This is a genomic window from uncultured Algibacter sp. (assembly GCF_947490405.1).
GTDB lineage: Bacteria > Bacteroidota > Bacteroidia > Flavobacteriales > Flavobacteriaceae > Algibacter_B.
This window is the reverse complement of record NZ_CANLGU010000003.1, coordinates 230,686-288,356: the sequence shown is the minus strand read 5'-3', so window position 1 is coordinate 288,356 and position 57,671 is coordinate 230,686. Positions and strand designations below refer to the sequence as shown.

53 protein-coding genes and 1 pseudogene (2 of these 54 only partly in view) are annotated in these 57,671 nt (G+C 32.7%); 30 read left to right on the top strand and 24 right to left on the bottom strand.

Going from position 1 to position 57,671, the window contains the following annotated elements:
* The 3 genes from Q0772_RS09040 to Q0772_RS09030 all read left to right on the top strand — a co-directional run.
* Positions 1-705, top strand: partial view of a CTP synthase gene (locus Q0772_RS09040; RefSeq protein ID WP_298343238.1) — the end only. It extends 930 nt beyond the left edge of the window; only the last 705 of its 1,635 coding nucleotides appear in the window; the start codon falls outside the window, past its left edge; it ends in the stop codon at positions 703-705.
* Positions 706-835: 130 nt separating this feature from the next.
* Positions 836-2,722 carry a membrane protein insertase YidC gene (gene yidC, locus Q0772_RS09035; protein WP_298343236.1) on the top strand — a complete coding sequence of 629 codons (1,887 nt, stop codon included), beginning with the start codon at positions 836-838 and terminating at the stop codon, positions 2,720-2,722.
* A gap of 147 nt (positions 2,723-2,869) precedes the next feature.
* Positions 2,870-3,574, top strand: a complete 705-nt coding sequence (locus tag Q0772_RS09030) for a toxin-antitoxin system YwqK family antitoxin (protein ID WP_298343231.1) — start codon at positions 2,870-2,872, stop codon at positions 3,572-3,574.
* Between the two features lie 82 nt (positions 3,575-3,656).
* Here the strand turns inward: Q0772_RS09030 and Q0772_RS09025 are convergent, their stop codons facing one another.
* Entirely contained in the window at positions 3,657-5,057 is a 1,401-nt protein-coding gene (locus tag Q0772_RS09025; RefSeq protein ID WP_298343229.1) for a fasciclin domain-containing protein, read from the bottom strand.
* A 185-nt stretch (positions 5,058-5,242) separates the two neighbouring features.
* Here Q0772_RS09025 and mnmA point away from each other — a divergent pair, with 185 nt between their 5' ends.
* The 5 genes from mnmA (at position 5,243) to Q0772_RS09000 (ending at position 9,866) form a co-directional block, all read left to right on the top strand.
* A complete protein-coding gene (mnmA, locus tag Q0772_RS09020) occupies positions 5,243-6,430 on the top strand; it encodes a tRNA 2-thiouridine(34) synthase MnmA (RefSeq protein ID WP_298343226.1) in 1,188 nt (395 codons plus the stop codon).
* Between the two features lie 23 nt (positions 6,431-6,453).
* Positions 6,454-7,395 (top strand): nitronate monooxygenase, encoded by a 942-nt coding sequence (locus Q0772_RS09015; RefSeq protein WP_298343223.1) that lies wholly within the window; start codon positions 6,454-6,456, stop codon positions 7,393-7,395.
* A 279-nt stretch (positions 7,396-7,674) separates the two neighbouring features.
* Positions 7,675-9,066, top strand: a complete 1,392-nt coding sequence (locus Q0772_RS09010) for an MATE family efflux transporter (protein WP_298343220.1) — start codon at positions 7,675-7,677, stop codon at positions 9,064-9,066.
* Positions 9,063-9,290: a hypothetical protein gene (locus tag Q0772_RS09005; protein WP_298343217.1), complete on the top strand. Its 228-nt coding sequence runs from the start codon at positions 9,063-9,065 to the stop codon at positions 9,288-9,290. Before Q0772_RS09010 ends, Q0772_RS09005 begins: the two co-directional genes overlap by 4 nt.
* A gap of 3 nt (positions 9,291-9,293) precedes the next feature.
* A complete protein-coding gene (locus Q0772_RS09000) occupies positions 9,294-9,866 on the top strand; it encodes a phosphatase PAP2 family protein (protein WP_298343215.1) in 573 nt (190 codons plus the stop codon).
* On the opposite strand, the gene meaB is transcribed toward Q0772_RS09000, so the two are convergent.
* The 3 genes from meaB to Q0772_RS08985 are packed head-to-tail and all read right to left on the bottom strand — an operon-like array spanning position 9,863 to position 12,012.
* Positions 9,863-10,939: a methylmalonyl Co-A mutase-associated GTPase MeaB gene (gene meaB, locus Q0772_RS08995; protein ID WP_298343211.1), complete on the bottom strand. Its 1,077-nt coding sequence runs from the start codon at positions 10,937-10,939 to the stop codon at positions 9,863-9,865. The two genes, Q0772_RS09000 and meaB, sit on opposite strands and share 4 nt — an antisense overlap.
* Before the next feature lie 57 nt (positions 10,940-10,996).
* Positions 10,997-11,437, bottom strand: a complete 441-nt coding sequence (locus tag Q0772_RS08990; RefSeq protein WP_298343208.1) for a hypothetical protein — start codon at positions 11,435-11,437, stop codon at positions 10,997-10,999.
* 20 nt (positions 11,438-11,457) lie between these two features.
* On the bottom strand, positions 11,458-12,012 hold the full coding sequence (locus tag Q0772_RS08985) for a DUF2911 domain-containing protein (RefSeq protein ID WP_298343205.1): 555 nt from the start codon (positions 12,010-12,012) through the stop codon (positions 11,458-11,460).
* 387 nt (positions 12,013-12,399) lie between these two features.
* Here Q0772_RS08985 and Q0772_RS08980 point away from each other — a divergent pair, with 387 nt between their 5' ends.
* The 3 genes from Q0772_RS08980 to Q0772_RS08970 are packed head-to-tail and all read left to right on the top strand — an operon-like array spanning position 12,400 to position 15,144.
* A complete protein-coding gene (locus Q0772_RS08980; protein ID WP_298343202.1) occupies positions 12,400-12,951 on the top strand; it encodes an RNA polymerase sigma factor in 552 nt (183 codons plus the stop codon).
* The gene (locus tag Q0772_RS08975) at positions 12,935-13,519 is read left to right on the top strand and encodes a hypothetical protein (protein WP_298343199.1); all 585 of its coding nucleotides are present in this window, start codon (positions 12,935-12,937) and stop codon (positions 13,517-13,519) included. The genes Q0772_RS08980 and Q0772_RS08975 overlap by 17 nt, the downstream gene beginning before the upstream one ends.
* A gap of 11 nt (positions 13,520-13,530) precedes the next feature.
* Entirely contained in the window at positions 13,531-15,144 is a 1,614-nt protein-coding gene (locus tag Q0772_RS08970; protein ID WP_298343197.1) for a DUF4097 family beta strand repeat-containing protein, read from the top strand.
* A 43-nt stretch (positions 15,145-15,187) separates the two neighbouring features.
* On the opposite strand, the gene Q0772_RS08965 is transcribed toward Q0772_RS08970, so the two are convergent.
* From Q0772_RS08965 to Q0772_RS08930, 8 genes and pseudogenes are all read right to left on the bottom strand, one after another.
* Positions 15,188-15,529 (bottom strand): GNAT family N-acetyltransferase, encoded by a 342-nt coding sequence (locus tag Q0772_RS08965; RefSeq protein ID WP_298343562.1) that lies wholly within the window; start codon positions 15,527-15,529, stop codon positions 15,188-15,190.
* Between the two features lie 369 nt (positions 15,530-15,898).
* Positions 15,899-16,765: pseudogene (miaA, locus tag Q0772_RS08960) on the bottom strand (tRNA (adenosine(37)-N6)-dimethylallyltransferase MiaA); the annotation flags it as partial.
* A 352-nt stretch (positions 16,766-17,117) separates the two neighbouring features.
* A complete protein-coding gene (locus Q0772_RS08955) occupies positions 17,118-17,969 on the bottom strand; it encodes an ion transporter (RefSeq protein WP_298343194.1) in 852 nt (283 codons plus the stop codon).
* A 30-nt stretch (positions 17,970-17,999) separates the two neighbouring features.
* A complete protein-coding gene (locus Q0772_RS08950) occupies positions 18,000-19,370 on the bottom strand; it encodes an exonuclease domain-containing protein (RefSeq protein WP_298343559.1) in 1,371 nt (456 codons plus the stop codon).
* Positions 19,371-19,399: 29 nt separating this feature from the next.
* Positions 19,400-20,071, bottom strand: coding sequence for a YggS family pyridoxal phosphate-dependent enzyme (locus Q0772_RS08945; protein WP_298343191.1), 672 nt, complete (start codon positions 20,069-20,071; stop codon positions 19,400-19,402).
* A gap of 57 nt (positions 20,072-20,128) precedes the next feature.
* Positions 20,129-21,367: a DUF1015 domain-containing protein gene (locus Q0772_RS08940; RefSeq protein ID WP_298343188.1), complete on the bottom strand. Its 1,239-nt coding sequence runs from the start codon at positions 21,365-21,367 to the stop codon at positions 20,129-20,131.
* Between the two features lie 60 nt (positions 21,368-21,427).
* Complete coding sequence (locus Q0772_RS08935; protein WP_298343185.1) at positions 21,428-22,318, bottom strand: 3-hydroxybutyryl-CoA dehydrogenase; 891 nt, start codon at positions 22,316-22,318, stop codon at positions 21,428-21,430.
* Positions 22,319-23,278 carry a Gfo/Idh/MocA family oxidoreductase gene (locus Q0772_RS08930; protein WP_298343182.1) on the bottom strand — a complete coding sequence of 320 codons (960 nt, stop codon included), beginning with the start codon at positions 23,276-23,278 and terminating at the stop codon, positions 22,319-22,321. It lies immediately after the preceding gene.
* A 157-nt stretch (positions 23,279-23,435) separates the two neighbouring features.
* Between Q0772_RS08930 and Q0772_RS08925 the strand changes: the two genes are divergently transcribed.
* Positions 23,436-24,077, top strand: coding sequence for a protein-L-isoaspartate(D-aspartate) O-methyltransferase (locus Q0772_RS08925; RefSeq protein ID WP_298343178.1), 642 nt, complete (start codon positions 23,436-23,438; stop codon positions 24,075-24,077).
* On the opposite strand, the gene Q0772_RS08920 is transcribed toward Q0772_RS08925, so the two are convergent.
* The 4 genes from Q0772_RS08920 to smpB form a co-directional block, all read right to left on the bottom strand.
* Complete coding sequence (locus Q0772_RS08920) at positions 24,074-24,685, bottom strand: methyltransferase domain-containing protein (protein ID WP_298343175.1); 612 nt, start codon at positions 24,683-24,685, stop codon at positions 24,074-24,076. The genes Q0772_RS08925 and Q0772_RS08920 overlap by 4 nt on opposite strands.
* Before the next feature lie 8 nt (positions 24,686-24,693).
* Positions 24,694-26,583 (bottom strand): Xaa-Pro dipeptidyl-peptidase, encoded by a 1,890-nt coding sequence (locus Q0772_RS08915; RefSeq protein ID WP_298343172.1) that lies wholly within the window; start codon positions 26,581-26,583, stop codon positions 24,694-24,696.
* A 34-nt stretch (positions 26,584-26,617) separates the two neighbouring features.
* Positions 26,618-27,169, bottom strand: coding sequence for a hypothetical protein (locus Q0772_RS08910; protein ID WP_298343169.1), 552 nt, complete (start codon positions 27,167-27,169; stop codon positions 26,618-26,620).
* A 66-nt stretch (positions 27,170-27,235) separates the two neighbouring features.
* Entirely contained in the window at positions 27,236-27,694 is a 459-nt protein-coding gene (gene smpB / locus Q0772_RS08905) for an SsrA-binding protein SmpB (RefSeq protein WP_298343166.1), read from the bottom strand.
* 97 nt (positions 27,695-27,791) lie between these two features.
* On the opposite strand from smpB, the gene Q0772_RS08900 reads away from it, so the two are divergent.
* The 3 genes from Q0772_RS08900 (at position 27,792) to Q0772_RS08890 (ending at position 31,842) form a co-directional block, all read left to right on the top strand.
* Entirely contained in the window at positions 27,792-29,402 is a 1,611-nt protein-coding gene (locus Q0772_RS08900) for a S41 family peptidase (RefSeq protein ID WP_298343163.1), read from the top strand.
* Between the two features lie 126 nt (positions 29,403-29,528).
* A complete protein-coding gene (lpdA, locus tag Q0772_RS08895) occupies positions 29,529-30,929 on the top strand; it encodes a dihydrolipoyl dehydrogenase (protein ID WP_298343160.1) in 1,401 nt (466 codons plus the stop codon).
* A 76-nt stretch (positions 30,930-31,005) separates the two neighbouring features.
* The gene (locus tag Q0772_RS08890) at positions 31,006-31,842 is read left to right on the top strand and encodes a hypothetical protein (RefSeq protein WP_298343158.1); all 837 of its coding nucleotides are present in this window, start codon (positions 31,006-31,008) and stop codon (positions 31,840-31,842) included.
* Positions 31,843-31,846: 4 nt separating this feature from the next.
* Here the strand turns inward: Q0772_RS08890 and Q0772_RS08885 are convergent, their stop codons facing one another.
* Positions 31,847-32,629: a S1/P1 nuclease gene (locus Q0772_RS08885; protein ID WP_298343155.1), complete on the bottom strand. Its 783-nt coding sequence runs from the start codon at positions 32,627-32,629 to the stop codon at positions 31,847-31,849.
* 245 nt (positions 32,630-32,874) lie between these two features.
* Between Q0772_RS08885 and Q0772_RS08880 the strand changes: the two genes are divergently transcribed.
* The 5 genes from Q0772_RS08880 to Q0772_RS08860 all read left to right on the top strand — a co-directional run bounded on the left by Q0772_RS08880 (position 32,875) and on the right by Q0772_RS08860 (position 38,416).
* Positions 32,875-33,450, top strand: a complete 576-nt coding sequence (locus Q0772_RS08880) for an RNA polymerase sigma factor (RefSeq protein WP_298343152.1) — start codon at positions 32,875-32,877, stop codon at positions 33,448-33,450.
* Positions 33,450-33,638, top strand: a complete 189-nt coding sequence (locus Q0772_RS08875) for a hypothetical protein (protein WP_298343149.1) — start codon at positions 33,450-33,452, stop codon at positions 33,636-33,638. Before Q0772_RS08880 ends, Q0772_RS08875 begins: the two co-directional genes overlap by 1 nt.
* A gap of 20 nt (positions 33,639-33,658) precedes the next feature.
* Entirely contained in the window at positions 33,659-34,474 is an 816-nt protein-coding gene (locus tag Q0772_RS08870; protein WP_298343146.1) for a mechanosensitive ion channel domain-containing protein, read from the top strand.
* Between the two features lie 148 nt (positions 34,475-34,622).
* The gene (locus Q0772_RS08865; protein ID WP_298343143.1) at positions 34,623-35,324 is read left to right on the top strand and encodes a hypothetical protein; all 702 of its coding nucleotides are present in this window, start codon (positions 34,623-34,625) and stop codon (positions 35,322-35,324) included.
* 185 nt (positions 35,325-35,509) lie between these two features.
* The gene (locus Q0772_RS08860) at positions 35,510-38,416 is read left to right on the top strand and encodes a carbohydrate-binding domain-containing protein (protein WP_298343140.1); all 2,907 of its coding nucleotides are present in this window, start codon (positions 35,510-35,512) and stop codon (positions 38,414-38,416) included.
* A 75-nt stretch (positions 38,417-38,491) separates the two neighbouring features.
* On the opposite strand, the gene Q0772_RS08855 is transcribed toward Q0772_RS08860, so the two are convergent.
* Both Q0772_RS08855 and Q0772_RS08850 read right to left on the bottom strand, forming a co-directional pair.
* Complete coding sequence (locus Q0772_RS08855) at positions 38,492-39,208, bottom strand: LytTR family DNA-binding domain-containing protein (RefSeq protein ID WP_298343137.1); 717 nt, start codon at positions 39,206-39,208, stop codon at positions 38,492-38,494.
* A complete protein-coding gene (locus tag Q0772_RS08850) occupies positions 39,208-40,263 on the bottom strand; it encodes a histidine kinase (RefSeq protein ID WP_298343134.1) in 1,056 nt (351 codons plus the stop codon). Before Q0772_RS08850 ends, Q0772_RS08855 begins: the two co-directional genes overlap by 1 nt.
* 173 nt (positions 40,264-40,436) lie before the next feature.
* Between Q0772_RS08850 and Q0772_RS08845 the strand changes: the two genes are divergently transcribed.
* Positions 40,437-40,829 carry a MotA/TolQ/ExbB proton channel family protein gene (locus Q0772_RS08845; protein WP_298343132.1) on the top strand — a complete coding sequence of 131 codons (393 nt, stop codon included), beginning with the start codon at positions 40,437-40,439 and terminating at the stop codon, positions 40,827-40,829.
* 327 nt (positions 40,830-41,156) lie between these two features.
* Positions 41,157-42,488 carry a tyrosine-type recombinase/integrase gene (locus tag Q0772_RS08840; protein ID WP_298343130.1) on the top strand — a complete coding sequence of 444 codons (1,332 nt, stop codon included), beginning with the start codon at positions 41,157-41,159 and terminating at the stop codon, positions 42,486-42,488.
* A 71-nt stretch (positions 42,489-42,559) separates the two neighbouring features.
* Here the strand turns inward: Q0772_RS08840 and Q0772_RS08835 are convergent, their stop codons facing one another.
* The 3 genes from Q0772_RS08835 to Q0772_RS08825 all read right to left on the bottom strand — a co-directional run bounded on the left by Q0772_RS08835 (position 42,560) and on the right by Q0772_RS08825 (position 46,105).
* Complete coding sequence (locus Q0772_RS08835; RefSeq protein WP_298343127.1) at positions 42,560-42,871, bottom strand: GIY-YIG nuclease family protein; 312 nt, start codon at positions 42,869-42,871, stop codon at positions 42,560-42,562.
* Between the two features lie 858 nt (positions 42,872-43,729).
* Positions 43,730-45,085, bottom strand: a complete 1,356-nt coding sequence (locus Q0772_RS08830; protein WP_298343124.1) for a DEAD/DEAH box helicase — start codon at positions 45,083-45,085, stop codon at positions 43,730-43,732.
* Between the two features lie 129 nt (positions 45,086-45,214).
* Positions 45,215-46,105 (bottom strand): aldose 1-epimerase family protein, encoded by an 891-nt coding sequence (locus Q0772_RS08825; RefSeq protein WP_298343122.1) that lies wholly within the window; start codon positions 46,103-46,105, stop codon positions 45,215-45,217.
* 139 nt (positions 46,106-46,244) lie between these two features.
* On the opposite strand from Q0772_RS08825, the gene pabB reads away from it, so the two are divergent.
* From pabB to tilS, 3 genes are all read left to right on the top strand, one after another.
* Positions 46,245-47,537: an aminodeoxychorismate synthase component I gene (gene pabB, locus Q0772_RS08820; protein ID WP_298343118.1), complete on the top strand. Its 1,293-nt coding sequence runs from the start codon at positions 46,245-46,247 to the stop codon at positions 47,535-47,537.
* A 57-nt stretch (positions 47,538-47,594) separates the two neighbouring features.
* Positions 47,595-48,209, top strand: coding sequence for a hypothetical protein (locus tag Q0772_RS08815; protein ID WP_298343116.1), 615 nt, complete (start codon positions 47,595-47,597; stop codon positions 48,207-48,209).
* Positions 48,210-48,276: 67 nt separating this feature from the next.
* Entirely contained in the window at positions 48,277-49,590 is a 1,314-nt protein-coding gene (gene tilS / locus Q0772_RS08810; RefSeq protein WP_298343113.1) for a tRNA lysidine(34) synthetase TilS, read from the top strand.
* Between the two features lie 131 nt (positions 49,591-49,721).
* Here the strand turns inward: tilS and Q0772_RS08805 are convergent, their stop codons facing one another.
* A complete protein-coding gene (locus Q0772_RS08805; RefSeq protein ID WP_298343109.1) occupies positions 49,722-50,060 on the bottom strand; it encodes a winged helix-turn-helix transcriptional regulator in 339 nt (112 codons plus the stop codon).
* Between the two features lie 101 nt (positions 50,061-50,161).
* Between Q0772_RS08805 and Q0772_RS08800 the strand changes: the two genes are divergently transcribed.
* From Q0772_RS08800 to Q0772_RS08790, 3 genes are all read left to right on the top strand, one after another.
* Entirely contained in the window at positions 50,162-50,836 is a 675-nt protein-coding gene (locus Q0772_RS08800) for an NAD(P)H-dependent oxidoreductase (protein WP_298343107.1), read from the top strand.
* 124 nt (positions 50,837-50,960) lie between these two features.
* The gene (gene ade, locus Q0772_RS08795) at positions 50,961-52,583 is read left to right on the top strand and encodes an adenine deaminase (RefSeq protein WP_298343103.1); all 1,623 of its coding nucleotides are present in this window, start codon (positions 50,961-50,963) and stop codon (positions 52,581-52,583) included.
* Between the two features lie 42 nt (positions 52,584-52,625).
* A complete protein-coding gene (locus Q0772_RS08790; RefSeq protein WP_298343100.1) occupies positions 52,626-53,585 on the top strand; it encodes an alpha/beta fold hydrolase in 960 nt (319 codons plus the stop codon).
* Here Q0772_RS08790 and Q0772_RS08785 read toward each other — a convergent pair.
* Positions 53,582-55,051 (bottom strand): DASS family sodium-coupled anion symporter, encoded by a 1,470-nt coding sequence (locus Q0772_RS08785; protein WP_298343097.1) that lies wholly within the window; start codon positions 55,049-55,051, stop codon positions 53,582-53,584. The genes Q0772_RS08790 and Q0772_RS08785 overlap by 4 nt on opposite strands.
* A gap of 113 nt (positions 55,052-55,164) precedes the next feature.
* On the opposite strand from Q0772_RS08785, the gene Q0772_RS08780 reads away from it, so the two are divergent.
* Both Q0772_RS08780 and Q0772_RS08775 read left to right on the top strand, forming a co-directional pair.
* The gene (locus Q0772_RS08780) at positions 55,165-55,626 is read left to right on the top strand and encodes a (2Fe-2S)-binding protein (RefSeq protein WP_298343094.1); all 462 of its coding nucleotides are present in this window, start codon (positions 55,165-55,167) and stop codon (positions 55,624-55,626) included.
* A gap of 19 nt (positions 55,627-55,645) precedes the next feature.
* Positions 55,646-57,671: the 5' portion of a molybdopterin cofactor-binding domain-containing protein gene (locus tag Q0772_RS08775; RefSeq protein WP_298343092.1), read on the top strand. The gene runs 182 nt beyond the window's last position; the window shows 2,026 of its 2,208 coding nt (coding positions 1-2,026); the start codon lies at positions 55,646-55,648; its stop codon lies beyond the right edge, outside the window.

Sequence of the window (57,671 nt, the reverse complement as noted above, 5' to 3'; positions counted from 1 at the left end):
TCAATTTTAGAAGCCTTTATTCATGCAGGGGCGGAAAATGAAGTTAAAGTAAATGTAGAGTCAGTACATTCAGAATATATAAATAAAGATAACGCAAAATTAAAACTAGCACATCTTGATGGCGTATTAGTAGCACCAGGTTTTGGAGAACGTGGTATTGATGGTAAAATTGATGCGGTACAATACGTTAGAGAAAACAATGTACCGTTTTTAGGGATTTGTTTAGGAATGCAAATGGCTGTTATAGAATTTTCAAGAAACGTTTTAGGAATAGCTGATGCTGCTTCTACTGAAATGAATGCAAGTACTAACAATCCTGTAATTGGTTTAATGGAAGATCAAAAAAGTATTACTGACAAAGGTGGTACTATGCGTTTAGGAGCTTGGGCTTGTGATTTAAAAATTGGAAGCGCTGTAAGAGATATTTATAAAGCAGAGAATATTAGTGAACGTCACAGACACCGTTATGAATTTAATGGTGATTATAAAGAAAAAATTGAAGCTGCTGGTATGATTGCTACTGGACTAAACCCAGATACAGGTTTGGTTGAAATTGTAGAAATCCCAGAACACCCTTGGTTTGTTGGAGTACAGTATCATCCAGAATATAAGAGCACAGTAGCTAATCCCCATCCGCTTTTTGTTGCTTTTGTTAAAGCCGCATTAACTCATAAGAAAAAGAAAAATAATGCCACTATGGCATAAAAGTAAGATTGGATAGTTTTTTGATTATTCAATACACTTTATAATAATAACGTTTGTCATATTAAGCGCAATCGAAATATCTCTAAAGGAGGTTTTTTATTGCATTCAGAATAACACCAACTAAAATTAGATGGAAGAAAAAAAATTAGATTTAAATTCGATTATAGGTTTTGTACTTATCTTCGGAATATTGGCATATATGCTTTGGCAGAATCAACCCTCTCCTGAAGAAATAGAAGCTCAAGAGAAAGCTAAACAAGAACAGGTTGAAGCAGAAAAGAAGGCTAAAGAACAAGAGCAAACTTTGGTTACTACTGCGAATGATTATGCAGTTGGATCTGATGCAGATTCGCTTCAGGTTATTCAGTTAAAAAACAAATTAGGTGCCTTTGCATATTCAGCTATACAATCTTCAAATAAAGAAACGGTAATAGAAAGCGATTTATTAGCACTTAAATTTAGTAATAAAGGTGGTTATCTTTCAGAAGTGCGTTTAAAGCAGTTTGTTGATTACGATTCAATTCCTATATATTTAATTAAGGATAACAATGCATCTTTTAATATAAATTTTGGAACTACAGATAGTAGAATTCTAAATACAAAGGATTTACCATTTGTGTCATCGGTAACTAAAAATGGAGATGTTACTTTAGTTTCTATGAAGCTTAAGGTTTCTGAAAGTCAGTTTTTAGAATATAGATATGAGATTAAGGAAGGTGATTATATGATAGACTTTGCCATTCGTTCTCAAGGGTTAAGCAATGTAATCAATAGTTCTCAAGCTATAAATTTAGATTGGAAACTTAAAGGGTACCGACATGCGAAAAGTATTTCTTATGAGAATAGATATACCGACATTCATTATGATTATGAGGACGGAAAAGCTGATTATACAAGAGATGGTGAAGATGATATAGAAGATGTATCATGGGTTGGTTACAAACAACACTTCTTTTCTTCAGTATTATTAACTGATAATCGTTTTAAAAACGTAAAAGTTAGGACTGAAAATTTAGTAAAAGATGAAACCATAGATACGGTTTATACTAAAACTTTTGCCACTACTATTCCTTTGGAGTTACAAGGTGGAGAAATCAATCAAACCATGGATTGGTATTACGGACCAAGTGATTTTAAAGTTTTAAATAAATATGATAGAAACCTTGATGAATTGGTTCCATTTGGTTGGGGATTATTTGGTTGGATAAACCGTTATATATTCATGCCACTATTTGGTTTCCTTGGTGGGTTTTTACCATATGGAATTGCTATTGTGGTAATGACGGTTTTAGTAAAAATCTTGTTGTCATTTGTACAGTATAAACAGTTTTTGTCTCAAGCAAAAATGAAAATTTTAAAACCTGAACTTGATGCTATAAGAGCCAAATACAAGGATAACAAAATGAAAGCGCAACAAGAAACTATGGCGCTACAAACCAAAGCAGGTGCAAGTCCCATGGCGGGATGCTTACCAGCTTTAATACAATTGCCAGTATTTTATGCTTTGTTTCAATTTTTTCCTTCTGCGTTTGATTTGAGACAAAAGTCATTCCTTTGGGTGGACGATTTATCGTCTTATGATGTTATTGCAAACTTACCATTCAATATTCCTTTCTATGGTAACCACGTGAGTTTGTTCCCAATATTAGCTTCTATAGCTATTTTCTTTTATATGCGTTTAACTACGGGGCAGAATATGCAATCGCAACCACAGCAAGAAGGTATGCCAGATATGGCGAAAATGATGAAATATATGATGTATTTCTCTCCTATAATGATGTTGTTTTTCTTCAATAACTATGCATCAGGTTTGAGTTTATATTATTTCATATCTAATGTCATTAGTATCGGAATCATATTAGTTATTAAAAACTTTATACTTGATGAAGATAAAATTCATGCTCAGATTCAAGAGAAGAAGAAACAGCCTAAGAAGCAAAATCGTTTTCAAAAGAAAATGTCAGAAATGATGGAACAGGCAGAAAAACAAAAACAAGCGCAACAAAAACGTAAATAATTAAAACTTTACATTGCGTGTAATAGAAAGATCTTGATTTAAATAAATATAAAGCTGTCAATAAAATATTTTGGCAGCTTTTTTGTTATATGCAATTAGAAGACAATTAAGAACAACTTCCGCGAAAGCGATTAACAAAACATAAAAATGAAAAGGTTTTATAGCGTATTGTTTGTAATAATGCTAAGCAATTTGGTTTTTGCTCAAGACATTAATGGGTTTGATAGTAATGGGAAACGTCATGGGAAATGGAAAAAAAATTATGAAGACACTAATATTTTAAGGTACGAAGGTCAGTTTACCCATGGGAAAGAGGTTGGATTATTTAAGTTTTATAAGGCATATAAAAAGAAACCTATTTTGAGTGCTACAAAATTGTTTAATGAAAATGATAATATTACAGAGGTAAAGTTTTTAGCATCAAATGGAAAAGTAATTAGCGAAGGTAAGATGGATGGTAAAACATATATTGGTACTTGGAAATATTATCAAAAAAACTCTGATGAACTACTTACTTTAGAGACTTATAATAATAAAGGAGAATTAGAGGGAGAACGTTTAGTGTACTATCCAAACGGACAGATTGCAGAAAAGAAGAACTATGTATATGGTAAGCTTGAAGGAGAATCTATTTGGTATTCTTTAAAGGGTATTACGTTAAAAAAGTATGTTTATGTAAATGATGAATTACATGGATTGGCAAAGTTTTATAACCCAAAAGGAGAATTGCTGTCTGAAGGTGTTTATAAGAGAGGAAAAAAAGATGGTATTTGGAAGTATTATGAAAATAGTAAGCTGACTAAAGAAAAGGATTTCTCCTATAAACCTAAACGCACAAAAAAAACGCCTTAATTTCTTAAGGCGCCTTTTTCATAGACAATTTTTAGTGGGAATACTAAATGTTTGCCTACAATCAACAAACCAAACTAATTTTTTAATTATCAGCAGGTAGTAATACTCTATCTATAACATGTACTACACCATTAGTTGCATGAACGTTTAATAAAGCTGGTACTAAACCAGCTGCGGTAGGAGATCCAGCTGCGTCTTGAATGGTCAAGGTATCTAAATCGATAGTTACGTTTTGTCCATTTAACATTGGCGCCTGTAAATCGTCTGTTAAATCTGTTGAAAAGATGTACACATTTGGTTCTACTACATGATGTGTAAGTATTGGAACTAAAGTTTCTGGAGCCGTTGCGTTAATTGAAGCAACGTCTGGGAAGCCAGCAGCCATAAAAGCCGCATCAGTTGGAGCAAACACTGTAAAAGGGCCAGTTGTACCAAAAGTATCACCTAAACCTGCTCTCGCTAAAGCAGCAGCCAACATTGTAAATTCTGCAGGATTGCCCCCAGCAAGACTTGCTACTATATCGTTAATTGTGTTTGTTGGAGGTATTAATGTTCTATCAATAACATGTACTACACCATTTGATCCTGCGATATTTGTTGCTGTTACTGTTGTTGTTCCATTAATTGAAACCGCTCCACCAGCGTTGGTAACATATATGTTTTCTCCATTTAAGGTAGGAACTTCAGCAGCAGCTATGCCAGATACAGGTAACATATCTTGCATTATTGTTCCATCAACAAGGTGATATGCTAAAATAGCATCAGCACCATTTACATCAGTAATGCCAGCAGCAGCAAAAGCATCATTTGTTGGAGCAAATAAAGTTAATCCATTATCATTCGGACCGTTGCTTAAAAGTAATTCTAAAACACTTGGGTCTGCTGCTAATACAGCAGCAATTAATGTTGTGAAGTCTTTATTAAAATAAGCTGGAGCAACAATAGTTCCAACTATAGGTAATATTGAAGGTGGTACAATAACGCTATCTACAATATGAACAACACCATTTGTTCCTATTCCATCTATAGCAATAACTGTTGCATTGCCAACAGTAACACCATTTTCATCAACTAAGATATCAACAGATTCACCACCAGCCATAGTTATAGATCCTGATGTAACTTGACTTGCTTGAAGCGCAGCCGAAGTGTAAACGTGATGTTGTAAAACACTCTTTAATACATCTTCAGGAATATCATCAATAGAGGTTTGACCTATGGCAGCTAATAGGTCTGCAAAAGCATCATTATTTGGTGCAAATACAGTAAATGTACCATCATTGCTCAACAAGCTTACTAAATCTGGATATTTAACAAGTGCAGATACCAAACTAGATAATTCTGGAGTTGCTTGAGCTATCGCAACAATGCTACTGGTAGGAACAAATTCACCTGAACTGTCATCGTCATTACTACATGAGGTTACTAAAATCAATCCTATAAAAAGGAGAGATAAATTTCTGAGGTTTCTTAATACTTTCATCTTTTTAATAATTATTAGTTACTATTTGTTTAACAAAAATAGTAAATTGTTAAACATTATTACAAATTTGTTTAATAAAATTAAGTTAAAATTAAACAAAAATGTATTTCATCGATGTTTTTAAAGAATTAATAGCTAACAAATATCTTGTTATAATATGTATCTTTGTATCCTAATTTTTTTGAATGAAACGAGTAATTATAGGTCTTTCAGGAGGTGTAGATTCTAGTGTAGCCGCTTATTTATTAAAGCAGCAAGGTTATGAGGTTATTGGCTTGTTTATGAAAAACTGGCATGATGATTCTGTGACAATATCTGATGAGTGTCCTTGGTTAGATGATAGTAATGATGCAATGTTAGTAGCTGAAAAATTAGGAATTCCATTTCAAACTGTTGATTTAAGTGAGCAATATAAAGAGCGTATAGTAAACTATATGTTTAACGAATATGAAAAAGGGAGAACACCTAATCCTGATGTTTTATGTAATAGAGAGATTAAGTTTGATGTATTTATGAAAATTGCTCTGGAACTTGGAGCAGATTTTGTTGCTACAGGACATTATTGTAGAAAGGGCGTTATAAAAAAAGATAGTAATGAGATTTATAAGCTATTAGCGGGAGTTGATAATAATAAAGATCAGTCTTATTTTCTTTGTCAGTTATCTCAAGAACAATTGGCTAAATCTTTATTCCCTATAGGCGAGTTAACAAAACCAGAAGTAAGAGACATTGCTACTAAATTAGATTTGGTTACTGCAGATAAAAAAGATTCTCAAGGGTTGTGTTTTATAGGAAAAGTAAAACTACCAGACTTTTTGCAGCAACAATTAAAACCTAAAGAGGGTGTTATTGTTGAAGTATCAAAAGAACAAGACATATACAATAAGGTTAAAACTGATTTTAACTCTGAAGAAGAAAAGCTAAAGTATTTATCTCGAAAAATAAATTATAAAGTAGATTTAGGTAAAGTTGTAGGTAAACATCAAGGTGCTCATTATTTTACTAAAGGACAAAGAAAAGGGCTAGGAGTTGGAGGAACCATAGAACCTTTATTTGTAATTGATACTGATGTAAAAGAAAATGTGATTTATACAGGTCAAGGAAAGGAACATCCGGGACTTTTAAAAAAGGCCTTATTTGTTTCTAATGAAGAATTGCACTGGGTGCGCGAAGATTTAAAACTTCATTTAGATGAAACTTTGGAAGTAATGGCTAGAATTAGATATAGACAATCTTTACAAAAAGCTAAATTACATAAGGTTGACAGCGGTATGTATGTTGAGTTTGAAGAATTTCAGTCAGCAATGGCAGAAGGTCAGTTTGTTGCTTGGTATATTGATAATGAGCTTATTGGCTCTGGAGTTATTTCTTAATTCATAACATATTTCAAAATTTCATGGCAAATAGGATAACTAATTTATTTAATATTAAGTATCCCATCATTCAAGCAGGAATGATTTGGAATAGTGGTTGGCGTTTAGCATCTGCTGCTAGTAATTCAGGTGTTTTGGGCCTTATTGGTGCAGGTTCTATGTATCCAGAAGTACTGAGAGAGCACATTCAAAAGTGTAAAAAAGCGACTAATAATCCGTTTGGGGTAAATGTTCCTATGTTATATCCAAATATCAAACAGATTATGGATATCATAGTAGAAGAGGATGTGAAAATCGTATTCACCTCTGCTGGAAATCCAAAAACATGGACAAATTGGTTACAAGAACAAGGTATAACTGTGGTGCATGTAGTGAGTAGTGTAAAGTTTGCATTAAAAGCGCAAGAAGCTGGTGTTGATGCAATAGTTGCAGAGGGCTTTGAAGCTGGAGGTCATAATGGAAGAGATGAAACAACAACACTAACCTTAATACCAATGGTTAAAGCGCATATTAAGATTCCTTTAATTGCAGCTGGAGGTATAGCCACCGGAAGCGCCATGTTAGCTACCATGGTTTTGGGAGCAGATGGTGTACAAATAGGGAGCAGATTTGTAGCTAGTAATGAAAGTTCAGCACATATAGATTTTAAAAAAATGGTTGTTGAGGCTAGGGAAGGAGATACCCAGCTTACTTTGAAAGAGTTAGCCCCAGTGCGATTGATTAAAAATGATTTTTATAATCAAGTTCAACATTTATATAAGTCTGCTCCAACAGTTGAACAACTAAAAGAACTACTAGGTAGAGCGAGAGCTAAACGCGGCATGTTTGAAGGTGATTTGAATGAAGGTGAGTTAGAGATCGGGCAAATTTCAGGATTGATAGATGATATTAAACCAGTATCTGATATTGTTAAAGATATCATTAAGGAATTTGAAGAAGCAAAAAAAGGTGTTACAGAATTATAGTTTATAAAGAAAAAATAAAATAAAAAAGGAGGAAATTTATTTCCTCCTTTTCATTTAGAAACCTAGCACTAATTTTTATCCCTATAAATAAAGCTAAGTGTTCCTACTCGCTATAAACCTACTAGGGAGATTGATTTGGAGCGCAGCAAATGTAATATAATACTACAAAATGCTATTACGAAATTACAAATAATTATTAACATTTGTTAATTAACCATTTCTGCAAAAAGATTAATTACAAATTTTTAAAAGATAAAAGCTAAATATTACTTTTGCTCAATGCATTTTTCAAACTACACTAAAGAGTTCAAATATAATTGGCAATTAGCCGCTCCAGTGATGCTAGGAATGTTGGGACATACCTTTGTTAGTTTTATTGACAATATTATGGTTGGACAACTGGGAACTGCTGAACTTGCAGCAGTCTCTTTGGGTAATAGTTTTATGTTTATAGCCATGTCTTTAGGAATTGGTTTTTCAACAGCTATTACACCTTTAGTAGCAGAAGCTGATGCTGCCAAAGACTTTTTAAAAGGAAAATCATCCTTTAAACATGGGTTGTTTCTTTGCACTGTTTTGGGGGTATTACTTTTTTTAGTAGTTTTTTTTGCAAAACCCTTAATGTATTTGATGAAACAACCTGTTGAGGTTGTTAAACTAGCAATTCCTTATCTAGATTTAGTAGCTGTCTCACTAATTCCTTTAATAATTTTTCAAGGATTTAAACAGTTTAGCGATGGTTTATCTATGACTAAATATCCAATGTATGCCACTTTGCTTGCAAATATTGTTAATATTATTTTAAACTATATATTAATTTTTGGAAAGTTTGGTTTTCCAGAATTGGGTATCGTTGGAGCTGCTTATGGAACATTAGCATCAAGAGTTATAATGGTTCTTTATTTATGGTTTTTACTCAAGGGTAAAGAAAAGTCAAGAGCATTCGTTACCAATATTAAGTTTTTTGTATTAGACAGTTTGATGATAAAAAAAATCATCAATTTAGGAGCTCCCAGTGCGATGCAGATGTTTTTTGAAGTAGCCATTTTTACAGCTGCTATTTGGTTAAGTGGTTTGTTAGGTAAAAATCCACAAGCAGCAAATCAAATTGCTTTAAATTTAAGCTCCATGACTTTTATGGTCGCTATGGGGCTTAGTGTAGCTGCTATGGTACGTGTTGGCAATCAAAAGGGTTTAAAAGCTTACTTTGAACTTAGAAGGATAGCTTTTTCATTATTCTTTATGGGAACATTATTAGCCTTCGGTTTTGCAATACTGTTTTTTGTATTTCATGATTATTTACCAAAAATATATGTGGATTATGACGATGCTGAAAACTTAACTGATAATATGGAAGTGGTAAGTATTGCTTCAAAATTATTAATTGCAGCAGCCATTTTTCAAATAAGTGATAGTATACAGGTTTTAGTATTAGGAGCACTTCGTGGCTTACAGGATGTTAAAATACCAACTTTAATAACTTTTGTTTCGTATTGGATAATTGGATTTCCAGTGAGTTGGTTTTTTGGTAAAGAAGAAGCTTATGGCAGTTTTGGAATTTGGTTGGGTTTATTAGCAGGTTTAACTACTGCGGCAATTTTATTGTATATAAGGTTTAACTATTTGACTAAAAGGTTAATTTTGTCTGAACAACAAATAATAAAAACATGAGTCTTCCAAAATTTATTTTAGGTGATAACACGGAATTTCCGAATGCTATTTATGTGGTTCATACAGAATTTCCTAGGTTTATTATTAATCTTGAAAACGATGATGTAGAATGGTTTGAAGATTTTGATGCCGAAGATCAGAAAGAATTGGAAACTGAAACAGAAAATGCTATAAAGGAAGCTACCGAATTTTATGATAGTGAGGTTGCTAAATACAATGAATAAAATATGATAGAGCAACTTCTAGAATACGATACTGAGTTATTTTTATATTTAAACGGGTTGGGTTCTGATTCTTGGGATGCTTTGTGGTTAAGTATTACCAACAAATTTATTTTTGGGTCTGTTTTAGGCGTGTTGCTACTTTATTTATTTTATAAAAAATTTGGATTAAAAGCTATGGTTATTTTAATTTTAGTTATGGCTTTGATGATTACATTTACTGATCAAATTACAAATGTATTTAAAAGAGGTTTTGCAAGACCTAGACCATGCGGAGCGGATGAAATTGCCGATAAAGTGCGTTTTATTGCAGTACGATGTGGTAAATATGGTTTCTTTTCTGGGCATTCATCAAACTCTATGGCTGTAGCCATTTTTGGTGGTTTGTTATTGAAACCTTTTTTTAAAAAGTTAATATATCTCTTGATTTTAGTTAGCTTAATAGTTGCTTACAGCAGAATATATTTAGGTGTTCATTACCCTTTAGATATTGTTTGCGGACTAACATTTGGAATGATATCTGGCTTTCTGTTTTATAAATTTGCAAACTATTTATTAAAACGATTTGTAACAACTTAATTGCTTAGACTTAACAAATAATCTGCAGCGGCAAAAGGAGTTGTTTTGTTTTCTGCAATAAGTTGGATTTGATTTTCTAAAGCTTTTTTGATTTTTGGCTTATTAAAAAAGTTTGATTTTAGCTGCTCTTCTATGGTTTGAATAAGCCAATACTTATTTTGTTCATAACGCTTTTGGTTGAAGAAATTATTTTGAGAAGTGGTTTCAACGTATTGTAAAATGATATTCCAAATGGTATCAACGCCTTCATTTTTAAGGGCGCTACAAAGCGTGACTTTAGGTTGCCAATTTGATGATTTTTCAGGATAGAGGTGAAGCGCTCGATTAAATTCTACTTTGGCAAGTTTGGCTTGTTTCAGGTTATCGCCATCTGCTTTATTTATAGCAATAGTATCTGCCATTTCTATAATACCACGTTTTATACCTTGAAGCTCATCACCAGCACCAGCTAATTTTAAGAGTAAGAAGAAATCGACCATACTATGCACGGTGGTTTCACTTTGGCCAACACCAACAGTTTCAATAATAATAACATCAAAACCAGCTGCTTCACAAAGTATAATGGTTTCTCTTGTTTTTCTGGCAACACCACCTAAAGATTCACCAGAAGCTGAAGGACGAATAAAGGCATTTTTGTCTTTTACTAAATCTTCCATTCTTGTTTTATCTCCTAAGATGCTACCTTTGGTAATAGTGCTGCTTGGGTCTATAGCTAAAATTGCAACACGTTTTCCTTGAGCAGTAAGGTGTTTCCCGAAGGCTTCAATAAATGTACTTTTTCCAACACCAGGAACACCAGTAATGCCAATTCTAATTGAGTTGTTGGCATGAGGCAAACATGCTTTTAAAATATTGCTTGCTTTGTCTTTATGCTTTTGGTTTTTACTTTCAATAAGTGTTATGGCTCTGCTTAATGCTGTTATGTCTTGTTTTAAAAGTGCATTTACCAATTTGGTTTCATCAATATTTGATTTACGCTTTTGTTGAATGGAATTTATAGAAGATTGGTTTGTGATTTCTGAAATAGAAACGCCTTTTTGTTCTTGTAATGCCGATTTTTTTTTCTTTGACACCTGGAGATGAAAGTTTGTCTAATTTACAATTTTATTTTAAGAGGAATAACAAGAGAATTATTTAGTTTTTACAAACTCTTCGGTAAACGAATCATCCCATTTAAAGGAATTTATAAACCAACCATTTTCACTTCTGTAATAAGTAAAAACGATTCTTATTGCGCTATATGTATACCTCATAATGTATGTTTCTCTTAGTGCAATATCAGATATATGCTCATCTTTTATTTTAGTTACATCTAAGCGTTTGCCAAAACGAGTTTCTAAAATATTCATGTATTTAATGGTTTTTTCTTGTAACGCCTCCATTTCGTTTTTTGGAAGCGGCCAATATTGTTCTAAGATTTGAAAGGATTTAGAAATTTTGTTTTCACTGAATAACCCTGCAACTTGTTTTGATAACTTTTGTGTTTCAATTTGGTTTGCTAAAGTTTTACTTTGGGCGGATAAGTAATATGTAAATAAAGATAAAATTGAAATGAGCACTATTTTTTTCATGACAATGATTGTGATATTAATTATTTTAAAGGAACTGCAACCTTAACATCATCCCAGGCCATGGTTAAAAAGAGGTTATCTGTTGAATTATCAAATGCTATGGTGAATTGCTCTACTGTGTTTTGTAATTTTTGTACGGGAACTTCGATGGTTAAGGCATCATAATTTGGATCCCACATGGGTTTCATTTCGGCATTTACACCCCAAGAGTATTGTTTGGTATTAAACATTACGGTCCAGATAGAATCTCTAGGAACGGTCCATAATGTATATTTACCTACTGCTAAAGGCATACCTTTAACCTCAAGGGGTTTGTTGGTTTCAAAAGTAGTAGCTTCGTTGGCTCCTGTTCGCCATACCTCACCATGAGGTACAAGGGCACCAAAAATTTCACGATCTTTTTTAAACGGCCTGTTATAAAAGACTTCGAGTTTTAAATCGTTTAATTTAAACTCTACAGTATCTTTAGGACTTAGGCGTTGTGCAAAGATATTTTCAACAAAAGCGGAGTATAAAAATAGTCCTAATGCTATTATGGATAATAGAATTAAGACACGTTTTAGGAAGGTGTTCATAGACAGCAATTTATTAAAGTATAAAGATAATTTAAATGCAATAACCAGTAAAGAACAAACGGTAATTTATTTAGTTTTGTTGTAGAGGTGCTATATGTTAGAATGGGCTTAAAGTATAAGGAAAGCGAGGATTGAGAATAAAGTAAAGGACGATGTGAATTTGTAAATTGAGACTTTAACTGTGATTGAAAACATAATTTAGCTGATGTGCCCGCGTTAGGGATAGTAGTGGAAAGCCCGCAGGAACGAGGACTTGTAACGAATAGCCCGACCCTTGTGGTAACGCCCAAAAACTAAAATAATTTATATTTTTTTAAATTTTTTGCAACACTGTATTTTTTTAATCGTCTTTTAAACGAACTAACTTAAACCAAAAGTAGAACAAGCATGTTTCAAGTTGACATTATTGAACAATGTAAACAGAACAACCGCAAAGCACAATTGCAGTTATACAACCAGTACTGCGACGGGATGTATATTGTTGCAAAACGGTTTTTGAAAGATGCAGCTGATGCTGAAGATGTGGTGCAAGAAGCTTTCATCAAAGCTTTTACAAAATTGCATCAATATAAGGCAGAAGTAACTTTTGGCGCATGGTTAAAACGTATTGTTGTTAATAAGAGTATTGACTTCTTAAAAGCTAGAAAACAACATCTTGTTGAGCTAGAAGAGGTGCACCTGAAAGTGGTTGATACTGATAAAGATGACAAATGGTTAGTTGAAGATACAATAACACTTAACGATGTAAAGGCAGCTATTGACGAGTTGCCGGAAAAGTATCAGTATGTTGTTATGTTATATTTAATTGAAGGATACGATCATCAGGAAATTTCGGAAATTCTGAGTATTTCTGAGGTAGCATCAAGAACTCAATTATCTAGAGGAAAAGTAAAATTACAAAACCTTTTAAAACTTAAAAAAAATGGCACAAGATCTTAGAGAGTTATTTAAAAATGAGAAAGTAACACATGAAAAGATGCCTAAAAATCATCAGAAACGCTTTTTAGATAAGCTAGATGTGGTGTTGCCTGAACAAAAGCAAAAGCAATCAAAGTTTAATTGGATGCAAATAGCAGCAAGCGTTGTGGTGCTTTTAGGTTTGAGTTTTGGAGCTTTTAAATATTTTCAGCCAGAAATTATTGGCGATACTCCAGAGATTGCCAACACAAAAACAGAAGATACTAAAACTTTAGGTGATGTTTCGCCTGGTTTAAAAAAGGTTGAAGATTATTATTTAGCAAGTATTAATTTAGAGTTGTCTAAAATGACATACACACCTGAAACCAAGGAGTTGTTTGATGGATATTTAATTCAATTAAATGCTTTAGATAAAGAATATAAAAAACTTTCTTTAGAATTAACAGAATCTGGACCAAGTGAATTAACAGTTAATGCATTAATTGATAATTTGAAACTTCGTTTGAACTTATTGTATCGATTAAGAGAACAATTACAAAAATTTAATACTTCTGATGCACTTGCTGGTGAGGTATCACAATCAATCTAAAAAATCAAAAAATGAACAAAACTAAAATAAAAATGAAACTTGTAGCACTCTGCTTTCTTATAACAGGAAGCTTGATAGCGCAACAAAAGCTAACAAAAATATCACAATCTATTAAAGTAGATAAAGATGTTGTTGTTAATCTTAATACAAGTTATAGTAACATTGTATTTGATACATGGAACAAAAATACTATTGAAATTGAAGCCTATGTTGAAGGTGAAAAATTGAGTCAGGAAGAGTTAGAAGATGCCCTTAAGCATTGGGATGTAGATATTGATGCTACTAGTAGTAAAGTTTCAATTAGTACAAGAGGTGGACAATCGCGGTCATTATGGCTGCATGGAGATTCTGAAAGTTGTGATGGTTGTGAGCATGATAACCACCCGATAGGTGCTATATTAAATGAACTTAAATTTGAATTGGCAGATATGCCTGAAATGAATTTTGATTTCGATTTTGAAATGCCAGAGATGCCAGAGATGCCTGAAATGCCAGAGATGCCTGAACTACCAGAATTGCCAGAGGGTGTTAATGCGATTCAGTTTAACTATGAAGAATATCAAAAAAATGGTGAAAAGTATTTAGAAGAATGGTCTCAAAATTTCGAATCCCGTTATGGAAAGGACTATGCTAAAAAGATGGAAGCTTGGGGCGAAAAATTTGGTAAAGAATGGGGTGAGAAGTTTGGAGAAGATTACGCTAAAAAGATGGAAGCTTGGGGCGAGAAATTTGGTAAAGAGTGGGAAGAGAAGTATGCTAAAGAAATGGAAGAATGGGGTGAGAATTTTGCTGAGCGTATGGAAAGTCAAGCTGAACGCATAGAAGCGCAAGCAGAGCGTGTTGAAGCACAAAAAGCCCGTGCCGAAGCAATGAAAGAACGAGCTAAGGTTCGTGCTGAGGAAAGCAAAACTAGAGCAGAAGCTATGAAGGTAAGAGCTAAAGCTCGTGCTGAAGAGCAAAAGAAGCGTTCTAAGGAACGTGCTATTTTAATTAAAGATAGAGAACGTGAGGTTGAAGGGCTATTTCATAACAGATCGAATCCGAATGTTAAGAAAACGATTAAAATAAAAATGCCAAAAGACGCTAAGTTAAAAGTAAATGTTAAGCATGGTGAAATACAATTTGCAGCAAATATTGAGAACTTAGAGGCGGATTTACAATACACAAAATTTACAGCAGAAAGCATTAATGGAAGTTTAACTTCCATTAATGCTTCTTATTCCCCTATATATGTTACGAATTGGAATTTAGGAGAATTGAATCTGAATTATGTAAAAGATGTTGAATTGGAAAATGTTGAGCATCTGGTTTTAAATGCTGTATCATCCAATATTGATGTAGAAAATTTATTTGGAAGCGCTATTATAGATGGTAATATTGGTGATGTGAAAATTTTTAATATTGATGATAATTTTATCAGTTTGAATATGATCCTTCAGAATAATGATGCTTTTATTAAGTTACCTACAGTAGATTGTAATTTAAGATATAAGGGTACACGATCTCATTTTAATCATCCAGAGCAAGCAAATGATGCCCACACCACTAACTTTTTAACTGGAAGTTTGTCTAGTGGGAAAAATATTGTAATTAACGCTAAATATAGCAATGTAACTATGGAATAAAAAACTACTTTTCTAGCCCTTATAATCTTGAGTTTTCACTTCTTTAACTACTTATTTTCCAATATTCTATTTTCTTTCTTACAATAAAACCAAGCTTATTATATAAGTTAATTGGTCCCAGATTGGTTTCATCTACGTGTAAAAAAGGGGTTTTATTATCCTCAAAAATTTTATTTGAAGCATACGTTATAAGCTGTTTTGCATAGCCATTACCTAAATAATCTGGATGTGTTGCTACTGCGCTAATTTCAGTAAAGTGTTTTGTTTGCATACGCTCACCCGCTACAGATACTAATATATTGCTTTTATAGATGCCATAGTATCGCCCTAGCTTACTTGTTTTTTCTTTAAAAAAATGCGGATATACAAGTTTAATTAAACCCATTAAATCTTCAAGGTGCTTTTCTTGGAGTTCAATGACAGTTTCTGTTATGGGTAGTTTTATTTTTTCACGAAGTATCATTTGTAAACCAACATATTTAATTGCGGGCTTAAATTTAGGGGGCATTATTGGTATATTACCAACTATAAAAAAGTCTTTTATTAGTTTTGAGTGTTTTAGGATAACTTCTGCAGTGTTTTCACTATTTATAAATGCTCCAAATGGGGCATAGTCCGTTTTATAAAATTTCACATTACCATAATCTATACAATATCCAGATTGTTTTTCGGTTAAAGCAAACCAAACAGGGTTATCTAAAACATGTTCATTAATTACAGTATTGATTTTGTTTGTAATAAGGTTTATTGATGCATCATAATCAAACCATAAGGTATCTTGATTTTTTTTAAACCAAGTGAGTTGGCGTTTAGCAAAACGACGAGAGTTTTTCTTAATCTCAGAAACAGCAAATTCTAAATCCCATTCACCTAAAAAGTGATTAAAGAGTTCTTTATAACCAACGGTATTTAGCGCATTTAAATCTTTGTACGCCAATAAGCCTTTAACTTCGTTTAGTAAGCCTTCTTGCATCATAATATCTACGCGTTTATTGATGCGTTGGTATATTAATGCTCTATCTGTTGTTAACCCTATGGTAATGGTTTTAAAATGCCGTTTTTCTTTCCCTTTATTTAAGAATGAAGAATACGGTTTTCCTGAGCCTATGTAAATCTCTAAAGCACGAATAACCCGTTGTGGGTTATCTATAGCTATTTTGTTATAAGAAACGGGATCAACCTCTTTTAATTGATTTTGAAGGTGTTGTAAACCTTCTAATTCTAAGCTTCTGTTAAGTTTTTCTCTAATATCTGGATTTACATCAGGAAAATAATCTAAGCCTTTAGTTACTGCATCTACATAAAGTCCAGACCCACCAACCATAATAACAATATCTTTTGTTGCGAATAAAGTTTCTAGTTGTTTAAGAGCGTCTTTTTCAAATGCACCAACATTGTAATTATCTTTTATAGATTTATGATGAATAAAGTGATGTTTAACACTTGCTAATTCTTCTGGAGTTGGTGCTGCAGTGCCAATTTGCATCTCTTTAAAAAACTGTCTAGAATCTGCCGAAATAATTTCGGTTTTATAATGTTGCGCTAGTTTTATACTAAGCGCGGTTTTACCAATAGCTGTTGGGCCAACTATAGAAATAAGATATTTTGTGTTTGGTTTTATGATTTTCTGAATTTTTGGCAAAGTTAATTTGAATAAATGATTTATACGAATTTAACTATTGAATTGGTGATATTAGCTTTTAGGGATTACTTGATTTTGTTTGAAATAAAATGGTTTATATCCATGAAAAGTTCAACAAACCTTCTGATAAAGACTATTTTTATGTTTAAATAATAATAAGCTTAAGCTAGCAAATAGGGCTGCGTTAGTGATTTAACGGCATGTTAGAACTGTCTGATCCCGATAGCTTTTGGGAGAATGAGTAAGTAGTGAAATATTTATATTCATGAGTTCAATAGTTTAAAATAGAAATCAACGAATAAATCCCGATCCTTATAGTAACGCCCAAAAACTAGCTATAAAGTTTTTCGCCACAATTATAGCAATAGTCTGCTTTATCTTTATGGTTTTCTGCCAAACAATTTTCACAGGATTGAGAGTTTAAATTTATTTCTGGTTTATTGGGTTTTTGTTTGCCACTATTTGTCTGACTTGTATATTCGGCAGAAACAATACCTGTTGGTACAGCTATAATACCATAACCTAAAACCATAATTATGGCGGCTATAAACTGACCCAGAGGAGTAACAGGAGCAATGTCTCCAAACCCAACCGTGGTAAGCGTTACAATGCACCAATATACGCTAACAGGAATACTAGTAAAACCGCTGACTTCTCCTTCTATAAGATACATAAGTGTGCCAAAAATGATGCATAAAATTAATACGGCAAACAGGAATACAGATATTTTTGCACGACTTGATTTTAGTGCAGCAGCTAAATGGTTTGAAGCCCCTAAGTAACGGGCTAACTTTAATATTCTAAATATACGAAGTAAGCGTAAGGCTCTTAATGCTGCTAAAGCATGAATGCCTCCAAATAGTAATGATATGTATTTTGGAATGGTTGAAAGCAAATCGATAATACCGTAAAAGCTAAAAACATAGTTTAGTGGTTTTTTTACAGTAATGATTCTTGCTATATATTCTAAACTAAAGAGTATTGTTATAATCCATTCTGAAATATTAAGGAAGTTATGATATTTATTGTCAAAACTTTTAATGCTTTCTAGCATTACTAGTATAATACTGGCTATAATGGCAATAAGAAGAATAACATCAAAAAGTTTACCTGCAGGAGTGTCTGCTTCATAAATAATGTCATGAAGTTTTGATTTCCAGTTTGTTTTTGATGTATTACTCATAAATCCAAAAGTAAGAAAAGAATATATAAGTTATTTGTTTTCTAACTCAACTATTTTTAAACGTTTGTTTCGTCTTAAATAATTTTGAATGATATGCTGGGTATCCCTATTATTTTGCATAGGTGTTATTATGGACTCTAGAACTTTAAGATTAGTAATTTGATAGTTTAAATTGAAAAAACCAATCCCTTTAAAAACGCCATTTTCTATTAGTATAGCACTTCGTTCATCGATGTCTCTACCTCTGTCAATAATTACCATGTTTTTGTTGGTATAGCTGTTTTTTTCAATTAACGCTTCAACACGTTTGTTGTAAGACTCTGGAGCTTCTTTTTGTATACATGCACCTTCACAGCTTTTAATTTCGAAATTAAAACAACTAGTTTTTGTTTTATAAAGACCAGTAAGTTTTTGGCATAAATTATAATCTTCAACAGCTTTAGTTATAAAACTCTTTCCGCTTTGGCGATTACTAAAGGTAGTAATGGGCTTTTTACGACCATCTGCGACATCAATTTTTAAGTTTATATAGTTGTTTTCGTCTTTAAAACTATACAAAGCGTGTGTAAAAATAGAACGACGTAATGCTCTGTTATGTATAGGTTTTACTTTTTTTATTTCCTCACTTTCTTTTAAAAGCGCAACAAGTTCACTTCCAGTAGCTTCATAAGTTACAGTGGTTACTTGGGCTTGTATTTTTTTAGATTTATGGTTAGTACCTGTAAAATGTTGATTAATACGTTTTTTTATGTTTTTGCTTTTACCAATGTAAATAATATCTCCGTTCTCTTTGTGGATATAGTAAACACCTGTAATAGCAGGTAAAGCATCAATAATATCTAAATGTCTTGGTTCTATTTGGCGTTTGGGGTTTAGCCTAATGGAATTTTGAATAATACTTTTTGTGGTGTCTTTATCTAATAACATCTTAAATAACTTGACTGTTGCCAATGCATCTCCAGATGCACGGTGTCTGTCAGTTACAGGGATTCCGAGTGATCGAACTAATTTACCTAAGCTATAAGATGCTTGCCCAGGAATTAAATCTTTGGAAAGCTCTACGGTACAAAGCGATTTTCTTTCATATTCATAACCAAGTCGTCTGAACTCAGTGCATAAAATACGGTGATCAAATTGCGCATTGTGAGCTACTAAAATGCAATCTTCAGTAATTTCTATAATACGTTTTGCAACTTCATAGAATTTTGGGGCATTGCGAAGCATGTTACTATTTATACCAGTTAAATTAACCACAAAAGGTTGTATCTCACGTTCAGGATTTACGAGACTTATAAATTGATCTATTACCTCATGCCCATCATACTTGTAAATAGCAATTTCTGTTATGCCTTCTTCGTTGTACTTTCCACCGGTAGTTTCTATGTCTAAAATTGCGTAAATAGGAAGTTGTTATTTTATTGTTTAAAAGCTTAGTTTTTATAACTTCTATGTCCAAATATACTACTTCCAACTCGAATCATGGTGCTTCCGCAGTCAATTGCTAATGGATAATCGCTACTCATACCCATACTAATAGTTTCTAGTTTACAATTGTTAGTATTAAGTACTTTTAATGTTTCAAAAGTAGATTTTAATTGCTTGAATTCATTTTCTATTTGACTTTGATTGTCAGTAAATGTTGCCATTCCCATAACACCAGTGATTTTGATGTTTTCTAGTTCTGCAAAATCTTTAGATTGAATAATGTTTGAAGCGTCTTCTGGAGTCATACCAAATTTAGAATCTTCTGAAGCTATTTTTATTTGAAATAAACAATTAATGACTCTTTCAATCTTTTTAGCCTGCTTATTTATTTCCTTGAGTAATTTAAAATTATCTACACCATGAATTAAAGAGACAAAACCCGCCATGTATTTGACTTTGTTACGTTGTACATGCCCAATCATATGCCATTCAATATCTTTAGGCATTTCCTCATATTTCTCTGCCATTTCTTGGATTTTATTTTCGCCAAAAATACGCTGACCAGCATTATATGCTTCTATGAGATCATTTACAGGTTTGGTTTTTGATACTGCTACAAGCGTAACATGCTCTGGTAGAACGGATTTTATGTTTTTTAAATTATTTTTAATAGACATTGTTTTATTTAAAATGTTTTAATGAGATATTAAATAAGTATAGAAAAGCTATAAATATCAAAACTCATAAATGATTATGCCACTTCTTAATTTAGGTAAAATATAAGTGCTTTTTGGAGGCATAGTTAAACCTTCATTTGCTATGTTTTTTATTTGTTTGATAGTAGCAGGACACATGCCAAACCCAATTTTAAATTCGCCACTATCTACGCTGCTTTTTATAGTAATTATATCGTGTTTCCCATTCACATATTCTATGCGATTATCGTTTCTTAAATCGTTTATACCCAATATAGGCTGTAGTATGGTTTTGTATAATAATTCTGCATCAAGTTCATCCAAAGCCGTATTAACTTTATATCGTGCTTTTCTGAGGTATAAAGAATAAAAATCACCATCCAAATACATACTAAAATGATGAGGTTTTGATGGGGTATAGGGAATGTTACCTCTGTTCTCTATTCGGTAAGCAGAATCTAAACGAATTAAAAATGCTTCTTTTGTTAATCCATTTAAGTCTTTTACAAGTCTATTAAACTCATGGATTACCAAATCTGATTCTGGAATTAGATAAGACATGAAAAAGTTATAGGATTCTGTACCATTATGATTTGGGTTTTTATCTTTTTCATCTTTATATAACAGATAAGATGACGATGATCTGTGATGTCCATCTGCAATGTATATAGTCTTCATTTTCTCAAACTCGTTCTGAATTTGATTAATAGCTTCTTCATCTTCTATTTTCCATAAATAATGGGTGTCTCTGTAGGTCATGGTAAACTCAAATTCTGCATGATTTTTTTGAGTTTGCTCTATTATAGATGAAATTACTTTATTATCAGGATAGGTGAGAAGTACAGGTTCTGCATTAAACCCAACGGTTTTTAAATAGCTTTTAAAGGTTTGCTCACGTTTAGCAATAGTATCTTCATGTTTTTTTATAACATTATTATCATAATCTTTAGCACTGGTAGCTGCAATAATACCGTTAAATTTTTGTCCGTGTCTATCAACTATCTTGTAAACATACAACGAAGGCTTTTCATCTTGAATAAAAATGCCATCCTCTTTAAACTCTAAGTATCTATTTCGAACAAGTTTATATCGGGCTTCACCATGAATAGTTTGATGATATTTATATCCTGGATTTACGATATGAAGAAAACTGTAAGGATTATAATCCATTCTTGATTCGCGCTCCTCAACCGTGTAACTTTGATAAGGTCTTGCTGCTACCAAACCTACAATAGCTCGGGTTGGTCGCACCGCTTTAAATGGAATTATTTTTGCCATAATTTTAAGATAGCAATCGCAGTATTCAGTGTCAGTACTGATAACGGCGACTGAGACTGTTTACTTTAAAAATTGAGTTGAAACTTTCTCCGCTTTTCTACTTTCAGCATAATCGTAGAATCCTTCACCAGACTTTATACCCAATTTACCAGCTCTTACCATATTAACTAAGAGCGGACATGGTGCATATTTTGGGTTTTTAAAACCATCATACATCACATTTAAAATAGATAAGCATACATCTAAACCTATAAAATCAGCAAGTTGTAGAGGCCCCATTGGGTGTGCCATACCTAACTTCATAACGGTATCAATCTCTTCAACACCAGCCACACCATTGTAAAGCGTTTCAATAGATTCGTTGAGCATAGGCATTAAAATACGATTTGCTACAAAACCAGGATAATCATTTACTTCAACAGGAATTTTTCCTAAGCTTTTAGAAAGTTCCATGATGGTATTAGAGACATCATCACTAGTGTTGTAACCTCTAATAATTTCTACCAATTTCATTATGGGTACAGGGTTCATAAAGTGCATTCCAATAACGCGCTCTGGTCTTGATGTAGCAGCTGCAATTTGGGTTATGGAAATAGAAGATGTATTAGTAGCTAAAATTACTGATTCTGAACACGCCTTATCTAGCGTTTTAAAAATATTGAGTTTTAGTTCTAAATTTTCTGTAGCAGCTTCAACAACTAGAGTAGCAGAATCAACACCATCTTTAATATTGGTGTAAGGGGTTATATTATTTAAAATCTCGGTTTTCTGTTGCTCAGTAATTTTTTCTTTGGAAACCATTCTATCTAAATTCTTAGCTATGGTTTGTATACCTTTTTTTAGAGCGTCTTCACTAACATCAATTAACTGAACTTTAAAGCCGCTTTGAGCGAAAGTGTGAGCAATACCATTTCCCATAGTACCTGCTCCAATTACTGCAACGTTTTTCATTTAAAAACTATTTATAATTTGCGTAGCAACTCGTAAGGCTTCTGTTCCGTCATGTAGCGTTACAATAGGCGTCGTGTTATTATTTATAGCATCTGCAAAAGTTTCTAATTCATCTAAAATGGAATTATTATCTGGTACAGATGGATTATCAAAATATATTTGCTTTTTAACACCCTCAGCATTTTGGAGAATCATATCAAAATCTCCAGGGTTTTCAGGCGCGTCTTTCATTTTAACAACCTCACATTTTTTTGTTAAAAAATCAACTGAGATATAGGCATCTTTTTGAAAAAAGCGTGCTTTACGCATTTTCTTTAAAGAAATTCTACTAGCTGTTAAGTTAGCTACACAACCATTTTCAAACTCTAAACGTGCATTAGCAATATCGGGTGTGTCACTAATTACAGCAACACCACTAGCTGAAACTTTTTTCACTTTAGATTTTACAACACTTAAAATGATATCAATGTCATGAATCATTAAATCTAGTACCACGGGTACATCAGTACCTCTGGGGTTAAATTCTGCTAAACGATGTGTTTCAATAAACATAGGTGAGTTAATTTCATCCTTAACAGCAAGATAGGCAGGGTTAAATCGCTCTACATGACCAACTTGTCCTCGTAAATTGTTTTCAGCTAAAAGTTGTCTAATATGTTCTGCTTCTTCAACCGTGTTGGTAATTGGTTTTTCTATAAAAATATGTTTGCCTCTAGCAATGGCTTGTTTAGCACAATCATAGTGTGATAGTGTAGGCGTTACAATATCAACCATGTCTACAGCATCAATTAAAGCATCAATCGAGTTGAAAAATTTATAACCAAATTCAGCTTCTACTTTTTTACCATTTTCTTCATCGGCATCATAAAACCCAACAAGCTCATATTTTTCAGATTGTTTAAGAAGTCTTAAATGAATTTTACCTAGGTGACCAGCACCAAGAACTCCAGCTTTTAGCATATTCTTTACGTTTTCAACAAAAATAATTATTTAAAGTATCAAGTTAAGTAAATAATCTAAAAGTTTTTGAGCTAAAATGACGAAAAATAAAATCTGAATAAATAGCTTTCTAGCTTAAAAATCTTTGACTAATTTTAGCAACTAAACACCACCAGAATTGAAAGATACTTTTAAGCATCAAGGACTAAGGCAGCAACTCGTTAACATATTAAAAAACAAAGGAATAACCAATTCAAATGTTTTAAAAGCTATTGGTAATATACCTAGGCACTTGTTTATGGATTCTAGTTTTTTAGATCATGCATACCAAGATAAAGCCTTTCCTATTGCTGCAGACCAAACCATTTCTCAGCCTTATACGGTAGCATTTCAATCTGAATTATTGCAAATAAAACCTGGAGATAAAATCCTTGAAATAGGTACAGGAAGTGGTTATCAAACAGCTGTTTTATGTGAGCTGGGAGCAAGAGTTTATAGTATTGAGCGGCAAAACGAATTATTTAAAAAAACGAGTAAATTTTTACCGAAACTAGGGTACCGCGCTAAAAAACTCATTTTTGGTGATGGATATATTGGATTAGAGGGAGAGGCACCTTTTGATGGGGTTATTGTTACTGCAGGAGCGCCTTTTGTGCCTAAACCTTTATTAAGTCAATTAAAAATAGGAGGAAGACTAGTAATACCTGTGGGTGACGATGTTCAAATTATGACGATGTATACTCGAAAAGGGCCAAAAGAATTTGAACAAGAAGAGTTTGGTGAATTTAGATTTGTACCTTTATTAGAGGATAAAAACTAGTTAGATTTTTTTCTAAAAACTCCAAATAACTCTTTGTCTTGTCTAGACGGAATCGAATTATAACTCACTTCAAACGTTTTAACTTGAAATAAGTGAGAGAAATACCCCAGATATTCTTTTTTGGAGCCACCAAAAGGACGTTTTTCCACATCTCTTGACAATGGGAAATTAAACCATAAGCCTACTAACTTACCATCTTTTTTTAATAGCTCGAACATTTTATTGGCATAAGCTTCCCTGTTATTTTTGCTAGGAGGAAAAGAGCAGAAAAACGTTTGTTCAATAATCAAATCATATTGGTTTTTATGAGTAAAGAAGTCATCATGAATAATCTGATTTTTAGGAAAAAGAGGGACTCTAGATTGAAATGCCTTCAACGGTTCTTTTGAAATGTCTAAAACAAATACATTTTTAAATCCCTTATTGAATAAATATTCTGCCTCATAAGAATTTCCAGCACCAGGTATTAAGATTTTTAAATCTTTATTTTTTAACTGGTCTATGTACGTTTTAATTGGTGTTGATGGTTCTCCAATATCCCAACCAGTTAGGTTGTCTTTGTATCTTTTAGACCAATAAGCTTCACGTTTATTTCGTCGTGCGTTCAATTTAATATTTAGTCTTTAAATGCGTCGTTAAAACTATTTGAGCCACCAACAACTGGTAAGTCTAAAACTGTTCCATCTAAATCTATAGTAAGTTCTGCTCCAGGGCTAGGGTGTAATGTATATTCTTTATCACTAGAAAAAATCATTAAACCAATTTGTTGTCCTGCTTTAATAACTTGATCATCAGGTTGCAAATCGAAAGTAACGTTGTAAAATTCACCAGGAACTAGAGGTTCACTTTCAGTTAAAGATTTATGATTCTGAGGGTCTGCCCAACCACGTGTAATAATATTATCTGTAGTTTTTGCTCTTCTACTATCGTTCCATGGCAGTGATACTAACCATACTGATAAATTTGCGGCAGGTTTATTACTTGCCAATTTTACAGTGATTTGTGGTACACCAGAAATATGAATATCTTTTTTAAGTTTTGGTGTTATATATAGTAATCGATGCTTGGTAATTTCAGCTTGAGCTAAAGCTTTTCCCGAAAACGAATAGTTGTCCACTAAAGTTTCTTTACCCTGTTTTGATGTTTTTTGTGATGTTAATCCACCGCTTTTAGGAGCCCCCGAAGTAAGGTGTAAAGTAATATTAGAAGCATCTGGATTTGGATAATCTTTATAAGCTGTTGGATTTTCCATTTTATCATCTTCACGAACAATCCAAGCTTTATTAGGTTCATTTTCAACACCATTTTCAATACCATGTAAAAAACGAGTAAACCATTTATTCATCATACTTACTGGAGGTGGACCACCATGTCCAAATTGGTGGTAATAAATTTGAGAAGGAATGCCCATTTCTTTAGCTTTTTTATAGATACGGTAACTGTGTTCTGGCATCACATTCCAATCATTAAAACCGTGAGACATCAATAAAGCAGCTTTCATAGGTGCCATATCATTTAAATAATCGCGTCCTGCCCAAAAATCATTATAATCACCAGTTTCTCTATCCATACCATTTTTCATTTCAGTATCACGCACCATGGCATTACTGTAGTCTCTTTTAGATTTGAATACTTTTGGTATATCCGAGTCATTTACCTTTTTATTGTTGGGAATAAGAGGTTCTTCGCCACCACTATGGATAAAATCATACAAAACATCAATATCTTCACCTAAATACCCACCAGGAGAACGTACCAATCCATTAGAGCGATAATAATGGTAATAGGATGTATTTGGTGCAATTGGTATTATGGCTTCTAATCCATCAACACCAGTAGTTGCAGCTGCAAGCGGAATGGTTCCATTATATGATGTTCCCGTCATGCCCACTTTTCCGGTACTCCAAAAAGCTTTTACAATCTCATTTCCGTAAGGTTCTGTATAGCCTTTTGCTCTTCCGCACAACCAATCAATAACTGCTTTTGGGGCTAATGATTCATTATCGTCTCCAACAGTAGGTGAACCTTGAGATAATCCTGTTCCAGGGGAAGAGGAATGTACCACGATATAACCACGTGGAATCCATTTTTTTAAGTGAGAGTTAGATATGATTGGTCGCTTCCCTAAACGCGTTACTTCAGGGTGAACACGGTCTTTTGCAGTTGCTCCTAATTCATGTTTTACATCCCAAAATAAACCTTCAACATCTGGAGCAACACCAGCAAAATAAGGGCTTGAAACATAAATAACCGGAAGTTTTAACCCTTTGTCTGTTTGGAAAGGTCTGGTTACAGATACGTGCATGCGGTCTAATTTCCCATCACCATCCGTATCAAATTCAGTTTCCACAAACAAGTCATGCCTTATCCATTTTTCGGGAGTGTTAAAAGCTTCAACAATTTGAGCTTCACCATCTTTAAAGATTGGTTTTGCTGTATCCTGTGCATTGATTTTAAAGATAAATGCAATTAAAACTAAGGGTAATATGTATTGTTTGTTTAACATAATGGATTGAATTTAGATAGTTGAAGAGTTATTGTTAAGGTAAATATTTTTTTGGAATGGGGTTTTCCTCAGATTCTTGGGTCCAATAAATATTAATAACCCACCAGCGCTCACCGTCATTTAATAATTGAATACTATTAATGCCTCTCATAAAAGGTTTTTCATCATTTTCGCTGTAAAAAGCTTCGTAAGTACTAAATACTTGTGTAATATTCCCGAAGGAATTTACTTCTCTGTGTATTTCCTTTTCAAAAAAACCATTTTCAACCAACCATTTTCCCGATCCTTTTATATAATCATTTGGAGACATATAACGAACTCTGTAAGTTCCCGATTTATCTTTACCTGATGGAATTAATTTGGCGTCAGGCTTAAAAAGAAACTTAAACTGTTTCCAGTTTCTTTCTTTGCCTTTTTCACCAGAAATAACATTATAAAGAGATTTAATAGTGCTGTTTAAAGTTAAAACGGATGAACTATCAATTTTAAATTCAACAGTTTCTTTTTCTTCGTTTTTAGTTTTTTTTTGTGCCTGAATATTAAGACATAACATTCCAATCAATAGAAAAGAAAATAAGTTTTTCATTGTAATGATTTTAAAAACCGTAAATTAGAAAATATAAATAATCTGGAGCGTTAAGAAACCCTTAATTTATTTGTAGTTTTTTTTAATTCTGTCCAGGTCACGTTTGTTGTCTCTATCTTTTATGGTTTCACGTTTGTCATAAAGCTTTTTACCTTTTGCTAAAGCAATCTCTAATTTGGCATAGCCTTTATCGTTAATAAATAAACGTAACGGAATAATAGTGAGCCCAGTATTTTGGACTTCTTTATTTAATTTTTTAAGTTCTCTTTTGTTTAATAGTAGTTTTCTAGTGGCTTTCGGTTTGTGGTTGTAATAGTTGCCAAAAGCATACTCTTGGATAGTCATGTTTACAACAAACAGTTCACCATTTTCACTAAACTCACAAAAACTTTCAGCAATAGAAGCTTTGCTGCTTCTAATAGATTTTATTTCGGTACCTGTTAACACAATACCAGCAGTGTATTTATCTAAAATCTCATATTGAAATCGAGCCTTTTTGTTCTGTATGTTGATGTTTTTTTGCATGAAGGGCAAAACTACAGAATTTCATTTGATTTTTTTAAAAAGTTAAAGAAACATTAATCCGTTTTTAGATTTCTTTAATACTAGTATTTTAGCTTACATGAAGCGACTTCTTTTATCAGTTTTATTGTTTTTAATTTTGGTTTCATGTAAAAGTGTTAAAAAGCATAATGAACATATTACTAAGTTGCATGCTGTTGCAGATTTACACGAAGATGTTGATAAATTGTATGGTCAATTAAAACGGCACCATCCAAAATTATATCAGTATACTTCTAAGGAAGTTTTAGACTTTAAATTTGATAGCCTTAAGAACAGTATAAACACGCCGATTGATTCAAGAACATTTTATAAAAAGTTGGCTCCTGTGGTTGCCGAGGTAAGGCAAGGGCATGTTGCTGTTGGATCTGTAAGTAAGTGGTTTACAAGAAAGGAAAGAAAATTACTTAAAAAGAATAAGTTTGAGTTTTATGATTTAGAAGTGGCATATTTAGAAGGGAAACTATGGGTTAAAGATTACTTTGGAAAGGACTCTACCTTAGTTGATAATGAAATTTTGAGTATAAATAATGAATCTGCTTCTAAATTGGTTGAGGTTTATAAAACTCGTTTTGCTTCTGATGGTTACAATAAAACGCTTCACGATAGATATATTTCCAAAGGGTTTTCGGTATTTTACTATAAGGATAAAGGTTTTCAAGACAGTTTGAAAATCACGTTTAAATCTAAAGACTCTGTATTTAATAAAATGTTCAGAAGAATTTCTAAGGACAATAATAAGCGCAAGCCTCAAGACCGTATAAAAGCCAAAGACTCTACTTTAATTAAGGGGGTAAAGCCATTAATTTTAACTAAAGAGCAAAAGCAAGTCATTAAAATTGCAAAGCGAAAGCGAAAAAAAACCAATAGAAAATATGGGTATTTAGGAAAGAAAAACAAATACACCCGAAATTTTAATTTTATTGGAAAAGATACCACTGTAGCTTACATGAAGTTAAGAAGCTTTACCAATGGACCGTATAAAAAGTTTTATAAAGAAAGTTTTGTAAAATTAGATTCTGCTAAAACTAAGTATATGATTTTAGATTTACGAGATAACGGTGGTGGGCGAATAGCAGAAATCGATTATTTATATTCCTATTTAGCCAATAAAGATTATCAGTTTATTACGGAAAGTGAAGTTAAAAGTAAAACTCCATTTTTAAAATCGTTTATGAGTAATACAACGCCTAATAGTTTAAAAGTTATGGGATCTATGTTTTATCCGGTAGTTGCGGTGCACAATCTTTTAAAAATAAAAAAGCGAGATGGTAAACTATACTATAACTTCAATAAACACACTAAAATAAAATCGCCTAATCCACTTAGTTATCAAGGTAAGTTATATGTGCTAATTAATGGTAATTCTTTTTCAGCATCATCACTTATATCCACACATTTAAAAGCAAACAAGCGTGCTGTTTTTGTTGGAGAAGAAACTGGTGGTGCTTATAACGGTACGGTAGCAGGGATTTACAAAACGTATCAACTTCCAACTTCTAAAGTAAAAGTTAGGATGGGGCTTATGCAAATTGAAGCACCTCAAAAACAAACACCTGATGGTTATGGTATTAAGCCAGATGTTGAGATTTTACCAAATTTAAAGGATAGAAAATCAAATATTGATACTGAATTGGAGTGGATTTTAAATGATATTCATAAACATCATTAAATTGTTTAAAAAACTCTTAATCCTTTAAAGCCCTTGAATCTAAATTCGTATTTTTGATTTTAGTTTTGCTTTGTTATGCTTAGCGCAGTCAAAGCATCTTTTTTTTAATATTACATAAATAATTATATGAATTCATACGATGTAGCCGTTATTGGTTCTGGTCCTGGAGGTTATGTGGCAGCCATTCGTTGCGCACAATTAGGCATGAAAACTGCCATTATAGAAAAATATGCAACACTTGGTGGTACCTGTTTAAATGTTGGTTGTATTCCAAGTAAGGCACTTTTAGATTCATCTCATCACTATGATGATGCGGTAAAGCATTTTGAGGAACATGGTATTGAAGTACCAGGTGAAGTAAAAGTGAATTTAGAGAAGATGATTGCGCGTAAACAAGCCGTTGTAGACCAAACTACAGGAGGAATTGATTTTTTAATGAAAAAGAATAAAATTGATGTATACCAAGGTTTAGGAAGCTTTAAAGATGCGACTCATATTACCATTTCTGGTGAGGAAAATACAGAAATTGAAGCTAAAAACACAATTATAGCTACGGGTAGTAAACCTTCAAACTTACCATTTATTGAGCTTGATAAAGAGCGCATCATTACATCTACTGAAGCCCTAAAGCTTAAAGAAATCCCAAAACACATGATTGTTATTGGTGGTGGTGTTATTGGTTTAGAATTAGGACAGGTATACAGACGATTAGGATCAGAAGTAACTGTTGTGGAATATATGGATAGAATTATTCCAACCATGGATGCAGGATTATCTAAAGAATTGAATAAAGTTTTCAAGAAAGCGAAATTCAAAATGCAAGTATCTCACAAAGTAAAGTCAGTTACCCGAAAAGGAGACGAAGTTATCGTGAAAGCAGATAATAAGAAAGGTGAAGAAGTTGAATTTAAAGGCGATTATTGTTTAGTATCTGTAGGACGTCGTCCTTATACAGATGGATTAAATACTGAAGCTGCAGGCGTAAAACTAGACGATAGAGGTAGAGTAGAAGTAAACGAGCATTTACAAACATCAGCATCCAATATTTATGCTATTGGAGATGTTGTAAAAGGTGCAATGTTAGCGCATAAAGCTGAAGAAGAAGGTGTTTTTGTAGCTGAAACTATTGCTGGACAAAAACCGCATATTGATTATAACTTAATTCCTGGAGTCGTTTACACATGGCCAGAAGTTGCTGCAGTTGGTAAAACTGAAGAAGAACTAAAGGAATCTGGTGTAGATTATAAGGTAGGCTCTTTTCCAATGCGTGCATTAGGTAGAAGTAGAGCCAGTATGGATTTAGATGGTTTTGTGAAAATTTTAGCTGATAAAACCACAGATGAAATTTTAGGAGTACACATGATTGGAGCTCGTGCGGCAGATATGATAGCTGAAGCTGTTGTGGCAATGGAGTATCGTGCAAGTGCTGAAGATGTTTCAAGAATGTCTCATGCACATCCAACATTTACAGAGGCTATTAAAGAAGCAGCTTTAGCGGCTACTGAGGATAGAGCTTTGCATATTTAAAATCGTATATTGAAAAATAAAATTAGAACAAAAAGCAATCAATTATTGATTGCTTTTTGTTTTTAAAAGTATTTCTATGAAGAGATTAGCATTAATTTTAATCTTTATAGCGTTTAATTCATGTTCTCCAAAACTTCGGAGTTCAGTTATAAAAAAACTACCAGAACTAGAAGAAAGTGAATTAGTGGTTATACTTGATATTGTTGATGATCAAATTATAAAAGGCGATATAATAGGAGAACTAAAAGCTACAGATAATGGATTCTCAGAAAATTGTTCTTATTATGAAAATCTTGAACATTTAAAAGTTTTGGCTAGAAAAGCAGGAGCCAATTTAGTTAAAATAACCAAACATAAGCCAGCTGATAGTTGGAGTAGTTGTGATAGGCTTTGGGCTAAGATTTATAAAGTTGATGATGCTAAAAATTATGAAACAGAAATAGAATGGTCATCTGATAGAAAATTAACATGGGATGATTTTAAAGGAGTTCCAGATGATGAAAATTATCCAAATGCTTTAGCTGTTACTAACTCTGGTTTTGGGTTTTACTCGAATGGTTTAAATTTATTTTCAAAAGGTAAGATTTTTGTAAAAACTGTATTTGTAAATAATAGTAGTTGGTTTAGGCCAGAAGGAAAAACACCTTATGTTTTAACTCATGAGCAAATTCATTTTGATATTACTGAAATTTATGCTAGAAAACTAAGAAAGGCTTTTATTGATGCTAATATTACGCCTTCAAAAGGCGCTGAGGCTGAAAAAATTTACTATAAGATTCATAATGAATGGGAAGGGCGCCAAAGTCTTTATGATATACAAACGCAATTCGGTGAAAAATTTGAAACTCAAAAAAAGTGGAAGTCTATAGTAGAAATTGAATTAGCAAAATATGATTTATATAAATCAAATTAGTCTACTAAAACAAATCATTTAAATATTGCGCTAAACGAATTCCAGCAATTTGTAATTGACTCCTAACGGTTTTAAAGTTATTGTAAGAGTAGCGATATCTTAAATTTTCATCAGGTTCAGCAGAAGCATATACTTTTTTTGTTAACTCATGGGTTTCATTCACCCAGTCAATAACTGATCCTTTTTGGATGGACTTTACTTGGTCTTTGGTTAAAACATCTGCATTATCAGTTAGTTCAGTATAAGTCATATTATATTTTTCAATCATGCCACTATCCCAAACTCTATGTAGGTTGGAATCCTCATAATGCCATTGCACTTTAAAATCGTTTCCACCTCTATCTTCTTCCAAACCAATATGCATAGGTTGATGCAAATCGCCAATAAGATGAATTAATAACTTCAAGTAAAATGATTTGTCATCATCTGTAGATTTATCGTCTTTAATAATTTTTGTGCAATAAGCTATTCCAGTTACTAAATCGCCTTTCGGATTTTTTTTAGAGTCTTCGTAATTAGAATCAAGAGGCATATTTATGTAGTGCCAAGTGTAAAATTTATTATAGCGTTTATCTGCTTTTATCTCATCAGCAAATGTTGAAACAAAAGCAAGCGATTTTCTTTTTAATAAGCGTCTTACTTCTCTTTTGGCTTTTCCTTTTAAATAGATGTCAGCTATTTTTCCAACAACACGATGTCCCGTTTGTCCCCAAAAATCATCACTAGCATGACTATTCGTTGGTAAAATAAATATAGTAGCAATAAGGAAAACGTATAGAGACTTCATAAACTTAAATTTTTGCTAATTTAAGAATATCCATTATAAGTTTCCTATTTAGTAAAGCCATTAACAAAAGTTTAAACCTTAAATTTACTGTTTCAATATAACAAAGAATTTGCGTAGTATGTGCGTAAGTATATTATTATGTTTTGCGCATTAATAAATGTTTTTTTTATTTTTTTGCAAAACTTGTGACCTTTTAAAAAGTATTGGGTCTTAAAGATTAATAACTAAATAGCGTTAAGCTAAATTTGAAAACCCTAAACAATATTAATAAGCTATCTGATGAGGATCTGGTAGAAGCAATCGTCAAAACAAACGACACATTGCTTTTCGAGACTTTGTATGATAGGTATGCGGGTCTAGTATATAATAAATGTTATGGTTTTGCGAAAGATGAAGATGAAGCTAAGGATTTAACGCAAGATGTATTTTTAAAACTCTTTGTTAAACTAGCTAGTTTTAAAGGTAAATCGAAATTTTCAACATGGTTATATTCATTTACTTATAACCATTGTGTTAATTATGTAACTAGAAATACGGCTAAGAAATTTGAGAAACAGTCGGTTGATTATAAAGATATAGAAAACCTTTCAGAAGAAGAGGAAGACGATAAAAGTCTCCTGACCATGAAAGTTGATAAATTAAAAGTAGCATTAGAGCTCATTTCTCCAGAAGAGAAAATGATTTTGCTAATGAAATACCAAGATTTCTTAACGATTAAAGAAATAGAAGATGCTCTAGGTATAGGACAAAGTGCGGTGAAAATGCGAATTAAACGCGCTAAAGACAAATTAATAACCGTTTATAACGAAAACCCAAATTAATGGATAATCCATTTAAACATATAAACCAGCCACTTAAAGAAGTTCCTCAGGAACTTAAGTCGAAGGTTATGAGTGATATTGCTATGGCAAAACTCATAATGGATTTAGCTGCTTTGTTTTCTTATAACTTTAGTCATGTTATAGAAACGGTAATTAGTAAGAGAAATAATAATAACAAAAATACATAACCAATAATAACCCTATAATTATGAATTTTTTAGACCAAATAAAAGAATCATTAGAAAAAATATGGCTAGATATTGCGGCCTCTGCACCAAAAATTTTAGGTGTACTTGCTCTAATAATTATATTCTTGATTGTTACAAAAATTATAACAAGTATTTTAAAAAAGGTACTTACTAAAGCCAATGTTAATAAACTAGGTGATAAGCTAAATGAAATAGAGTTATCAGAAGGGAAAACCCTAAATGTTAATTTGGTTAATATTTTAGTTAAAACAGTTAAGTGGTTATTATACATCGTATTAATTACTATTGTAGCAGATATTTTACAATTAACAATGGTTTCTGAGGGATTAAAGAGTTTTATGGGCTATTTGCCAAAACTGTTTACCGCTCTAGTAATTATAACATTAGGCCTTTTGTTTGCAACGTTTGTTAAAAAATCTTTGCAAAATTTATTCGAGTCTATAGATTTATCTGGAGGTAAATTAATAAGCCAACTGGTATTTATTATCCTAATGGTTTTAATAAGTATCACGGCACTTAATCAAGCAGAGATAAATACTGAAATTATAACCAGTAATATTAAAATGATACTGGCAGCATTTCTTTTAGCGTTTGCATTAGCGTTTGGTTTTGGAGCACGCAAAGCGGTAGAAAAAATACTAAATACGTTTTATGCCAGAAAACTTTACGAAATAGGGCAAGTTATTGAGTTCAATGACATCCGTGGTGAGGTAGAAGCTATTAATAGTATTTCAGTAACTATAAAAACAAAAACAGGTAAAGTCATTATACCTATTAAAGATATTGTAGAGAGTCAAGTAAGTATTCAGGATTAACTTTAAGTTAGGGTTAAAATTTGGTTGGTTACTTTTCTGGGTAACGAAACGCTCTCTACATCTTATCATCCCTTTTCATGAATTTGGAAAGGGATTTTTTTTATTAAAATTTAAAGTGATAATTTAGAGATCAATAAATATTCACTACATGAAAATTTCTTTTGCTCTTTTTGTATGTTTTACTTTAAGTATAAAACTATGTGCTCAAGCAAACATCCCAGAGGATTATAAACTAGTTTACAGTCAAGATTTTGAATCTAATGAAGCGATACATGATTTTGAAATGACAGATAGCAAAGTGTGGCGCATTTCAAAAGAAAGCAACGGCAACTGTTTAGAGCTTGTTGAAAAAAGCAATTACAAACCAGAAGTAAGGTCGCCATTTAATATAGCTTTAATTAAAAATGTGCTTCTTGGTGATTTTATTTATGAAATACGACTAAACCAAAACGGCAGAGAATACGGGCATCGCGATTTATGTTTAATGTTTGGTATTACTAACGCCTCCAATTTTTATTACACACACATCGCTACAAAAGCAGATGCACACGCAAATTCTATTTTTTTAGTTAATGATGAGCCTCGAAAAAGTATAGCTTCAGAAAGAACTAAGGGTACTAGTTGGGGCGCGGTAAACGATTGGCATACCGCTAGAGTAGTTAGAAAAGTTGAAGAAGGGCTTATTGAAATTTATTTTGATGACATGACGACACCTATCATGAAAGCTACAGATACGCATTTTAAATCTGGATACTTAGGTTTTGGTTCGTTTGATGATACGGGTAAATTTGATGATATTAAAGTTTGGGCTGATGGTAAACTAAAAGAAAAAAAACAAATTTTTAGATAAAAGTAGCACATCAGTATTTAATATCTTACGTTAATTGATCATAACGACTTAATCTGCAGTTTGTATAATTCACATTGCAAATCAGTACACTACATGACACTAAGGCTCTTTTACTTTAGTATCTTCGGAAAAATGTGCATTTAGTATTGAATGCATACTTTTTAAAAAATTGAAAAAGAGAAAGCATGACAACAATTACACTTAGGAAAGTATCCAAGTTACAAATTTTATTATTACTACTCGTCTTAAACGGTTTTTCATTAAAACTTTTTGCTCAACAATATCCATTTAACACGCCAAATACTATAACGGCATCCTTAAATGTAGAAACTACCAATACAGAGCCTTTTAATAACAAAATTATAGGCTATAATATTGAAGGTTTTAATACGCAATTACAAAAAGATTTTATAAAATTAGTAAACCCAGTAACTATAAGATTTCCACACGGTGTTTGGGCTAATTTTTATGAATGGCAAGATGATACTTATCAACAAGATGATTATGATAATGGAAGCCATCAAGATGTTTTAGATGTATATGTTAGAAGTATAAAAGGGCATATAGGTGGTATCGCGTCTTTAAATACAGATAGAAAAGCTGTTACTGGTGGACAAGGCTATGACATGATGTGGACTTACAGTGTTAATTTTGATGATGGTGCTAGTAGTGTTGCTAGAGCACAAAAGGATATTGGTTTAGGTTTAGAAGTAAAAGCTATTGAGTTAGGAAACGAGCATTTTTGGAAAAACCAGCGTGCTAATAGAACTGCAACACCAGCTTTATATTTATCCGCAGCTACTGAGGTATCAACAGCATTAAAGGCCGAATTTCCAGATATTAAATTATCTATTCCTTTAGGTTGGAGACGAAGTCAAGCTGGTTATAATAATGAAATTATAGGAGATGGCAATTATTTTGATGCCATTACTGTACATAAGTATTTAGGCGCTGATCCTGATATTCCTGGAGAAAGTAATAGTGCATACAGTGCATTATTAACTGCTAAGTTAGAATTAGCTGAAGACGTTAATTGGGTGAGAGATAATTTTGCACCTGGAAAGCCAGTATGGTTAACTGAATGGGGGGTTTCTGCAGGTAGCGACGTTCATGCTGGCGCATGTTTAGGACTAGCAGATGTTTATATGTATATGGCAGAAAATCAAGATATCTATGAGAGAGCCAACTGGTTTAGTTTTAATAGAATTTTAAACGCTATGGTGGTTGTTTCTCCACAAAGACAACCTATATATCCATTACAAAAAAGAGGCTATTTATCTACTTATGAAATTATACAAGATGTATACAGAGATGCTATAATGTTATCTGGTACAGTTACAGCTTCTACAGATTTAACAGTGCCAAGGGGTTCTGTAAAGGCAGTAAATGCAAGGGCAACTACAAAAAATGGAGAAACAAAAATAATGGCTGTTAATTTAACAGATAAACCTGTAGAATTCGAATTGAAGTTTGATGATATTGAATATACAGGCGCTTTTAATCATGAAGCATTGGTGTTTGAAAATTTAGGACCTGTAGCACCAGTAGATTATTTTTCAAATCAATTGCAATTAATAAAACAGGGTACAGGCACTATTATTTTACCACCATTATCGGTAAGTAAAATTTCTGGAATATATCTCAATGAGAATGCACAAGCAATATCTGGAATTATTGAGGCCGAAAGTTTTTCATCATCTACAGCTCTTGGTGTTGCTACGGATAACGATATTACCTATATAAATAATATGCAAAGTGGTGATTGGTTAGAATACACAGTAAATGTTTTAAATACAAACACCTATAATTTTGAATTTATTTATGCTTCAGAAGTTGCTGATGCTATAATCGGCATAGAGATAGATAATGATGTAGCTTTTAATGATTTTGCATTATCACAAACTGCAAGTGCATTAGATTTTCAAAGTAGTACACGGTTTAATGTGCCTTTAACTAAAGGCATACATACATTACGTATCAATGCAATAAATGGGGTACTTAATTTAGATAAGGTTAATGTTGATTTACTGATACCGTTACAAGCTCCTGTATTTTTATCACCAGGAAATGCTGATAATGTTTTACCAGGAGAAGATATAGAAGTTGAAGCATCAATAGCACTAAGTGCCTCTGAAATTGCGAGTGTAGATTTATTTGTCAATAATGTTTTAGTGCGAAGTATCACTAGTGCACCGTTTACTTGGGGTTTTGATGGACAAAACGATACTGCTCTAGAAAATATAGCAGCAGGTGATTACGAGCTAAAATTAGTACTAACCCATACAGACAATAGAACAGCCGAAACAGTTATAAATATTACGAGTAACGATTTTCCATCACGACCTTATAATAATGTAACGCGTACCATACCTGGAATAATTCAATTTGAAGACTACGATACAGGAGGCGCCGGTGTTGCCTTTTCAGATTCTACACTAGGAAACGTGGGTGGAGCATATCGTACTGGTGCTGGTGAAGATGTAGATATCACAACAGGAGGTACGGGTTTTGTAGTGTCTAGTGTTGTTGGTAATGAATACACAAGGTATACCGTAGATGTTACCGAAACTGGAGACTACGAAATGTTGGTAAATTATAGAACGCTCTCTAATAACTCAAAACCTTTTGAAGCCTCAATCTTAAATCAGCAATTAACGTCCAAAACAAACCTTTTTACAGCGCCAAATGGTTCTACTACTTCTGGTATTAGAAAAATTACAGATGGAAGCGGTGCCACAGTATATGGTGATTATACTTCAAGCGTATTTACCTTAACCGAAGGGAAATGGGTTTTAGAATTAAAAATTCCTGTGGGTGGAGCAGGACCTACTTACGATTATGTAACCATCAATAAAGTAGGTGCATTAAGTATTGACGAGGTTACGAGTGCTGAAGATTTTAAAGTATACTCCATACCTAGTAAAAATGGTAAGTTTAATTTAAGTACTCCAAAAACTTGGAAAGTCTACTCTTTATTAGGGGTAGAGGTATCACAAGGAACAGGAGATCAAGTAGACATTTCTGCGTTCTCTAAAGGTATTTATATTTTAAGAACCAAGTCTGGTGTTATCAAGCGTTTATTGTATAATTAATCAAGGCATATAAGTATTAAAAATCTCTTGAATCTATTTTAGCTTTTCAAGAGATTTTAAAAGGACTAATCTTCACTAAAATTTTTCTAGTACTTCTAAAACGCCTTTTTTATAACTTCTACTTATTGTAAGTGCGGTATTATTAATTGTTATTTCCTCGTTGGTAAAAGACGTAATGTGTTTTAAGGCAATGATATAAGAACGATGAATTCGTAAAAAACGTTTGTTTGGTAGTTTTGCTTCAATGGCACTTATTGTTTCTCTAGTCACTATAGTTTCATTGGCTAAATGAATTTTTATATAATCGCTGTAACTTTCAATGTAGATTATAGATTCAAAATCTATTTTAATCATGCGTCTATCGGCTCGAACAAACATAAAATCATTCGGGTCAACTTTTGTGGCTGTGGTTGTTTCGATTGATGCGTAAACATCATAATAAGTATTTACTGCTTTTAATAACCTTTCAAAAGAAATAGGTTTCATCAAATAATCTATAGCTTGCAGTTCAAAACCCTCAACAGCAAAATCTCTATAAGCTGTTGTAAAAATAATTTTCACATCCTTATTTATAGATTTAGCAAAGGATATACCTGATATTTCGGGCATATTAATATCTAAAAAAATTAAATTGATGGTGTGGGTTCTTAGCACATTAAAAGCTTCAATGGCATTATTACACCTAGCAACTATTTCTATATGCGGTATTTTAGCCAAATGCGTTGCAATAACGTCTCTTGCAATAGCCTCATCATCCACAATTATACACGATATGTTTTTGCTTTCTTGCATTAATTGGTCATGAGTTTTAAATGGACTTTAAATATTCCATTTGTATGTTCAATATCAAGTTGGTGCTTATCTTTATATAATAGGTTTAATCGCTTCTTTATATTTTCTAAACCAATACCATTTTTAGATGTAAGATTATCGCTGGTAGTATTATCAATGTCAAAAAATATGTTTTTGTCTTCACAATACAGTTTAATGTTAATATGAAGTGTCCCGTTTTTTAAACTCCCGTGTTTAAAGCTGTTTTCAATAAATGGAAGCATGAGCATGGGAGGAATTTTTACGTCTTCTAAAATATTTTTGGTTTCAAAATTAATTTGAAGCGTATCATTAAAACGCATTTTTTCCAACTCAATATAATCATCAATATGATTAATTTCATCTTGCAACGCCACAAAAGGTTTATCAACCTGATATAATAAATAGTCTAACAAGTTTGAAAGCTTTAAAATCATTTCTGGTGTTTCATCAGCTTTCTTTAAAGCAAAACCATACATGGTGTTTAATGTATTAAAAAGAAAATGCGGATGAATCTGCATCTTTAAGTAATTCAGTTCTTGTTCTTTTAGTTTTAATTGGGTTTCTAAAATTTTGGTTTCCAGTTTTTTGGTGTCTTCAGCATGTTTTAAGTTTAGTTTTAAAAGCTTAAACGCACTAACAATTATAACCACTAAATACACGCTAATAGCTACAAATAGTAAGCTTTTGCTAATGGGTGCCATGTTTGTATGCTCGAAATTTGAAAGATAAACAAGCCCATAAAACACAGAGATCACAATAAGGTATGCCGAAATTATAAACACGTAGAGGCTGTAGAGACCAAATAAAAAGTAGCGTTTCGGGATTAAATAATCGAGTATTATTTTATAAATAAACACATAAGTTGTAGCAATGGTTATGGGCATTAAAAAAAATGAAAAGTTTCTAACATAGCTATAATCGCTACTATCCACACCAAAAAAGTAGGTATAAAACAAGAGCACGCCATACCAAAATATAACGTGTAATAGAATCTGTCCTATCTTTTTTAATATGAAGCGTAATGTAAACATCATTACAATAATAATACAAATTTGTTGTGGTTTTTTGTTTTGTAGACGAATAACCAGATTAACAATGGATTTAACGTTATGTTATTTTAATTGCTAAATTCGTCATCCGTCGCATTTTAAATTTTACCACAGCTTAAGCCTTTATGTTTGTAGCATGTTTAATTAAAACCATTATTATGAATGTATCATCAGTTATTTCTTTAAATGTTTTTGCAGACCGTTTTATGGAAGGCGGCCCCGTATTTATGTCACTTATTTTAATATGCCTATTATTAGCCTTATTTTTTCTAGTTATGGGATTTATAAACCTTAAAAAAGATGCAGCCAAATCTAAAAAAATGACCAGTTTAGCGTCCGATGCCAGTATTCTAGGTTTGGTATTTGGGTTTCTAGGGTCTATTATAGGCATGATTACGGCGTTTGATGCTATTGAAGCCATAGGTGATGTAAGCCAAGGTATGATGGCTGGCGGACTAAAAGTTTCTTTTTTAACAACCGTTTTTGGCGCCGTAACATTTATATTACCACGCATTGGTATTATTATTTTAAAAGCATTACAGAAAAGCTAGTAGGGTAAAGGTTCTTCATCAATCAAGAAACCAAGCAACTTAAAAAAATCTCTTTTTCATGTATTTGAAAAGGGGATTTTTTTGTTTAAGTTTTGTATTTGTGGATTCCTGCCTTCGCAGGAATGACAGAACTCATTATATTAATTCTAGAAACATTGAGGAATTTTTTGATTAAATAACGGTTTACAGATTATTAACTTTAAAATACGCAATATTCCTTTTTGTCATTCCTGCGCAGGCAGGAATCCAGATTTCATTTGTTTACAAGTGTTTATAAGTTTGTTGTAGATTTTGTAAGTAAAGTAATAATTTTGAAGGATTAGACACATGTATTTAAAAGAACAAAATTCTGTGGTAGATTTAGTAAAAGCTGAGTTAGAAATAAAAAAATATCTTAAAATCAGATATTCAAATAATAGAACCATAAATTTATATACTAAACGGTTTATAGATTTGATAAAATATTACCCAGCTACAGAACCAATAAATATATCTGAATTAGAACTAAACAATTACATCAAAATCTTAATAAATCGAAAAGATTCACGAAGTCTAATAATTCAATTTATTCAAGTTGCAGAGTATTATTATAATCATATACATAAAAAGAGTTATGTAATATACAGGAAGAACTTACCAAAAGCTTCGATAAAAGATATTGATATATTAAGTCAAGAAGAGATTTTTTTAATGATTGATAATTTTAGAAACCCTAAGCATAGAGTCATTTTCGTGCTAGTTTATGCTTGTTGTCTTGATTTAAGTGAATTATTAAATATTGAATTATCCGATTTAAATACAAAAAAACCTCCATTCCATATTCGTATTAGGAAAAATAATTCGGACTCAATTCGAAAAGTATTTATATCAAAAAAGATAGTAGATTATCTTGATGAATATTGGAAAAGCTGTAAAGAAAAGCCAAAGCAATATTTGATAGAATCTACTAAGCCTAAATTAAGATATAGTAGGGCAAGTTCAGAAAAAGTAATTAAAAAATCTTTTGAAGAAGCAGGTATATCAAGTGCGTCTGTTATTAAAGCTCTTAAAAGGAGTTATATAAAACATATGCTTAATTTAGGCATACCAATGATAGTTATTTTGGAATCACTAGATATTTATCATTTTGATAGTATTAAGAAGTATACTAAAATATTTCATGGGAACATCAAAATAGACTTTACCCCGTTAGATAAATTTGTAAATAAGCCAAGTATTATTGAGCCTGAAATGCAGGATCTTGAAAAAATAATTTTCACGCTAAAGGAAAAAGATGAGCAAGAGTATTTGTTAGAGGCTATTCAATGTTTTAGAATAGGTGCATTAAAAGCTGGAATTGTATTTTCATGGTCAGCGTTTATTAGAATCTTACAAAATAGATGTGTAGAATTGGGTTTTAAGGAAATAAATACTGCAGCTATGAAATTGAAATTCACTAAGAAATTTTCAAAAATAACAGATTTTGAGACGATTAAAGAGATGAATCTTCTAAAGCTTGCTTTAGAGTTAAAGGTACTCTCAAAGCACCAAAAAATTCAAATGGATAATAATTTAGATACAAGAAATCATTGTGGTCACCCCAGTTCTTATATACTTGAAATAAATAAAGCAAAAGGTTTTATCGAAGATATTGTAAGTTTTATTAAAAATAGTAAATAAGTATAACATAAAAATATAGTGATTAAACTGAAGTTCTGTCATTCCTGCGCAGGCAGGAATCCAGAATAAAATCAATCAATTAAATACGTCCAATCTGCAGATAAATCTTCCCAGTTTGCATTATCTTCTTCAATTAAATTAATTTTCCATTGGCGTTTCCATTTCTTCATATTTTTTTCACGCTTTATGGCATCGTTTACATATTGGTAAGTTTCAAAATACATAAGTTTATCTAGTCCGTATTTTGAAGTAAAACCTTCAACGAGTTTGTTTTTGTGTTCGAACATTCTTCGTTCTAAGTCGTTTGTAACACCAATGTATAAGGTTCCGTTCTTTTTGTTGGAAAGTATATATAGGTAATATTGGTGTATGTTTTTGTGCATTTACACTTGTCTTTGAAAATGGATTCCTGCCTGCGCAGGAATGACAAAAATACTTAATAAGAACTGAATTTAGCGGATAAGTGCGTTAGGGATTGCAGCGGCATCCTTTTTAAAGCTTTAGATGTAATGAATTAGGTTTAGAACTAGGTTTAACAGATTGCCACGTCGCTCGCTCCTTGCCATGACGTTTTAAAAAGATATAGCGAAACATTTATGTTCATGAATTCAATAATTCAAAATAGAAATGCATGAATAAAAGCCCGACCTCAGCTACCGCTAGTTTATAACTAGTGGCGTTTCGAGTAAGCAATGCAAAAAAACTCGCAAACACCCAACCCCCAAATAATCTAAAACTGAATTTGGCGGATACTTGCGTTAGGGATTGCAGCGGCATCCTTTTTAAAGCTTTAGATGTAATGAATTAGGTATAGAACTGGATTTTAACAGATTGCCACGTCGCTTGCTCCTCACAATGACGTTTTAAAAAGATATAGCGAAACATTTATGTTCATGAATTCAATAATTCAAAATAGAAATGCATGAATAAAAGCCCAACCTCACGCTACCGCTAGTTTCCAACTAGTGGCGTTTCGAGTAAACAATGCAAAAAACTTGCAAATATCCAAACCCAAATAATTTAAAACTGAATTTAGCGGATAAGTGCGTTAGGGATTGAAGCGGCATCCTTTTTAAAGCTTTAGATGTAATGAATTAGGTTTAGAACTGAATTTTAACAGATTGCCACGTCGATCGCTCCTCACAATGACGTTTTAAAAAGATATAGCAAAAAGCCCGACCTAGGTCCTGAACTAAATTCAGGATATAGGTAACGCCCAACTGAAAAATTGAGACTGCGACTTATTTTCTCTTATTCCGTTTGTTATAATTTTTATCGCCTCGTGTTTTAGGCTTTTTATACTTGGCAGCTATTTTGAATTTATAGCTTCCACCGAGGTTTTCTTTAGAGTTTTTCTCGGATTTCTCATGAAAGGCTGGCCCTGGCGCATCTTCGTCTCTGCGTTTATGCGGGTTGTTGCGCTCTTTTATTTGTGGGCGTTCTTCTTCTATAAGTTCGGTAGAAATTTCAACGGTTTCGGGAAGCTCTAAAACAGGAATCGTCATTTTCATTAAGCCTTCTATGTTGGCAATGGCTTCTTGTTCCTTTTCTGTAGAAAACACTAAAGCTTCGCCTTTACGTTCGGCACGTCCTGTTCTACCAATACGATGCATGTAGTTTTCTGGAAAATCTGGTGTATCGAAATTAATAACGTGCGATACATTATCAATATCTAAACCACGCGCCATAACATCGGTGGCTATTAAAATACGGTTTTCGCCAGTTCTAAATTGCTCGATACTTCGCAATCTGTAATTCTGGGTCTTATTGGAGTGGATCACGCAGAGTTCTTCTTTAAAGAATTCGTCTAACTTATTAAACAAACGGTCTGCCATTCGTTTGAAGGCCACAAAAATTAAAACTTTGTTATACTGTTCGGTGTCATTTAATAAATGCACCAGCAAATTTACTTTGGTGTAAAAGTTAGGCACATGGTAACGCTGTTGCGAGATATTATCTAAAGGTGTACCAGATATGGCTATAGAAACGCGCTCTGGACTTTTAAAGAAATCGTTAATTAGCAAATCGACATCTTGCGTCATGGTTGCCGAAAACATGATGTTTTGTCGGCGTTGGGGTAGGATATCAAAAATATTGATAAGTTGGTGCCTGAAACCTAAATCGAGCATAATATCTACTTCATCAATCACCAGTTTTTGTATAGATTTTAGTTGCAATACTCGGCTTACAGCCAAATCGTACAAACGCCCTGGAGTGGCTACAATTATATCTAAACCTTGCGCTACGGCTTGTTTTTGTGTATTTATATTTGTGCCACCATAAACACCCAAAACACGATTGTTAATGTATTTGGATAGTTTTTCAATCTCATCTACCACCTGTACCACCAACTCACGCGTTGGTACTAAAACCAAAACCCGAGGATTATCTTGAGTGGAATATTTTAAGTTTTTAAGAATAGGCAACATATAGGCAAAGGTTTTTCCTGTACCTGTTTGTGCAATACCAACCACATCTTTTCCAGAGGCTACTACATTAAACGCTTGCTCTTGAATGGGTGTAGGCGTGGTGTAGCCTAAATCGTCTAGGGCATTAAAAAGCGGTGTGTTTAAATTTAAATCCTTGAAATGAGCCATACTATATTATGATATGATCTGAGTTTTTTAATGGTGAATTTAATCTGTTCTTATTTTTAAAATAACGACTAACAGATTAAAAGTCAAAGTAGTGCTATTTAGCCAGCAAAGTTAAGCTTATTATTCTGTTTAGACTACATGCGTATTGTGTATTTCTATACTGTAAGCAGCTTCGAAGGTTTTATGGGAAGCTAAACTTAAAATACCTACTTTATCTTCTAATTTTTGATTGGTTGTTTCGCTATCTGCAACGCCTAACCAAGGTTCTATACAAACAAAATTACCATTGGGTTTTGCCCAAATGCCTAAATATGGAAAACCTTTAAAATGAACCGAAATAATGGCGCCTTTTTTAGTACTTTTTAATGTTATTTTGCGTGACTTAGTATCTTTAAAAACCAATGCATCTGTATTGAAAAGATTGTGCGTTAATAGAATTTTTTTAGGATTATTAAATACCTCTTCTGTTTTAGAAGATATGAGCCCATTTTCCATGTTTATTAAATGCCTTTTAGAATTTTCTTCTTTTTCAAATTCTAAAACATAGTCTTCGTAGTTCTCGTTTTCAAACACAGGACATTTAAACGCTGGGTGCCCACCAACAGAGAAATACATGGTTTTATTATCTGTATTTTTAATAGTATGCTTTACCTCAAGTACATTATTATTTAAAGTATAGCTTATGTAAAATTCAAACTTAAACGGATAGTGCTTGAGAGTATCTGTGTTTGATGTTAGTTTGAATATTAAACTGTTTTTGGTTTGCTTATGTAGCGTTATAGCTTTGTTGTGTCTAACAAACCCGTGTTTTGGAAGGGTATATGTTTTACCTTCAAATGTATAAGAATCATTTTTTAAAGCGCCAATAATGGGGAAGAGGTTAGGAGCAAAACTTCCCCAAACATTTGGGTCTGCATGCCACATAAAATCGGTATTATGTTTTACAGAAGTAATTTTACATAACTCAGCACCAACATCTTGTACAGCTATTTTTAATTTATCGTTTTGTATTGAAAACATACTAATTGGTATTTTGTACAAAAGTCTTAATTTTTTAAGTATTCTAAGTAACTTTGCTTAGAATTCGTTTTAACTTTTTTTCTTTAACCGAAAATGAGAAAAATTAATTTAGATGAGGCATTCTTTATAATAATTTTATTTGAGAACAACACAAATTCATAAACTTAAAGACGTTACCAAGTTTAAAAATCTGTTACTAATTTGGGCACAGCAATTTGATGACGTGGTTTGGTTAGACTCCAATAATTACGAGCAGAAATTTACAAGTTATGATGCCGTTTTAGCGGTAGATGCTTTTACATCTATTAAAACCGATTACTACCAAGGTTTTGAGAAACTTAAAGAATATCAAAGCTATACGAAAGACTGGATTTTTGGTTATTTGGGATACGATTTAAAGAATGATATAGAACACTTAAAATCGGAAAATTTTGATGGATTAGGGTTCTCAGATTTATGTTTTTTTCAACCTAAAAAAGTGTTTCTAATTAAAAACAACCAGGTTGAGATTCAATATTTAAACGTTGTAGCCGATGATATTGAAGATGATTTGTTTGATATACGACAAGCCAAAGACCTTGCTAGAGGTAAAGTGTTTTCAGATATAAAAATTAAGCTTCGCATTCATAAAGATGCCTATTTTGATAAAGTGAATGCCATGTTAGAACACATCCATCGTGGTAATATTTATGAAGCCAATTTTTGTCAGGAGTTTTATGCCGAAAACACAAAAATAAACCCCTTAGAAACGTATCAGAAACTCAACAAAATATCAAAACCACCATTTGCTTCTTTTATTAAATTAGAAGATAAATTTATTTTAGGAGCTTCACCAGAACGCTATATTAAAAAAGAGGGTGGAACCATAATTTCTCAACCTATAAAAGGTACAGCAAAACGCTCTGATAATCAAGATGAAGATAAAAGGCTAAAAACAGCTCTAGAGCAAGACGAGAAAGAACGTAGTGAAAATATTATGATTGTCGATTTAGTGCGTAATGACCTCTCCAAAACCGCACTAAAAGGCAGTGTAAAGGTGGAAGAATTATGCAAGATTTACACATTTGATCAAGTACATCAAATGATTTCTACAGTAACCTCTAAAGTAAATCCAGAAACGCATCCTGTAGATATTATAAAAAGTACATTTCCAATGGGAAGCATGACTGGAGCGCCAAAAATCTCTGCAATGCAAATTATTGAAAACCTTGAAGAAACCAAGCGTGGTATATATTCTGGGGGTATTGGTTATTTTTCACCTCATGGCGATTTCGATTTTAATGTGGTTATAAGAAGTATCTTGTATAACGCTACAAAAAAGTACGTGTCTTACTCTGTTGGTGGTGCGATTACAGCAAAAAGCGACCCGTTAAAAGAATACGAAGAGTGTTTGGTTAAGGCTAAAGCTATGCGTGAGGTTTTGGAGAATTAAAAAGTTCATTTCACGCAACCTTTTGCAAATTAATGTATCTTGACAAAAAACCTATCTATGAAAAAGTATTTAAAATTTGTTGCCATAGCACCACTTTTTATGGCCGTTTTATGTGAAGAAGACCAAGAAGAAAATTGCGGATTTGAACCTCCAGAAGCCTACACGGTAAATATTGAAAATACAGCAACAACTTACGCTGCAAATGAAACCATTTGGTTAAATGCGCAAACTTCTTCCATGCTTATAGATAATTGTTCTGAAACCGAAAATATAGAGTTAGTAACCGATAGTGAGTTGTTTATTGACGGGTTATTTATTTTAAAACTTAACAATCAAACAGATCTTAATGCAGAGGTGTTTACAGACGCCACTATAAATTTTGATATCGGAGAGCTGTTCACTTTTAACGCATGTGTAGAATCTATTAGTTATATACCCGAACTCACTGATAACAATCAGTTTTACCAATACAGATTAGGCGTTTCAGTTAACACACCTGGTGATTATTGTGTGGTAAGCGCCTATAGTAATGCGTTTAACCTAAATACCGAAAATAACGCTCAAATATTTGAGGCTTACAACACGTTAAACGACGAAATAAGGTTTGAAAGTTGTAACACCGTATTTATCCGAACTGGAATAGACGGACATTATTTTTTTAGAGTTCAATAATATATTCTTGTATTTAATCACTTATAAATTATTGCGCACATCTTATTAATTTCAATAACTTTGATGTATGCAACAAGATTTCAAAAAACATATTGATAAAAAGTTCCCTTTCTTAAAAGAAAGAAAATTTTTAATCGCCATTTCTGGAGGTATTGATAGTGTGGTGCTAACCCATTTATGTGATAGCGCTAATTTAAATGTTGGACTAGCGCATTGCAATTTTAATCTCCGAGGAAAAGAAAGTGATGCCGATGAAGATTTCGTAGTAAACCTCGCCGAAGATTTAAATATAGAAGTCTTTACACAACGTTTTGATACCGAAGCTTACGCTAAAGATAACAAACGCTCCATCCAAATGGCAGCAAGGGAATTACGCTACAATTGGTTTGAAGAATTATCTAAACAATTACAGTTCGATTATATTTTAACAGCACACCATGCCGATGATAATTTAGAAACGTTTTTAATCAATTTTACCCGCGGTACAGGTTTAGAAGGTTTAACAGGAATCCCTGAAATTAACGACAAATTTGTACGGCCGTTATTACCATTTTCAAGCGAGCAAATTGAAGCATTTGCAACCGCTAATAACATCAAATGGCGAGAAGACAGCAGTAACAAATCTGTAAAGTATTTAAGAAATAAATTACGCCACGAGGTAGTTCCCATTTTAAAAGAAATCAATCCTAGTTTATTACAAAGTTTCCAGACTACATTAAGTAATCTTAACGATACCGCAGACATTGTTGAGGAAAGCACCAATGCCGTTTTAAAACGTGCTATTGAAACTATGAACGAGCATTTTATAACATTCAAAATTTCAGAATTCAAAAAGGTAAATAATCCAAAGGCCTACATGTTTGAAGTCTTTAAAAGTTTTGGATTTACCGAGTGGAATGATATGGTTGATTTATTGGATGCAGAAACAGGTAAGCAAGTATTATCTAACACACATCGGCTTATTAAAAACAGAGATCAGTTATTGCTAAGTCCGTTTAAGAGTAAAGCTGTAGTAAAAGAAATTAGTATTTCAGAACACGAAGCAAAAAAAGAAACTCCATTTGGTACACTATTTTTTGATGAAGCGGATGCTATTTCAAAATCTGAACAACATATAATTTACGTTGATAAGGATACATTAAAGTTTCCATTACAACTTAGAAAACGACAAGAAGGCGATGTCTTTTATCCTTTAGGTATGACAGGTAAAAAGAAGCTCAGCAAGTATTTTAAAGACGAGAAACTGTCGTTATTAGATAAAGAAAACACATGGCTATTATGCTCAGGAAATGCTATTGTTTGGGTAATAAACAAAAGAGCAGATGAACGTTTTAAAGTTACAAAAAACACAAAACAGATACTAAAAATCGAATTGAAGTAATACTCCCATACTGATTGAATTAATACTGTCACACTGAGCGTAGTCGAAGTGCTTTAGCTAGAAAGAATCGCAATTAAATTAAAACAATTTTATCTTTACTACGAAAGCAAGAATCTATAATAATAGCAACACTACTTTTCCACATGTTTTTCAATAACGTACTCGCCCCAATCGATTATAGATTGAATTAATGGTATAACACTTTTACCAAAATCCGTCAATGTATACTCAACCTTTAAAGGTGGTTTAGAAGTATAAACTTTACGCTCAATTAAACCATCATGTTCTAAAGTTTTTAATTGCAAACTCAAGGTGCGTTCTGTTACCGATGGTATTTCTTTTCGCAATTCGTTATAACGTAACGTATTGTTAATAAGATGATATAAAATAACTGTTTTCCACTTACCACCAATAATACCCATGGTTAAGCTAGTACAACACGGGTATGTTTTACCTTTAAAAGTATACATGTTCTTAAATTTTTTATAACTATCATTTATGACCGTTATTGCAAAGGTAAAATACTATACTTAAGTTTGCAACTATAAAAAGTATAGTTAAAAATTTAAATATGAAAACACCTAATATTTCTAAAGAAGAAATCCTAAATGCATTTAATTTCAGGCATGCTACAAAAGAGTTTGATGCTACAAAAAAACTATCAAAAGATGATATCGATTTCATTCTAAAAACAGCCAATTTATCACCAAGTTCTTTTGGTTTCGAGCCTTGGCATTTTATTGTAGTTCAAGACCAAGAATTGCGCGAATTACTTAAACCAGTAGCATGGGGTGCACCTGTAAAGTTAGATACAGCAAGCCATTTTGTTTTGGGTTTAAGCATGAAAGCACCAATGACAAAATGGGATGCAGATTATATTATGCACATAATGAAAGATGTAAAATACTTCCCAGAAGATGTTATAGAAATGTATTCTGGTTTTTATAAAAACTTTCAAGAAACAGATTTCGACTTAGATACCGATAAAAAGCTATTTGATTGGGCATCAAAACAAACGTATATCGCTTTAGCAAATATGATGACAGCTGCGGCATTACATGGTATAGATAGTTGCCCAATAGAAGGTTTTCATCAAGAAAAAACAGAAGCTTTGTTGCAAGAAAAGTTTGGAGTAGACACTACTAAGTACGGATTGTCTTATATGGTCGCTTTTGGGCATAGAAAAGCAGCTCCAGAACATCCAAAAACAAGAAGACCTCTTGAGGATGTTGTAACCTGGAAATAGTATTTCATTTTACTGTAGCTAGAATAAAAAAAGAATTGAACGAAAGTTTGATTCTTTTTGTTTTTTATACATAAAATAACCTCGTAAATTCGTTATTTCAAAAGCTTCTATGCATAGTATAATCATGAAACTAAAGGGTAACATTGTAGATATACAGCAAAAGCGAATTTTTAAGGGTGAAATAACCATTGAAGGTAACAAAATAGTATCTATTGAAGAAAAGCAACATGATGTAAACCATTATATCTTGCCCGGTTTTATAGATGCACATATTCACATAGAAAGTTCTATGTTGGTACCATCAGAATTTGCCAAAATAGCTGTAAAACATGGTACTGTTGCTACAGTGTCTGATCCACATGAAATTGCCAATGTTTTAGGCGTTAAAGGTGTGGAGTTTATGATAGAAAACGGAAAGCAAGTACCGTTTAAATTCAATTTTGGAGCACCATCTTGTGTACCTGCAACCAATTTTGAATCAGCAGGAGCAACTATAGATTCTGAAGGAATTAAAAGCTTATTGAAAAAGCCAGACATCAAGTATCTCGCAGAAATGATGAATTACCCAGGCGTATTATTTGATGATGCGGAGGTATTGAAAAAAATAGAATGGGCAAAATATTTTAATAAGCCTGTTGATGGTCATGCGCCAGGAGTTAGAGGTGCAGATATTTCAAAATATATAAGCGCTGGAATCTCAACCGATCATGAGTGTTTTACTTTCGATGAAGCCTTAGAGAAACTTCAAAAAGGCATGAAAATTTTAATCCGTGAGGGGAGTGCTGCCAAAAATTTTGAAGCTTTAATCGATTTATTGCCAGAGTATTTTGAACGTATTATGTTTTGTAGTGATGATAAGCATCCAGATGATTTAATTGTGGGACATATCAATCAATTGTGTGCCAGAGCAGTTTCAAAAGGTATAGATGTGTTTAAAGTATTGCAAGCGGCTTGTGTTAATCCAGTAAAGCACTACAGTTTAGATGTTGGGCTATTGCAAGTTGGAGATGTTGCTGATGTTATAATAGTAGAGGACTTAAAAGATTTCAAAACGCTTCAAACTTACATTGATGGCGAATTGGTTTTTGATACTGGGAAATCATTAATTAAGTCTGCCGAATTCGAAAATATAAATAATTTTAATTGCGACCCTAAATCAGTTTCAGATTTTAAATTTGAATCATCTTCAAAACAAATACGGGTTATTGAAGCTTTAGAGGGGCAATTGGTAACCAATGAATTAATCGCTGAAGCTACTATTAAAAATGGTAATTTAGTATCGAATACAGGTAATGATATTCTAAAAATGACGGTAGTAAACCGTTATCAAAATCAAAAACCCGCAGTAGCATTTATTAAAAATTTTGGGTTAAATGAAGGTGCTATTGCATCATCTGTAGGCCACGACTCTCATAATATCATTGCTGTTGGAGTGTCAGATGAAGCCATTTGTAAAGCGGTTAATTTAGTTATTGAAAATAAAGGTGGTATTTGTGCTGTTTCTGATTCAAAAGAAAAAATAATACCGCTTCCAGTAGCAGGAATCATGAGTGATAAAAATGCTGAGACTATTGGGCATCAATATGCTGAATTGGATAATATGGCTAAATCTTTAGGTTGTACACTAAATGCTCCTTACATGACACTTTCGTTTATGGCATTGTTAGTAATTCCATCTTTAAAACTGAGTGATAAAGGCTTATTCAACGGAAAAGATTTTAAATTTTCATCTTTAGAATTGGAATAAACTTATTTACCAATAACCAAAAACCAATAACCAATAACCAAAATGCCAATAGTAGAATCAACTTATAAACCGCCATTTTATTTAAAAAATGGATTTATTTCAACAGTGTATTCTGGTTTAATTCGGCGTGTTTCTTTAAAACAAAAGCGAGAGCGCATCACTTTAAATGATGGTGATTTTTTAGATTTAGATTGGAGTTTTTCTAAGGTAAAATCTGATAAGCTTGTGATATTATTGCATGGTTTAGAAGGTAACGGGCAACGTCCTTATATAACTGGTACAGCAAAATTATTCAATGAAAATGGTATAGATGCGGTTTGTATAAACTTTAGAGGGTGCAGTGGTGAGGATAATTTGAAATATTACAGCTATCATTCAGGAGAAACAAAAGATTTAAAGGCAGTAATAAAACATATTATTTCTAATAAAACATATTCTGAAATTTATTTAAAAGGTATAAGTCTTGGAGCAAATGTTATTTTAAAATATTTGGGAGAGGAAGATATTTTTCCTTATCAAATTAAAGCAGCTATAGCTGTTTCTGTGCCTTGTTACTTAACAGGTTCTGCAAAAGAGTTGCATACTTTTAAAAACAAATTATATCATGATAGATTTTTAAAACATCTTCTCAAAAGATTAAAAATAAAGCAAAAGCAATTTCCTGAGTCTTTAACTACAGATGCGTTCAATTCTATAAAAACACTAACAGATTTTGATAATGTTTATACAGCCAAGGCTCATGGTTTTGAAGATGCATTAGATTATTACATGAGATGTAGTAGTTTACAATTTCTGCCTAATATAAAATTACCAACTTTAATAATAAATGCATTGAATGATTCTTTTTTATCGCCAGAATGTTATCCTGTTAAAGAGGCAAAAAATAATCCGTATGTATTCCTAGAAATGCCTAATTATGGTGGGCATGCAGGTTTTATTGCACCAAAGAATATTTATTTCAATGAGAAACGCGCACTAGAATTTGTAAATGATAACACCTAGTTTTTTAGACTCTCAGGAAAGCCTTCAATAACAATATTCCATAATTCAGGAAGTACAAAATACACAAACAGTGTTAGTATTATAATTGAAATAATATTCATAACAACCCCTTTACTTACCATATCGGGAATGCGTAAATAACCAGAACCAAATACAACAGCATTAGGAGGCGTAGCAACAGGAAGCATAAACGCACAAGAAGCAGCAACTGCAGCCGCAACCATTAAAACAAAAGGATGAACATCTATGGTTAGTGCCATTGGTGCAAGAACAGGTAAAAGCATCGCTGTTGTAGCAAGGTTTGATGTAATTTCTGTGAGGAAATTTACTGCGCTAATGATCAATAAGATTAGTATTATAGTGCTTATCCCCTCAAGGGATGTCATTTGATTTCCAATCCATAAGGCTAGTCCACTAGTTTCAAAACCTTTAGCTAAAGCCATTCCACCTCCGAATAAAAGGATAATGCCCCAAGGTAAATTCTTAGTGTCATTCCAAGTTAATATCTTTTTATGTTTTGTTTTTGAGGGAATAATAAATAAGATAACAGCAAAGAAAATGGCTATAATGGTATCGTCGATTTGTGGTAATATTTTTTTTAGTAAAAAAGACCGTGTGATCCAACAAAATGCAGTTAAGGCAAAAACGATGGCGATAATTTTTTCTTCATAGGTCATTTTTCCTAAGGTAGTTAGTAATCGTTTAATCTCTTGTTTACCGCCTGGGAATTCTTTTTGTTTAAATATAAATGCAAACTTGGTTAAATACTTCCAACAGATAAAAAGTAGAATAATAGATATTGGAAATCCGAATATAAACCACTGTGAGAATGTAATTTCATAACCATAAGTTTCTGAAACAATTCCTGCTAAAACTAAATTTGGAGGTGTGCCAATTAAAGTTGCAATACCTCCAATAGAAGCACTATAAGCTATGGCGAGCATTAAGGCTTTTCCAAAAATTAAGTTTTCATTTTCGTCCGTTCTAGGGTTATCTTTTAATTGTTTGATGATGGCTATTCCTATTGGAAGCATCATAACTGAAGTTGCTGTATTAGAAATCCACATGGATAAAAAAGCCGTAGCAAGCATAAAGCCTAGAATGATTTTCTGGATATTAGACCCGATAATATTGATGATGTTAAGCGCTATACGTTTATGTAAATTCCATTTTTCAATAGCTATAGCAATAATAAATCCACCTAGATATAAAAACACAAATTTATGACCAAAAGATGCAGTAGTTGAACCAATATCTAAACTTCCTGTAAGTGGAAATAATACAATAGGTAATAGTGCTGTGGCAGCAATTGGAATAGCTTCAGTAATCCACCAAATAGCAATCCAAACTGTTGAAGCTAAAATACCATTTGCATTATTAGATAAGCCTTCTGGATAAAAAAACAACCGAATTATTATAAATATAATTGGTCCAAGTAATAACCCTATGCGTTTGGTAGTTTTCATATTTTCAACTTTTATAATATCATTTATATACCTAAAACAATGTTAAAAGAATTTAATAGATAAAAATAACTTTAATTTTTTTGTAATTTACTGTCAGAATAAATATTACGACTATGCCAACATTCAACTTAAAAATCAATGGAAAAACGCATACTGTTGAAACAGATGCAGATACGCCGCTATTGTGGGTGCTTCGAGACCATATTAACCTCGTAGGGACAAAATTTGGTTGTGGTATTGGGCAATGTGGAGCTTGCACTGTGCACATAGATGGGAATGCCACAAGAAGTTGTTTGCTACAAGTATCACAGATAGAAGATGCTGCTATAACTACCATTGAAGGGTTGTCTGAAGATGGAAGTCATCCTGTACAACAAGCTTGGAAAGAAATTGATGTGCCACAATGTGGCTACTGTCAATCTGGACAGATTATGACCGCTTCTGCGTTCTTAAATGAAAATCCAAATCCCACAAATAATGATATTCGAAATGCTATGAATGGTAATATTTGTAGATGTGCCTCTTATAATAGTATTGAGGAAGCAGTTAAGGTTGCTTCAGAAAAATTAAGTTAACCTATTTATAAAAGACAAAATGAAAGATACATTTAGTAGAAGATCATTCTTAAAAACATCAGCACTTGCAAGTGGTGGTATGTTAATTGGGTTTAATTTATTTAATGCCTGTAAATCAGATGTTAAAATGCCTGTAGATTTAAGTAGCCTTAACTACAAGGATTTTAATGCTTATATTAAAATATCTCCAGAAGGTAAGGTAACCATCTATTCTGTAAATCCAGAAATAGGACAAGGTGTAAAAACATCGATGCCTATGATAATTGCAGAAGAGTTAGATGTGGCTTGGGATGACGTTTATGTGGTACAGGCACCATTGGATACTGAAAATTTTAGTGGACAAGTGGCTGGTGGTAGTCAGTCCATTCGAAGAAGTTGGCAACCATTAAGAGAAACAGGTGCAACGGCAAAACAGATGTTGATTAATGCTGCTGCTGCACGTTGGGGCGTTGACGCTAAGACGTGTAGTGCTAAAGAAGCTGTTATTTATAATGCTAATGGAGATACTTTAGGTTATGGTGATGTTGTGGAAGCAGCTGCTATTTTAGATGTTCCAGAGGAAGTGACTTTAAAAGATCCAAATGACTTTACCATCATTGGTAAGGGAAAAGGTAATGTAGATATGGATAAAATCATTACAGGAAAACCACTCTTTGGGTTAGACTATAAAGAAGAAGGTATGGTGTATGCTTCTGTATTAAGACCACCTGCATTCGGACAAATGTTAGAATCTTATGATGCATCAAAAGCTAAGGAATTACCTGGCGTTATAGATGTAATTACTATAGGCGAAAAAGCAAGAACTTTACTAAGCGAAGGTAAACCTAATTGGAGTGTAAAATTGAGCACAACGGACAAAGTTGTGGTTATTGGAAAAACAACTTGGGACGTAATAAAAGGTAAAAAAGAAATAACAGCGACGTGGAAAACAGACTCCGATTTAGAAAGTACTGAAGACCATGATGAAAAACTGTTAAGTTTATTACATGGTAAAAAGTTTAGAACCCGACGTAAAGACGGGAATGTTAAAAAGGCATTTGCAAATGCTGATAAAGTGTTAGAACGTGTTTATGAATCCACGTTTTTACCGCATAATACGATGGAACCTATGAATTTCTTTGCGAATGTTACTGAAGATAAAGTGCATTTGGTTGGACCAACACAAACTCCTGAAGCTGCAGAAGGTGCGGTTGCCAGTATGCTTGGGAGACCTGTAGAAGATATTCATGTTGATCTTACTAGAATGGGAGGCGGTTTTGGTAGACGTTTATATAATGATTATGTTTTAGAGGCAGCCGAAATTTCAGATGCTATTAAAAAGCCCGTAAAAATGGTATCTACAAGAGAAGATGATATGGCAACAGGTGTTTACAGGCCTGCAAGCAAATATAAAATTTCCGCTTCTATAAAAGATGGTAAGTTAACAGGCTATCATTTAAAAGAAGCTTGTATAAATGGCAATATGTATGGGTTAATTCCAAATTTCTTTCCTGCGGGTGCTATTGAAAATTATCAAGTAGATAGTGTACGATTAAAAAGTAATATAAGCGTAGGAGCGTGGAGAGCGCCCTATACTAATTTTTTAGCGAGTGCAGAACAAAGCTTCTTTGATGAATTAGCTGAGGAGTTGGGTATAGATCGTGTGCAATTGCATATGGATTTATTAGATAATGTAAAGAAGAATCCTGATGCAAACATAGAGTACAGTCCAGAACGCTTGCAAGGGGTGTTAAAAAAGGTGGTAGAAGTTTCTAATTGGGGTAAAACTGCAGATGATGTTTATCAAGGTTTATCTGTGTATTATTGCCATAACACACATGTTGCTGAGGTTGCAGATGTGATTATGGAAAATGGATTTCCTGTGGTTAAAAAAGTAACTTGTGCTATAGATTGTGGTATTGTCGTAAATCCTCTGGGAGCTATGAATCAAGCTAAAGGTGGTGTTTTAGATGGTATTGGTCATGCGTTATATGCTGATTTTAGTTTTAAAGATGGTGTGCCATCTGTAAATAATTTTAATGGTTACCAATTGATACGAATGGCGC

Bases quoted from the DNA above. Each gene is read 5' to 3' on its own strand.
- yidC (WP_298343236.1), top strand. From the start codon at position 836: ATGGAAGAAAAAAAATTAGATTTAAATTCGATTATAGGTTTTGTACTT.
- Q0772_RS09030 (WP_298343231.1), top strand. From the start codon at position 2,870: ATGAAAAGGTTTTATAGCGTATTGTTTGTAATAATGCTAAGCAATTTG.
- Q0772_RS09025 (WP_298343229.1), bottom strand. From the start codon at position 5,057: ATGAAAGTATTAAGAAACCTCAGAAATTTATCTCTCCTTTTTATAGGA.
- mnmA (WP_298343226.1), top strand. From the start codon at position 5,243: ATGAAACGAGTAATTATAGGTCTTTCAGGAGGTGTAGATTCTAGTGTA.
- Q0772_RS09015 (WP_298343223.1), top strand. From the start codon at position 6,454: ATGGCAAATAGGATAACTAATTTATTTAATATTAAGTATCCCATCATT.
- Q0772_RS09010 (WP_298343220.1), top strand. From the start codon at position 7,675: ATGCATTTTTCAAACTACACTAAAGAGTTCAAATATAATTGGCAATTA.
- Q0772_RS09005 (WP_298343217.1), top strand. From the start codon at position 9,063: ATGAGTCTTCCAAAATTTATTTTAGGTGATAACACGGAATTTCCGAAT.
- Q0772_RS09000 (WP_298343215.1), top strand. From the start codon at position 9,294: ATGATAGAGCAACTTCTAGAATACGATACTGAGTTATTTTTATATTTA.
- Q0772_RS08990 (WP_298343208.1), bottom strand. From the start codon at position 11,437: ATGAAAAAAATAGTGCTCATTTCAATTTTATCTTTATTTACATATTAC.
- Q0772_RS08985 (WP_298343205.1), bottom strand. From the start codon at position 12,012: ATGAACACCTTCCTAAAACGTGTCTTAATTCTATTATCCATAATAGCA.
- Q0772_RS08980 (WP_298343202.1), top strand. From the start codon at position 12,400: ATGTTTCAAGTTGACATTATTGAACAATGTAAACAGAACAACCGCAAA.
- Q0772_RS08975 (WP_298343199.1), top strand. From the start codon at position 12,935: ATGGCACAAGATCTTAGAGAGTTATTTAAAAATGAGAAAGTAACACAT.
- Q0772_RS08970 (WP_298343197.1), top strand. From the start codon at position 13,531: ATGAACAAAACTAAAATAAAAATGAAACTTGTAGCACTCTGCTTTCTT.
- Q0772_RS08965 (WP_298343562.1), bottom strand. From the start codon at position 15,529: ATGGGTTTAATTAAACTTGTATATCCGCATTTTTTTAAAGAAAAAACA.
- Q0772_RS08955 (WP_298343194.1), bottom strand. From the start codon at position 17,969: ATGAGTAATACATCAAAAACAAACTGGAAATCAAAACTTCATGACATT.
- Q0772_RS08945 (WP_298343191.1), bottom strand. From the start codon at position 20,071: ATGTCTATTAAAAATAATTTAAAAAACATAAAATCCGTTCTACCAGAG.
- Q0772_RS08940 (WP_298343188.1), bottom strand. From the start codon at position 21,367: ATGGCAAAAATAATTCCATTTAAAGCGGTGCGACCAACCCGAGCTATT.
- Q0772_RS08935 (WP_298343185.1), bottom strand. From the start codon at position 22,318: ATGAAAAACGTTGCAGTAATTGGAGCAGGTACTATGGGAAATGGTATT.
- Q0772_RS08930 (WP_298343182.1), bottom strand. From the start codon at position 23,278: ATGCTAAAAGCTGGAGTTCTTGGTGCTGGTCACCTAGGTAAAATTCAT.
- Q0772_RS08915 (WP_298343172.1), bottom strand. From the start codon at position 26,583: ATGTTAAACAAACAATACATATTACCCTTAGTTTTAATTGCATTTATC.
- Q0772_RS08910 (WP_298343169.1), bottom strand. From the start codon at position 27,169: ATGAAAAACTTATTTTCTTTTCTATTGATTGGAATGTTATGTCTTAAT.
- smpB (WP_298343166.1), bottom strand. From the start codon at position 27,694: ATGCAAAAAAACATCAACATACAGAACAAAAAGGCTCGATTTCAATAT.
- Q0772_RS08900 (WP_298343163.1), top strand. From the start codon at position 27,792: ATGAAGCGACTTCTTTTATCAGTTTTATTGTTTTTAATTTTGGTTTCA.
- lpdA (WP_298343160.1), top strand. From the start codon at position 29,529: ATGAATTCATACGATGTAGCCGTTATTGGTTCTGGTCCTGGAGGTTAT.
- Q0772_RS08890 (WP_298343158.1), top strand. From the start codon at position 31,006: ATGAAGAGATTAGCATTAATTTTAATCTTTATAGCGTTTAATTCATGT.
- Q0772_RS08885 (WP_298343155.1), bottom strand. From the start codon at position 32,629: ATGAAGTCTCTATACGTTTTCCTTATTGCTACTATATTTATTTTACCA.
- Q0772_RS08875 (WP_298343149.1), top strand. From the start codon at position 33,450: ATGGATAATCCATTTAAACATATAAACCAGCCACTTAAAGAAGTTCCT.
- Q0772_RS08870 (WP_298343146.1), top strand. From the start codon at position 33,659: ATGAATTTTTTAGACCAAATAAAAGAATCATTAGAAAAAATATGGCTA.
- Q0772_RS08865 (WP_298343143.1), top strand. From the start codon at position 34,623: ATGAAAATTTCTTTTGCTCTTTTTGTATGTTTTACTTTAAGTATAAAA.
- Q0772_RS08860 (WP_298343140.1), top strand. From the start codon at position 35,510: ATGACAACAATTACACTTAGGAAAGTATCCAAGTTACAAATTTTATTA.
- Q0772_RS08855 (WP_298343137.1), bottom strand. From the start codon at position 39,208: ATGCAAGAAAGCAAAAACATATCGTGTATAATTGTGGATGATGAGGCT.
- Q0772_RS08850 (WP_298343134.1), bottom strand. From the start codon at position 40,263: ATGATGTTTACATTACGCTTCATATTAAAAAAGATAGGACAGATTCTA.
- Q0772_RS08845 (WP_298343132.1), top strand. From the start codon at position 40,437: ATGAATGTATCATCAGTTATTTCTTTAAATGTTTTTGCAGACCGTTTT.
- Q0772_RS08840 (WP_298343130.1), top strand. From the start codon at position 41,157: ATGTATTTAAAAGAACAAAATTCTGTGGTAGATTTAGTAAAAGCTGAG.
- Q0772_RS08835 (WP_298343127.1), bottom strand. From the start codon at position 42,871: ATGCACAAAAACATACACCAATATTACCTATATATACTTTCCAACAAA.
- Q0772_RS08830 (WP_298343124.1), bottom strand. From the start codon at position 45,085: ATGGCTCATTTCAAGGATTTAAATTTAAACACACCGCTTTTTAATGCC.
- Q0772_RS08825 (WP_298343122.1), bottom strand. From the start codon at position 46,105: ATGTTTTCAATACAAAACGATAAATTAAAAATAGCTGTACAAGATGTT.
- Q0772_RS08815 (WP_298343116.1), top strand. From the start codon at position 47,595: ATGAAAAAGTATTTAAAATTTGTTGCCATAGCACCACTTTTTATGGCC.
- tilS (WP_298343113.1), top strand. From the start codon at position 48,277: ATGCAACAAGATTTCAAAAAACATATTGATAAAAAGTTCCCTTTCTTA.
- Q0772_RS08805 (WP_298343109.1), bottom strand. From the start codon at position 50,060: ATGTATACTTTTAAAGGTAAAACATACCCGTGTTGTACTAGCTTAACC.
- Q0772_RS08800 (WP_298343107.1), top strand. From the start codon at position 50,162: ATGAAAACACCTAATATTTCTAAAGAAGAAATCCTAAATGCATTTAAT.
- ade (WP_298343103.1), top strand. From the start codon at position 50,961: ATGAAACTAAAGGGTAACATTGTAGATATACAGCAAAAGCGAATTTTT.
- Q0772_RS08790 (WP_298343100.1), top strand. From the start codon at position 52,626: ATGCCAATAGTAGAATCAACTTATAAACCGCCATTTTATTTAAAAAAT.
- Q0772_RS08785 (WP_298343097.1), bottom strand. From the start codon at position 55,051: ATGAAAACTACCAAACGCATAGGGTTATTACTTGGACCAATTATATTT.
- Q0772_RS08780 (WP_298343094.1), top strand. From the start codon at position 55,165: ATGCCAACATTCAACTTAAAAATCAATGGAAAAACGCATACTGTTGAA.